The sequence below is a fragment of the Chryseobacterium sp. ISL-6 genome (assembly GCF_018613715.1).
GTDB lineage: Bacteria > Bacteroidota > Bacteroidia > Flavobacteriales > Weeksellaceae > Chryseobacterium > Chryseobacterium paludis.
The window spans coordinates 1-57,671 of record NZ_JAGGPT010000009.1; the positions used below are offsets into that span (position 1 = coordinate 1).

Annotated in this window: 54 protein-coding genes and 1 pseudogene (1 of these 55 running past the window's edge); 37 read left to right on the forward strand and 18 right to left on the reverse strand. The window is 34.5% G+C overall.

Translation table 11 applies throughout. The features are described 5' to 3' along the window. From J7E44_RS17645 to J7E44_RS17680, 8 genes are all read left to right on the forward strand, one after another. Nucleotides 1-466: T9SS type B sorting domain-containing protein (locus J7E44_RS17645; protein WP_214831740.1), on the forward strand; the 466-nt coding region annotated here is incomplete at its 5' end. Between the two features lie 135 nt (nucleotides 467-601). Further along, nucleotides 602-3,436 (forward strand): T9SS type B sorting domain-containing protein, encoded by a 2,835-nt coding sequence (locus J7E44_RS17650; protein WP_214831741.1) that lies wholly within the window; start codon nucleotides 602-604, stop codon nucleotides 3,434-3,436. A 112-nt stretch (nucleotides 3,437-3,548) separates the two neighbouring features. Further along, nucleotides 3,549-6,947 (forward strand): FIDD domain-containing protein, encoded by a 3,399-nt coding sequence (locus tag J7E44_RS17655; RefSeq protein WP_214831742.1) that lies wholly within the window; start codon nucleotides 3,549-3,551, stop codon nucleotides 6,945-6,947. 151 nt (nucleotides 6,948-7,098) lie between these two features. Beyond that, nucleotides 7,099-7,887, forward strand: a complete 789-nt coding sequence (locus tag J7E44_RS17660) for a hypothetical protein (RefSeq protein WP_214831743.1) — start codon at nucleotides 7,099-7,101, stop codon at nucleotides 7,885-7,887. 179 nt (nucleotides 7,888-8,066) lie between these two features. Continuing rightward, the gene (locus J7E44_RS17665) at nucleotides 8,067-8,843 is read left to right on the forward strand and encodes a DUF6759 domain-containing protein (RefSeq protein ID WP_214831744.1); all 777 of its coding nucleotides are present in this window, start codon (nucleotides 8,067-8,069) and stop codon (nucleotides 8,841-8,843) included. A gap of 85 nt (nucleotides 8,844-8,928) precedes the next feature. Next, nucleotides 8,929-9,606: a tRNA (guanosine(46)-N7)-methyltransferase TrmB gene (trmB, locus tag J7E44_RS17670; protein ID WP_214831745.1), complete on the forward strand. Its 678-nt coding sequence runs from the start codon at nucleotides 8,929-8,931 to the stop codon at nucleotides 9,604-9,606. A gap of 20 nt (nucleotides 9,607-9,626) precedes the next feature. After that, nucleotides 9,627-10,223 carry a DUF6759 domain-containing protein gene (locus J7E44_RS17675; protein ID WP_214831746.1) on the forward strand — a complete coding sequence of 199 codons (597 nt, stop codon included), beginning with the start codon at nucleotides 9,627-9,629 and terminating at the stop codon, nucleotides 10,221-10,223. Nucleotides 10,224-10,287: 64 nt separating this feature from the next. Beyond that, nucleotides 10,288-10,731: a DUF6759 domain-containing protein gene (locus J7E44_RS17680; protein WP_214831747.1), complete on the forward strand. Its 444-nt coding sequence runs from the start codon at nucleotides 10,288-10,290 to the stop codon at nucleotides 10,729-10,731. Between the two features lie 74 nt (nucleotides 10,732-10,805). Here the strand turns inward: J7E44_RS17680 and rpsB are convergent, their stop codons facing one another. The 3 genes from rpsB to rplM all read right to left on the reverse strand — a co-directional run bounded on the left by rpsB (nucleotide 10,806) and on the right by rplM (nucleotide 12,598). Next, nucleotides 10,806-11,567, reverse strand: coding sequence for a 30S ribosomal protein S2 (gene rpsB, locus J7E44_RS17685; RefSeq protein WP_214831748.1), 762 nt, complete (start codon nucleotides 11,565-11,567; stop codon nucleotides 10,806-10,808). Between the two features lie 183 nt (nucleotides 11,568-11,750). Then, nucleotides 11,751-12,137: a 30S ribosomal protein S9 gene (rpsI, locus tag J7E44_RS17690; RefSeq protein WP_072883409.1), complete on the reverse strand. Its 387-nt coding sequence runs from the start codon at nucleotides 12,135-12,137 to the stop codon at nucleotides 11,751-11,753. A gap of 5 nt (nucleotides 12,138-12,142) precedes the next feature. Beyond that, the gene (rplM, locus tag J7E44_RS17695) at nucleotides 12,143-12,598 is read right to left on the reverse strand and encodes a 50S ribosomal protein L13 (protein ID WP_214831749.1); all 456 of its coding nucleotides are present in this window, start codon (nucleotides 12,596-12,598) and stop codon (nucleotides 12,143-12,145) included. A 389-nt stretch (nucleotides 12,599-12,987) separates the two neighbouring features. On the opposite strand from rplM, the gene J7E44_RS17700 reads away from it, so the two are divergent. Next, complete coding sequence (locus J7E44_RS17700; RefSeq protein ID WP_214831750.1) at nucleotides 12,988-14,091, forward strand: DUF3667 domain-containing protein; 1,104 nt, start codon at nucleotides 12,988-12,990, stop codon at nucleotides 14,089-14,091. Here J7E44_RS17700 and J7E44_RS17705 read toward each other — a convergent pair. After that, complete coding sequence (locus J7E44_RS17705) at nucleotides 14,088-14,420, reverse strand: hypothetical protein (protein ID WP_214831751.1); 333 nt, start codon at nucleotides 14,418-14,420, stop codon at nucleotides 14,088-14,090. The genes J7E44_RS17700 and J7E44_RS17705 overlap by 4 nt on opposite strands. A 182-nt stretch (nucleotides 14,421-14,602) precedes the next feature. Between J7E44_RS17705 and J7E44_RS17710 the strand changes: the two genes are divergently transcribed. Then, nucleotides 14,603-17,950: a methylmalonyl-CoA mutase family protein gene (locus tag J7E44_RS17710; protein ID WP_214831752.1), complete on the forward strand. Its 3,348-nt coding sequence runs from the start codon at nucleotides 14,603-14,605 to the stop codon at nucleotides 17,948-17,950. An 81-nt stretch (nucleotides 17,951-18,031) separates the two neighbouring features. On the opposite strand, the gene J7E44_RS17715 is transcribed toward J7E44_RS17710, so the two are convergent. Further along, nucleotides 18,032-20,764: a M16 family metallopeptidase gene (locus J7E44_RS17715; protein ID WP_214831753.1), complete on the reverse strand. Its 2,733-nt coding sequence runs from the start codon at nucleotides 20,762-20,764 to the stop codon at nucleotides 18,032-18,034. A gap of 109 nt (nucleotides 20,765-20,873) precedes the next feature. Between J7E44_RS17715 and J7E44_RS17720 the strand changes: the two genes are divergently transcribed. Then, complete coding sequence (locus J7E44_RS17720) at nucleotides 20,874-21,587, forward strand: Dph6-related ATP pyrophosphatase (protein WP_214831754.1); 714 nt, start codon at nucleotides 20,874-20,876, stop codon at nucleotides 21,585-21,587. Between the two features lie 40 nt (nucleotides 21,588-21,627). Here J7E44_RS17720 and J7E44_RS17725 read toward each other — a convergent pair whose 3' ends face one another. After that, nucleotides 21,628-23,037, reverse strand: coding sequence for a pyridoxal phosphate-dependent decarboxylase family protein (locus J7E44_RS17725; protein ID WP_214831755.1), 1,410 nt, complete (start codon nucleotides 23,035-23,037; stop codon nucleotides 21,628-21,630). Nucleotides 23,038-23,244: 207 nt separating this feature from the next. On the opposite strand from J7E44_RS17725, the gene J7E44_RS17730 reads away from it, so the two are divergent. Continuing rightward, nucleotides 23,245-24,393, forward strand: a complete 1,149-nt coding sequence (locus tag J7E44_RS17730; protein WP_214831756.1) for a serine hydrolase domain-containing protein — start codon at nucleotides 23,245-23,247, stop codon at nucleotides 24,391-24,393. Continuing rightward, nucleotides 24,393-24,914, forward strand: a complete 522-nt coding sequence (locus tag J7E44_RS17735; protein ID WP_214831757.1) for a 2'-5' RNA ligase family protein — start codon at nucleotides 24,393-24,395, stop codon at nucleotides 24,912-24,914. The genes J7E44_RS17730 and J7E44_RS17735 overlap by 1 nt, the downstream gene beginning before the upstream one ends. A 48-nt stretch (nucleotides 24,915-24,962) precedes the next feature. Here J7E44_RS17735 and J7E44_RS17740 read toward each other — a convergent pair whose 3' ends face one another. Together J7E44_RS17740 and J7E44_RS17745 are read right to left on the reverse strand one after the other, a co-directional pair. Beyond that, nucleotides 24,963-26,327: a T9SS type A sorting domain-containing protein gene (locus J7E44_RS17740; protein ID WP_214831758.1), complete on the reverse strand. Its 1,365-nt coding sequence runs from the start codon at nucleotides 26,325-26,327 to the stop codon at nucleotides 24,963-24,965. A 2-nt stretch (nucleotides 26,328-26,329) separates the two neighbouring features. After that, nucleotides 26,330-26,821: a hypothetical protein gene (locus J7E44_RS17745; RefSeq protein ID WP_214831759.1), complete on the reverse strand. Its 492-nt coding sequence runs from the start codon at nucleotides 26,819-26,821 to the stop codon at nucleotides 26,330-26,332. 103 nt (nucleotides 26,822-26,924) lie between these two features. Here J7E44_RS17745 and ruvC point away from each other — a divergent pair, with 103 nt between their 5' ends. Beyond that, on the forward strand, nucleotides 26,925-27,479 hold the full coding sequence (gene ruvC, locus J7E44_RS17750) for a crossover junction endodeoxyribonuclease RuvC (RefSeq protein ID WP_214831760.1): 555 nt from the start codon (nucleotides 26,925-26,927) through the stop codon (nucleotides 27,477-27,479). 8 nt (nucleotides 27,480-27,487) lie between these two features. Here the strand turns inward: ruvC and J7E44_RS17755 are convergent, their stop codons facing one another. Then, nucleotides 27,488-27,934 (reverse strand): hypothetical protein, encoded by a 447-nt coding sequence (locus J7E44_RS17755; protein ID WP_214831761.1) that lies wholly within the window; start codon nucleotides 27,932-27,934, stop codon nucleotides 27,488-27,490. Nucleotides 27,935-27,990: 56 nt separating this feature from the next. After that, the gene (locus J7E44_RS17760) at nucleotides 27,991-29,901 is read right to left on the reverse strand and encodes a zinc-dependent metalloprotease (protein WP_214831762.1); all 1,911 of its coding nucleotides are present in this window, start codon (nucleotides 29,899-29,901) and stop codon (nucleotides 27,991-27,993) included. A gap of 227 nt (nucleotides 29,902-30,128) precedes the next feature. On the opposite strand from J7E44_RS17760, the gene J7E44_RS17765 reads away from it, so the two are divergent. The 19 genes and pseudogenes from J7E44_RS17765 to J7E44_RS17850 all read left to right on the forward strand — a co-directional run bounded on the left by J7E44_RS17765 (nucleotide 30,129) and on the right by J7E44_RS17850 (nucleotide 46,924). After that, a complete protein-coding gene (locus J7E44_RS17765; protein ID WP_214831764.1) occupies nucleotides 30,129-31,199 on the forward strand; it encodes a DUF4407 domain-containing protein in 1,071 nt (356 codons plus the stop codon). A gap of 230 nt (nucleotides 31,200-31,429) precedes the next feature. Next, a complete protein-coding gene (locus J7E44_RS17770) occupies nucleotides 31,430-33,193 on the forward strand; it encodes a T9SS type A sorting domain-containing protein (protein WP_214831766.1) in 1,764 nt (587 codons plus the stop codon). Continuing rightward, nucleotides 33,193-36,297 carry a hypothetical protein gene (locus J7E44_RS17775; protein ID WP_214831768.1) on the forward strand — a complete coding sequence of 1,035 codons (3,105 nt, stop codon included), beginning with the start codon at nucleotides 33,193-33,195 and terminating at the stop codon, nucleotides 36,295-36,297. Before J7E44_RS17770 ends, J7E44_RS17775 begins: the two co-directional genes overlap by 1 nt. 6 nt (nucleotides 36,298-36,303) lie before the next feature. Continuing rightward, nucleotides 36,304-39,882 carry a DUF6443 domain-containing protein gene (locus J7E44_RS17780; RefSeq protein WP_214831774.1) on the forward strand — a complete coding sequence of 1,193 codons (3,579 nt, stop codon included), beginning with the start codon at nucleotides 36,304-36,306 and terminating at the stop codon, nucleotides 39,880-39,882. A 3-nt stretch (nucleotides 39,883-39,885) separates the two neighbouring features. Continuing rightward, the gene (locus J7E44_RS17785) at nucleotides 39,886-40,164 is read left to right on the forward strand and encodes a hypothetical protein (RefSeq protein ID WP_214831776.1); all 279 of its coding nucleotides are present in this window, start codon (nucleotides 39,886-39,888) and stop codon (nucleotides 40,162-40,164) included. A gap of 212 nt (nucleotides 40,165-40,376) precedes the next feature. After that, nucleotides 40,377-40,802, forward strand: coding sequence for a hypothetical protein (locus tag J7E44_RS17790; protein ID WP_214831778.1), 426 nt, complete (start codon nucleotides 40,377-40,379; stop codon nucleotides 40,800-40,802). Between the two features lie 136 nt (nucleotides 40,803-40,938). Beyond that, complete coding sequence (locus J7E44_RS17795; RefSeq protein ID WP_214831780.1) at nucleotides 40,939-41,217, forward strand: hypothetical protein; 279 nt, start codon at nucleotides 40,939-40,941, stop codon at nucleotides 41,215-41,217. 3 nt (nucleotides 41,218-41,220) lie between these two features. Next, a complete protein-coding gene (locus J7E44_RS17800) occupies nucleotides 41,221-41,616 on the forward strand; it encodes a hypothetical protein (RefSeq protein WP_214831782.1) in 396 nt (131 codons plus the stop codon). Between the two features lie 39 nt (nucleotides 41,617-41,655). Further along, nucleotides 41,656-41,831: pseudogene (locus J7E44_RS24420) on the forward strand (RHS repeat domain-containing protein); the annotation flags it as partial. 220 nt (nucleotides 41,832-42,051) lie between these two features. After that, nucleotides 42,052-42,237, forward strand: coding sequence for a hypothetical protein (locus J7E44_RS17805; protein WP_214831784.1), 186 nt, complete (start codon nucleotides 42,052-42,054; stop codon nucleotides 42,235-42,237). 12 nt (nucleotides 42,238-42,249) lie between these two features. After that, nucleotides 42,250-42,642, forward strand: a complete 393-nt coding sequence (locus J7E44_RS17810) for a hypothetical protein (RefSeq protein ID WP_214831787.1) — start codon at nucleotides 42,250-42,252, stop codon at nucleotides 42,640-42,642. Nucleotides 42,643-43,068: 426 nt separating this feature from the next. Continuing rightward, nucleotides 43,069-43,593: a hypothetical protein gene (locus tag J7E44_RS17815; protein WP_214831789.1), complete on the forward strand. Its 525-nt coding sequence runs from the start codon at nucleotides 43,069-43,071 to the stop codon at nucleotides 43,591-43,593. A gap of 226 nt (nucleotides 43,594-43,819) precedes the next feature. After that, entirely contained in the window at nucleotides 43,820-44,197 is a 378-nt protein-coding gene (locus J7E44_RS17820) for a helix-turn-helix domain-containing protein (protein ID WP_214831791.1), read from the forward strand. Between the two features lie 104 nt (nucleotides 44,198-44,301). Further along, a complete protein-coding gene (locus J7E44_RS17825; protein WP_214831793.1) occupies nucleotides 44,302-44,613 on the forward strand; it encodes a hypothetical protein in 312 nt (103 codons plus the stop codon). A 57-nt stretch (nucleotides 44,614-44,670) separates the two neighbouring features. Beyond that, nucleotides 44,671-44,982 carry a MafI2 family immunity protein gene (locus tag J7E44_RS17830; RefSeq protein WP_214831795.1) on the forward strand — a complete coding sequence of 104 codons (312 nt, stop codon included), beginning with the start codon at nucleotides 44,671-44,673 and terminating at the stop codon, nucleotides 44,980-44,982. Between the two features lie 163 nt (nucleotides 44,983-45,145). Beyond that, a complete protein-coding gene (locus J7E44_RS17835; protein WP_214831797.1) occupies nucleotides 45,146-45,484 on the forward strand; it encodes a hypothetical protein in 339 nt (112 codons plus the stop codon). A 141-nt stretch (nucleotides 45,485-45,625) separates the two neighbouring features. Further along, a complete protein-coding gene (locus J7E44_RS17840; protein WP_214831799.1) occupies nucleotides 45,626-45,823 on the forward strand; it encodes a KTSC domain-containing protein in 198 nt (65 codons plus the stop codon). Between the two features lie 112 nt (nucleotides 45,824-45,935). Next, the gene (locus J7E44_RS17845) at nucleotides 45,936-46,400 is read left to right on the forward strand and encodes a redoxin domain-containing protein (RefSeq protein ID WP_214831809.1); all 465 of its coding nucleotides are present in this window, start codon (nucleotides 45,936-45,938) and stop codon (nucleotides 46,398-46,400) included. Nucleotides 46,401-46,405: 5 nt separating this feature from the next. Then, nucleotides 46,406-46,924 carry a DsbA family protein gene (locus tag J7E44_RS17850; protein WP_214831818.1) on the forward strand — a complete coding sequence of 173 codons (519 nt, stop codon included), beginning with the start codon at nucleotides 46,406-46,408 and terminating at the stop codon, nucleotides 46,922-46,924. Between the two features lie 233 nt (nucleotides 46,925-47,157). Here the strand turns inward: J7E44_RS17850 and guaB are convergent, their stop codons facing one another. From guaB to J7E44_RS17890, 8 genes are all read right to left on the reverse strand, one after another. After that, nucleotides 47,158-48,618, reverse strand: coding sequence for an IMP dehydrogenase (gene guaB, locus J7E44_RS17855; protein ID WP_214831828.1), 1,461 nt, complete (start codon nucleotides 48,616-48,618; stop codon nucleotides 47,158-47,160). 169 nt (nucleotides 48,619-48,787) lie between these two features. Beyond that, on the reverse strand, nucleotides 48,788-49,495 hold the full coding sequence (locus J7E44_RS17860; RefSeq protein ID WP_214831831.1) for a hypothetical protein: 708 nt from the start codon (nucleotides 49,493-49,495) through the stop codon (nucleotides 48,788-48,790). Nucleotides 49,496-49,525: 30 nt separating this feature from the next. Continuing rightward, nucleotides 49,526-50,026, reverse strand: a complete 501-nt coding sequence (locus J7E44_RS17865; RefSeq protein ID WP_214831833.1) for a DUF4252 domain-containing protein — start codon at nucleotides 50,024-50,026, stop codon at nucleotides 49,526-49,528. Nucleotides 50,027-50,037: 11 nt separating this feature from the next. Continuing rightward, entirely contained in the window at nucleotides 50,038-51,321 is a 1,284-nt protein-coding gene (locus J7E44_RS17870; protein WP_214831835.1) for a DUF4252 domain-containing protein, read from the reverse strand. A gap of 64 nt (nucleotides 51,322-51,385) precedes the next feature. Next, nucleotides 51,386-52,057: a hypothetical protein gene (locus J7E44_RS17875; protein WP_214831837.1), complete on the reverse strand. Its 672-nt coding sequence runs from the start codon at nucleotides 52,055-52,057 to the stop codon at nucleotides 51,386-51,388. Next, nucleotides 52,032-52,541, reverse strand: coding sequence for a GFO_1088 family ECF-type sigma factor (locus tag J7E44_RS17880; RefSeq protein ID WP_214831839.1), 510 nt, complete (start codon nucleotides 52,539-52,541; stop codon nucleotides 52,032-52,034). Before J7E44_RS17880 ends, J7E44_RS17875 begins: the two co-directional genes overlap by 26 nt. 93 nt (nucleotides 52,542-52,634) lie before the next feature. Continuing rightward, a complete protein-coding gene (locus J7E44_RS17885) occupies nucleotides 52,635-53,801 on the reverse strand; it encodes a GlmU family protein (RefSeq protein WP_214831841.1) in 1,167 nt (388 codons plus the stop codon). A gap of 231 nt (nucleotides 53,802-54,032) precedes the next feature. Next, on the reverse strand, nucleotides 54,033-54,284 hold the full coding sequence (locus J7E44_RS17890) for a type B 50S ribosomal protein L31 (protein ID WP_002976190.1): 252 nt from the start codon (nucleotides 54,282-54,284) through the stop codon (nucleotides 54,033-54,035). A 186-nt stretch (nucleotides 54,285-54,470) separates the two neighbouring features. Here J7E44_RS17890 and J7E44_RS17895 point away from each other — a divergent pair, with 186 nt between their 5' ends. The 4 genes from J7E44_RS17895 to J7E44_RS17910 form a co-directional block, all read left to right on the forward strand. Continuing rightward, nucleotides 54,471-55,877: a hypothetical protein gene (locus J7E44_RS17895; protein ID WP_214831843.1), complete on the forward strand. Its 1,407-nt coding sequence runs from the start codon at nucleotides 54,471-54,473 to the stop codon at nucleotides 55,875-55,877. Next, nucleotides 55,877-56,203, forward strand: coding sequence for a nucleotide pyrophosphohydrolase (locus tag J7E44_RS17900; protein WP_214831845.1), 327 nt, complete (start codon nucleotides 55,877-55,879; stop codon nucleotides 56,201-56,203). Before J7E44_RS17895 ends, J7E44_RS17900 begins: the two co-directional genes overlap by 1 nt. 94 nt (nucleotides 56,204-56,297) lie before the next feature. After that, nucleotides 56,298-57,518, forward strand: coding sequence for a 3-phosphoshikimate 1-carboxyvinyltransferase (locus J7E44_RS17905; protein WP_214831853.1), 1,221 nt, complete (start codon nucleotides 56,298-56,300; stop codon nucleotides 57,516-57,518). Between the two features lie 2 nt (nucleotides 57,519-57,520). Then, nucleotides 57,521-57,671, forward strand: partial view of an SDR family oxidoreductase gene (locus J7E44_RS17910; RefSeq protein ID WP_214831860.1) — the 5' portion only. It continues 650 nt past the right edge of the window; 151 of the gene's 801 nt are visible here — the first part of the coding sequence; the start codon lies at nucleotides 57,521-57,523; its stop codon lies off the right edge, out of view.

The window sequence follows — 57,671 nt, forward strand, 5'->3', positions numbered from 1 at the left end:
GATCTCAAATACTACAGCAACAGTCATTGTAAATGGAGGAACTGCTCCTTACAAATATGCAGTAGACGGAACTTCAAATTGGCAGGATTCTAATGTATTTACAAACCTTACAAGAGGACAGCATACTTTCTTTGTTAAAGATGTCAATAACTGCGCACCGATTTCTGCTGAAATTACTGTACTTAACCTGATCAACGCCATAACTCCTAATGATGATAATATCAACGACTATATCGATTACAGCGCACTTGCTTACAAAGGAAATTTAAGCTTCGTTATTTATGACCGGTATGGTAATAAAATATTCACTGGTGATAAATTCAATAATTATAAATGGGATGGTAAACATTCTGATAAAAAAGTTGTGACTGGAACCTATTGGTATCATATTAATTGGAATGAACCCAACAAAGAAAAAACTCCAATAAAATATACAGGTTGGATTTTAGTTAAAAACAGAAATTAATCCCGAATTACAAAGCTTTTAAACAGTGAACCTATACCCTTGTTTTTTTCTATTATTGCGTGCAATTTTATAAAAACATATTATGATTTATCAAATAATCTACTACTTTTGCAAACAATCATAATTCCCATATCAATGAAAAAATATCTACTCAGTTTATTTTTATTTTTAATTACACTTAACACGCTTTTTGCACAAAGAGATACAGACCATTGGTTTGCTCCTTATTTTGATAACTCCTCCACATCAGCAACTAACTATACACATGGCCTGTATTTTTCTACAGATTCCACTACTCCTTTTGATGTGAAAATTTACAGTAACAATGTTGTTATAGGAACTGTTACTATTAGTAAAAATAATCCTCAGTCTTTTGCACTAGGAGCACAGTATATCAGAACAACAAGTTCTTCAAGCGCAGCTGTTCCAACTAATCTCGGTGTTTACACCAAAGGTGATAAACCTTATTTTACTTCACTAAGAATTTACAATAGCTCTCACGGAGAGATTGTCACTTCAAAAGGAAAAGCCGGCATTGGAACTGAATTCTACGCTGCTGCCACTCCAATGACAGTAAATTCAACATCTAATAATTTCACTACTGGAATAATGGCAACAGAAGATAATACAACTGTAACCGTTTCAGGATATGATCCGAACATACAATTTATTAACAATACAACTCCTCCACTTTCTATGACTGTTAATTTAAATAAAGGACAGTCTTATATTCTGGCAGGACTTGGAGATTCAGCAGCAAACCAAAGTGGCTTCATAGGAGCCAAAATAGTTGCTAGCAAACCAGTATCTGTCACTAATGGTAATTCTAATGGATTCTACGCCACTATTGCTGCAGGAGATTTTCCTGACGGCTCAGACCTGATTATGGATCAATCAGTGCCTACTAATCGTCTTGGAAATGAATTTGCCATGGTTAAAAGTATCTCTACCAGTAGTGATAATATGGAAGGTGGAATTATCATCGCAACACAAAACAATACGGAAATTTACCTTAATGCCGGGACAACACCTGTAGCAACAATTAACGAAGGAGACTATTATAGAATTTTAGCAAATGCTTATGTTACTCAAACTGGAGGACACTCAAACATCTACATCCGAACTACTAAAAATGTATACTTATATCAATTAATAGGTTCTGGAAATGCCAACAATACGGGAGGATACAATTACATTCCACCTTTAAATTGTTTCTTACCCCGAAAAATTGATGAGATTGGTAAAATTCAGGAAATGCCAACCTATACTGGTAATGTTACTTTAAAACTCAATATTCTAACCGAGGCCGGTGCAGCTGTAACAGTAAATGGTACAACACCTACTGCAGCGCAGGGCCCATTTCCTCTTACAGGAAATACACAATGGGTAACTTACGGGATACAAGGTATCACAGGCAATGTGACAATTACATCTACTAAGGCAGTAACTGCTGGAATCAACGGTGGGTATAATACAGCAGGTTATGGCGGATATTTCGCAGGATTCTCATCTATTCCGGTAATTGCCAAACAAACAGGGGACTGTATTCCTGGAATTGTACTAGAAGTTGATGATAGTTTTGAAACTTATCAATGGTCATTGAACGGAAATCCGATTCCTGGCGCTACAAGCAATTCATATACTCCAACTCAATCAGGGAATTACTCTGTAAGAATTACTGTAGGAAGTTGTCCACCGGCAACAACTCCTGTTTATAAAGTATTCTCTTGTCTTGAACAATCTACTAAAGCAATAACACTTTGCGAAGGCTATCAGGCAATTGTTCCAGAATTTACAAATTCAACCCAAACATATGTTCCCGGAACAGTAACGATTGTTACCCCGCCTACTAATGGAGCTGCAACTATTGATCCTGTAACTGGAGTCATTACTTACGTTCCTAATTTCGGTTATTTCGGTCCGGATACTCTTGTCTATAAGTTCTGTGGAAATGCTCCTGAATTTATCGATTGTGAGCAGATAACATTGAGTTTAACCGTGTCTGCTACACCAGTTGTTAATAATGCTGCTCTAAGAACTTGTTTTCTTGAACAAAACCCTGCGACGGGTCTGTTTAACCTTACAACAGCAGGAGTAACTTCACAAACTGGAATTACGAAAAAATATTATCCATCTCCAACTGATGCTATTAACGGCACAAATGAAATTACAAACCCGATTACATATATTGCTCCAACCGGTGTAGTATATATTAAGGTAATTAATGCTAATGGATGTTATAAAGTTGCCGAAGTAACGCTTACTGTTATGGCTCCTATAAAATCTGCAGTGTTGGTTGACAAAATTATCTGTATGGAAGATAAGACAACTCTTGATGCTGGTCCTGGATTCAACACTTATGAGTGGAGTACCGGAGCAAATACACAATCCATAACCAACGTTGGAGTGGGAACTTATTGGGTAAAATTAAAAACAGGAGAATGTACAACATTACAAACAGTAAACGTCTATGCATCAGAGCAACCTGTTATTTCAAATATTGATATTACAAGCAATACAGTTACAGTGTATGCTTTAGGTGGAACATCTCCATATAAATATTCTATAGACAATATCAACTGGCAGGACTCTAATATATTCAATAATATTCCGCGGGGTGATGCTACTGTTTATGTTAAGGACGCTTATGACTGCGATCCCATTAATGTAAGTATCACTGTTCCTAATTTAGTGAATGTAATTACTCCGAATGATGATGGAGTGAACGATTTTATTGACTATTCATCATTATCATACAAGCCTAATTTAACATTCAATATTTATGACAGGTATGGTGCTAAAATCCATGAGGGAAATAAACTTAATGGATATAAATGGAATGGTACAACAAATGGAAGCAAAAGAGTATCTACTGGAAACTACTGGTTTGATATAAGCTGGAGTGAACCAAATAAAAGGCAAACACCTATAAAATATTCAGGCTGGATCTTGGTAAAAAACAGGGAATAACAGTTTTAAAATATCTATAAAAAAACCACGATTTGAAATCGTGGTTTTTTTATTGTTTTTTCAACATATTAATGCTTTTTATTATTAAATTTGCGTTAAAAGCTAGCGCTAAATGAAGAAAACTCTATCTTTTCTATTAATATTTTATATTTTCACGTCTGCTTTTGCACAATTAGACAGGGAACACTGGTTTGCTCCAATGGTAGATAGAACAGGTAATCCCAATCCGTATCAAAATTTGTATTTATCTACCAATCGAATAACATCGTTTCCGGTTAGTATTTATAACAATAATGTTTTGATTGGCACAGTAAATATAAGCAAGAATAACCCTCAGAAATTTGATGTACTAAGAGATTACATTATCACTACCCAACAAACGGATCTCTTTACTCCTACGTCAAAAGGACTTTACTTAAAAGCTGAATTTCCGTTTTATGCTAATTTAAGATTCTCTGTATTTAATCATGCCGAGATTATTACTTCGAAAGGTATTCCATCCACTGGAAAAGTCTTCTATGCTGCAAATGCACCACTTAGCGTCAATAATCCCATCCTAAATTTCATGACAAGTATTCTGGCAACAGAAGATAATACTACAGTTACCATATCAGGATATAAACCAGTTGTACAATTCTCAAATGGAACAACAGGGGCAAGTAATCCGGTCATGACTTTCACTCTTAATAAAGGTAAATCATACATTATTGATGGTATAGGAGATATTACAGGAAACTCCGATGGTTTTATAGGAGCTAAAATAGTTGCTAATAAACCAGTCAACATTACCAATGGTAATTTTAATGGCCAATATGCCGGAAACTTTCTTACAAGTTCTGATATTTTAATGGACCAGTCCGTCCCCGTTGAAAGGCTTGGTAATGAATTTGCCCTTGTAAAAGGAAATGGAAATCTCGGTGCAAATATGGAAGAGGTACTTGTAATTGCAACCGAAGATAACACTCAGGTTCTTGTTAATAATGAATTAATTCCTATTACAACCCTAAATACAGGACAATATTTTGTGATCCCGGATAGTAAATATCAATTGCAGGGAAATAATCATTATAACTTATACATCAGAACCTCAAAAAACGCTTATATATATCAGATGTTAGCAGGAACTTCTGTTGCAGGTGATGAAGTTGCAACAGGTGGTTTTAATTTCATTCCAGCCTTAAATTGTTACTTACCAAAACAAATTAATGAGCTCGGTTTTATTGATGAAAATTTTGTTCACTCCAATATTAATCCGAATGGGATTCTCAACATTCCAACAAAGCTAAATCTAATTACAGAAAGAGGAGCAAATGTAACGGTAAATGGTATTACTCCTCCAACTACAACTGGTCCATTTAATATGACAGGTACAAACAATTGGGTCACTTATGGAATTCCTAATGTTACCGGAACGATTACGGTCGTTTCTGATAAGGCTATTACTGCCGGTATTAATGCTGGAAGCGACGCAGTAGGATACGGAGGCTTTTTTGCGGGTTTCCCAACTCAGCCGGTTATTTTAAAATCAGGAGGAGATTGTGTTCCCGGAATTGTCCTTACGGTAGATCCAACAATTTACAATGCCTATCAGTGGTACAGAAATGGAGCCATTATTCCGGGAGCTACAGGAATAACGTATATTCCAACACAATCAGGAAATTACACTTGTGCAGTTACTATGGGAAGTTGTGCCCCTCTAATTACCCTGCCATATAAAGTTTTAAATTGTACCAATCAAACTACTGCTACTTATGATGTTTGTACAAGTCATGTGATAACTCCGGCTTTTACCAATTCACCACAAGCTCCGGTTGTATCCACAATAGCTATTACAACACCCCCTACTTCAGGAACAGCAACTATAAATCCTACCACTGGTGTTATCACTTACAATGTTACCAACCCAGGAACTGCCGGAACTGACACTTTTACATATACATTTTGCGGTAATGATCCAGATTTTCCAGATTGTGAAACCGTAACTGTAACAATAAATATCAAAGTTATTACTGTAACGGATACAAGTTTATCTGTCTGCAATATTAATGGGCTGGGAACATTTAATCTTACATTAGCAAATGTTACCACAAATACCCCGGTAACAATCACATACTATCCTACTCTTATCGATGCACAAACAGAAAATGCGGCAGCACTGATAACAACCCCCAACACCTATTCGGCACCAAATGGTACTATTGTATATGCTGTTGTAAAAAATAATTTGGGATGTAAGAGTATTGCTAAAATAACACTCAATTTATATCCTGTGGCAATTGTCCTACAAAATTATACAGGTACTTTTTGTGATGATAATTTTGATGGCATTGTAACGGTTATCCTACCCAACATTACACCGTTGGTTTTAACTAACAGCACCTACTTCCCAAACGTCCGATATTATGCTAATTTTGCTGATGCCGACGCTGGAAACACAAGTACACTACCCAATACATGGAGTTTTAGTGCCTCAACAACCATATTTATAAGAGTAGATTCCCCTGATGGATGTGCAAAAGTTATTCAGCCTCTGAATTTCGTAATTGGTGCCAGGATCCCGCTGATAAAAGACACCGTAACAGAAAACTATTGCGATGATGATCTAGATGGAATTAAACAGGTTAACCTATCCCAATATATCAGTCAGTTTACTGCTGATCCACTAGTAACAGTAAGTTTTCATGGAAGTCTTTCGGATGCTCAGAATGATATCAGCCCAATTACTAACCCAGCAACCATAACGGGTACCCAAACGATATATGTAAGATTTGAAAAATCCGGAGTTTGTGCCCAAATAGGAAAGATTATCATCACCATTAAAACTCCGAGAAAATCTGATCTCCTGACTGATCAAATTATCTGCCCTAAAACAAGAACTATATTGGATGCAGGTCCAGGTTTTGAAAGTTATCTTTGGAGTACAGGAGCCACTACTCAATCGATTTCCAACATTCCTGCCGGCAGCTATTGGGTTGACCTAAAATATAATGGCTGTACATACAGACAATTTGTAAATGTTGTTGAATCCCAATCTCCAGCCATTATTTCAATAGATATTAATGGTAGTACTGTAACTATTGGAGCAAGCGGGGGAACACCACCGTATGAGTATTCATTAGATGGAACTACATGGCAAACTTCAAATGTTTTTCAAAACTTACCTAGAGGCAGCTATATTGCCTATGTAAGAGATTCTAAAAGGTGTGAAGATGTTCAAAGACCTTTTACCATCATAAACCTTATCAACACGATTACTCCAAACGATGATGGCCATAATGATGGAATAGATTACTCTGCATTAATGACTAAGGAAAATATTGAGTTTAGAATATATGACAGATATGGTGCAGAAATTTTCCGTGGCAATTCATCAAATCGTTACACTTGGGATGGAAAATTAGGTGGCAGGCCAGTGAATACAGCAACCTACTGGTATACGATCAGCTGGACTGAATTCGGAGCCAGTACTACCGTAAAATATTCAAGCTGGCTATTGGTTAAAAATAGATAATCAAGAATCTCATCCTTATAAAAAATGCTAAAACAATAATGTTATAACATTCATTAACAATTATGAACCAAAGTTTAATATAACTTTAACCTGTTTTCACTATCTATATAGGTATAAATTGATGTAATTCTGTGTAATTTTGCCCCAATATATGAAGAAACTTATTACTCTATTGCTGCTGGTTTTTCTGGCAAAAATCAACGCTCAAGTCTATTCCGGGGAAGTATTTCTCAGAGATAATTCAATACTATATCTTAATCAGGTTTATGTAACAAATCTTAATACACAGAGAACCGTTCTTACAGATTACAATGGAGATTTTAATATCCAGGCTAACCCTGGTGATATCATCCGTTTCACTTCTATTGTTACAGAAAGAAAAGATATTCAGCTTACCCCTCAAATGTTTGGTCCTAAAAGCTTAATTGAATTAAAAATTGCTTATCATGATATTCAGGAAGTTGTTATCAGCAGATTTAAACCAACTGGGAATTTAAGATATGATGTAAATGCAATAGCTAAAAAAGACAAAGCCCTCGAACTGAAAAAAGTAATTGGTCTACCAGAGCCCAAAGGAGATGGAAATCCCCCTCAACTTCCTGTGGCAGGGCTACGCGATGGCGGATTGACTTTCAGTCTGGAAAGTATTTATGATATCTTATCTGGTGAAAGAAAAAAGCAACAACGTTATGTAGCTTATGAAAACATGAATAATTCAGTTACTCAGATAAAAAATTATTTAGGTAAGGATTATTTTGTGAAATTTAAAATCCCGGAAAATCTAATTGATAACTTCTTGCAATTCGTTTATTCTTCTGAAAATATACAGCCATATATACAGGCTGGAAATTTTGAAGCTGTAAAAATTCCAATTGAAAAGTATTTACCTATCTATCAGAGAAGACTGAGAAACTCTCATCTTCAGGATATTATAAAATAAAAGGCATATTTTTTAGAGATTGCTTAAAATTATTGTTTGCTTGAATATATATTCTTAAATTTATCTCACGAACTTGTGTTTAAAATAAAAACATTTTTAGTTCGTTATCATATTTAAAACTAACTGGCCCGAACACAAATTAAGGAGAAACACCAAATTTTTAACTTAATATTTGTTGAATGAAAAAGTTGCTTTTATCTTTTTGTACAATTATGTGCTTTAGTCTCTCTGCCCAAAAAAAAGGAAAAGACTATACTAATATCATAAAAAGTAAAAACATTTATGAAATAAATGCTTTTCTAAGAGATGCTCACCCAGACGATCCACGTAGATCAGTACTAAAGCCAAAAGTAATGGATATGATGGCGGAATATATAAAAAACGCCCATCCTGCAGATCAAAAGGTTAAAGAAATGCAGGAAATGCTTGCCTTGCTAAAAAGGAGACCCTCTACCAAGATCACTTTTGATGAAATGAATGCCATCATTAAGCAAAAACAAATAGCAAAATATAAAGCAGAACTAGCAGCCAAACAATCTACAGTAATATATACCCCAAGTAATGCCCAAAACGCTATTGTTGTAAATGCATCATCAAATACAGTTGCTATTCCCGATGCTGAAGCTGAAGAATTCAATATGTTGATGAGTGTCTCTCCTGTTGAGCATAAAAATAAGACAGTGAAAATATTGAACTCTCTTTTTGACAACGATCCCATGAGCAAGGACTGTATTGTTCTTATCGAGAACAAATCTGATTGTAACATTATCGTAAGAATGGAAGGAGTTGGTATTACTAAATACAGACTTGCTGTTCCTGCTCATAACGAAAGTTCAATTGTCATAGACAAAGGCGACTATCTCTTTACCAGTATTGTTTGTGGAGCTCAATACGCTTCTCAAAAAACAATTCAAAAGCCCTTACTTGTTGCCTTAGGCTCTTCTGACCCTAAATAAACAAAATAGCGGTGTCTCTTTTATATCTAAAAGCACTATATTTTACTTTAATTTTGTTATTTTTGCCAGATTTTCATTTATACTCATGGGCAAAAATAAAATAGCAAGATTCGAAGAAAACAAGATATTACCTAATGTTATTCAACCGACAAGGGAAGAAGCTTTAACTAGTTTTGAACTCAAAGGAAAGTGGAGAACAAATTTCTTCAAGAATGACAATCCTATTGTTCTTGAGCTAGGATGTGGAAAAGGAGAATACTCTGTAGGTCTTGCTAAAGCTTTCCCTGAAAAGAATTTCATAGGGATAGATATCAAGGGTGCAAGATTTTGGTTCGGAGCTAAAGAAGCTGTTGAAAACAATATGTCCAATGTCGCATTCCTTAGGTCTCAAATAGAATTAGTTGATAACTTCTTTGCCGAAAACGAAGTAGACGAAATATGGATCACCTTCCCTGATCCACAAATCAAATACAGGCGTACAAAACACAGACTTACTCATCCCGATTTTCTGGATCGTTATAAAAAATTCTTAAAACCTGGTGGGATTATTCATCTAAAAACAGACTCTGAATTTTTGCATGGTTATACTTTAGGGTTTTTACAGGGTGCCGGTTATGAAATTATTACTGCTCACCACGATATTTATGGAGCTCCAGAATATGATCCAGACACAAAACACTTAAGAGATATAAAAACATATTACGAAGAACTTTTTTCAGCAAAAGGAAAGACTATTACTTATATAAAGTTCCGGATAAGCTGACCCCATTTTAAAAACATTTGATGAAAAAAAAAATTTTGACAATCTTACTCTTCTCTTTTCTAACTCCCACTCTCATTAATGCTCAAAAGAACAAAAGAGAGATTCTAAAAAGCACAAATATCATAGAAATTGAAGAGTATCTTAAAAACACACATCCTGAAGATCCTAAAAGAAACGTTTTAAAAACCAAGCTAATTGTCTTGAAAAATCAGCAATGGACACTTGGAAGGAAAGACGCAAAACCTATGGAAGCCAGACCTGTTATTAACGAAATCCCTTCTAGACATCCCCATGATCCAGAAGAATTTAAACGATTAATTTTTGAAAGTTCCAAAAATCACAAAGATAAAACTGTTAAGCTCCTGAATACCATGTTTAATGAGGATACCACCAGGAAAGAATCGATCCTGTTATTCAGAAACAACTCTGACTGTAACCTTGTGCTAAAGATTAAGGGTGAAAACTCTTATCATATGGCAATTCCAGCACATAACGAAGATTTTATTGTAATTGAAAAAGGAAATTATGCACTTGAAAGCAATGTCTGTAATGTAGAATATAATTCCCAAAAAGAGATCAAAAGAAATATTATTCTAACTATAAATAATAGTGACTAGCTAGGGAAATAGAAATTTTATAAATAAAAGTAAACTCTTACATTTACAATTCAAATTTTTTTTTATGAAAAAGAAATTAATTTTTTCAGCTATAACAATATCCCTGGTCTTAGTAAGCTGCAGTGTTAATTATAATAATTATCCTGTTAGAAAGACCTATCCCCCAACCTCAAATACATCTTCTTCATCTGTTAATACAGAAAGGGAGTATAATGAGCTTTTAAAGACTTATAAATCTGAAACTGCTGATGTACTAAATGATCTCTTAAATGGCTCTTCAGACAGTTCAAAAACATCCTTCTCTGTAGAAAATAAATCCCGCTGTAATATGGTTCTTACCATTAGCGGAAATAATTACTATAAGAAAATACCTATTGGTGCAAATAAAATAGGATCCGTAATGCTTCCAAAAAACCAGAGTTACAAATTATCCGGAATGGTATGCAATTCCGTATATCAATCCACAAAATACATCTCGAGCTCATATTCTATAACCTTATCTAATTAACAAATTAGAATAGTAGAATTAAAAAAAAACCGCTAATAAATTAGCGGTTTTTTTATTTTAAAGAAAATCTTTAATTATTCTGCATCGAAATCAGCATCTGTATCAGCAGATACTTTTTCTCCTTCTTCTTTAGATTTTTCTTTGTCAGCTTTTCTTTGAGATTGACCATCTCTGATAGAATCAGAAACAACGTTCAAAATCATATCGATAGACTTAGAAGCATCATCATTTCCTGGAATAACGAAATCTACTTTTCTAGGGTCAGAGTTAGTATCTACGATACCGAAAACTGGAATACCTAATTTCTTAGCTTCAGTTACAGCGATGTGTTCTCTTAAGATATCAACAACGAAGATAGCAGAAGGAAGACGAACCATGTCAGAGATAGAACCTAAGTTCTTCTCAAGGTTAGCTCTTTGTCTGTCTACCTGAAGTCTTTCTTTTTTAGATAAAGTTTCGAACGTTCCATCTTTTTTCATTTTATCGATAGAGTTCATTTTCTTAACAGCCTTTCTGATAGTAACAAAGTTTGTTAACATACCTCCTGGCCATCTTTCTGTAATATAAGGCATATTAAGTTCTGAAGCGTGCTTAGCAACAACTTCTTTTGCTTGCTTCTTAGTCGCAACAAAAAGAACTTTTTTACCTGCAGAAGTAAGTTTTTCTAAAGCGCTACAAGCCTCATCTAACTTTACTGCTGTTTTATGTAAGTCTACAATGTGAATACCATTTTTCTCCATAAAAATGTACGGAGCCATATTTGGATTCCACTTTCTAGTCATGTGACCGAAGTGTACCCCAGCCTCTAGGAGGTCTTTTACATTTGCTTTTGCCATGTTTTCTGTTTTTGTTAGTTTACTTTCCGTCTTTTAAACAATCAACAACTTCTTTAGATGGGAGAAGCGTTTGGATGCTAAACGTAACGGGCAATTTTTTTGTTTAGATAAATAGATTTTAGATAAAAGATAATAGATTGAAAAAATTCTGAAATCCAAAATCTTGAATCTGAAGTCTGAAAATTAACGTTTTGAGAATTGGAATCTCTTTCTTGCTTTTTTCTGACCTGGCTTCTTTCTTTCCACCATTCTTGCATCTCTTGTAAGTAAACCAGCTGGCTTTAATGCTAATCTGAACTCAGCGTTGATCTCGCATAAAGCTCTTGAAATACCTAATCTGATAGCTTCTGCTTGTCCTGTATTTCCACCACCGAAAACATTTACGGTAACATCATACTGACCAACAGTTTCAGAAAGGATAAATGGTTGATTTAATTTATAAACCATTACGTCTGTAGAGAAATATTCTTTAGCATCTTTACCGTTTACTGTAATATTACCAGTACCTGGCTTTACGTAAACTCTTGCTACAGAAGTTTTTCTTCTACCAATTTTATGAACTGTAGACATATTAATTATTTAAATTCGTTAATATTAATTGTTTTAGGCTGTTGAGCTTCGTGCTTGTGTTCAGTTCCTTCATATAAATAAAGGTTTTTGAATAAAGCAGAACCTAATCTGTTTTTAGGTAACATACCTTTTACAGACTTTTCTAATACTTTCAAAGAATCTTTCTTTTGAAGTTCAGCCGCAGTCATAGATTTTTGACCTCCAGGGTAACCAGTATGCCAGATATAAGTTTTATCTGCCCACTTGTTTCCGGAAAGCGTAATTTTCCCAGCATTCAAAACAATAACGTTATCACCACAATCTACGTGAGGTGTAAAGTTTGTTTTGTGCTTACCTCTCAAAATCTTTGCAACCTTAGAAGCTAGTCTTCCTAAAGGTTGTCCTTCAGCGTCTACCACAACCCATTCTTTATTAGCAGTAGCTTTGTTCGCTGAAACAGTTTTGTAACTTAATGTATTCACACGTTTTAGTTAAAGATTAAACATAATTTTCCCCATAAGGGTGTGCAAAGATACAAATTAAATTTGTAATGGAAAAACATATTTAATTTAATATGTTGGTTACGTGTTTAGGTTAAACGATTCGACAGATTCTATCTATAGAAAATATTCTTGGCACAGATATTGCAAAATCATATACGATGAAAAAAAAGTTTTAGAAGATTCTAAAAACACAGGTGATAAAGTAAAGAGTTTAGTTACTAAACTCTTACTTTATTAACTTTTCCGTAAAAATTTCCGTATCCTATTATCATTTAACCATTCATTAAATTACAATTTACATTAATTTCATGTAAAAAATTATTTTTCATTCTCGAAATAATTATATTTGCCGCAAAGCCTTACTTACCATGAGTCACGGAAAAATAAGAGAAGAAAAAAACTGTCTCAATTGCGGACATACCGTAGAAGAAAGATTCTGCCCACATTGCGGACAGGAAAATACGCAGCCACGCCAACCCTTCTATTTTCTTTTCACCCATTTTATTGAGGACTTCACTCATTATGACGGGCAATTCTGGAAAACGATACAATATTTGATAGGACGCCCAGGAAGGCTAACCAAAGAATATCTTGCAGGTAAAAGACAATTGTTTGTGCCGCCTGTAAAACTATACATCTTCATAAGCTTTTTAACATTCTTTGTTCCTACTCTTTTCCCAAAATCAGAAGACACTGAACATGAAAAAACAGAAAAACACTCAGCACAAAAAAATCTAGAAGAGAAAAAAAATCAGGTAGCTAAAATAGCAGACAGCATAAAACGGGAAATGATCGCAGAAGGTGGAGAGGACAGTATTATAATTAATAATAGCATATCCAAACTTGATAAAGTTAACAAAATTGAAGATTTGCTCTCTACCAAAAAAGTTTTTAGCAGTTCTAAAGATAAATTCTCCATTCTAGGTGCAACAACAAAGAAGCAATATGATTCTCTGAGCATACATGGAGGCAAAATATATGTTTCTTTAAGACCTTTTGCTGAAAAAATATTTTCTTTGCAGGACAGAGGCTTTAACAAGAAAGAAATAACTAACCGTTTTGTGGAAACTTTTATACACTCAGTTCCGAAAGCGCTTTTTGTTTACTTACCTATTTTTGCTTTTTTTCTATGGATATTTCACAGTAAGAAAAAATGGTGGTATTTCGACCATGGTATTTTCACACTTCATTACTTCTCATTCCTACTGCTAAGTTCGTTAATATTTATTCTTGGTAGCCATTTGGTATCCGTATTGCCGAGCTACAAGGTGTTAACACTTATCTTCGGATTATGTTATACTGCCTTATTCTTTTATACCTCAGCCTACTTCTTTATAGCGCATCACAGGGTTTATGAGAATAGCAAGAGAATAAGCATCTTAAAAGGATCGATCCTGTTTATCGTCAACTTTATAGGTTTACTTTTAATGCTTATGATATTAACCTATATCAGTTTTATAATGATGCATTAATTACGCAAAGACTTACTTCCTCTAAAACTGGCTATTAAATAATAGGCTACAAAAACAGTTGAAAATTTTAGGATAGAAGGAATTGCTAATTGCAAATTAAAAATAAGAAAACCTATAAGCACTAAAACGCCCATTGCTGCAAAAGATAATCCTAATTTTTGTGGCAATGTAAAATTAGGGGTATCCAGATAATAAGCCAATCCCCATGCAAAACCAAAAGCAGCTGCATAGTAGAAATCAAGCCCCAGGTTTTCGCTGCTTAAAAAAAAATAATTAATTAGAAAACTGATCACAGTTCCCAGTCCAAAATAAATCAAAGCTTTCTGCATATAATAATATATAATGCAAAAGTAAATAAATTACTTATTATTTCTAAGGAGCATATTCGTAAAATAGCGATTGCTTAATTCAATCAAAACACCTAATGACCTGAGTTAAAGAAGCATAAAGTTAAATCTTATGTTCTATATTATTATTATATTTGGGAATTCAGAAATTTTCTAGATTTTTTATGGAAACCCAAAAATATACTCCTAAAAACAAAGTAAGAATTGTAACAGCAGCGTCATTATTTGACGGACATGATGCCGCAATTAATATTATGCGTCGTGTTATTCAGGGAACTGGTTGCGAAGTCATCCACCTTGGTCACGATAAATCAGCAGAGGAAGTTGTAAATACAGCTATCCAGGAAGATGCTAATGCTATCGCTTTAACCTCTTATCAGGGAGGTCATAATGAATATTTTAAATATATCTATGATCTTTTAAGAGAAAAAAACTCTCCACAGATTAAGATCTTCGGTGGTGGTGGCGGTGTAATTCTGCCTGAAGAAATTGAAGACATCATGTCTTATGGAATCGACAGAATCTACTCTCCGGATGATGGAAGAGAGCTTGGACTTCAGGGAATGATTGATGATCTTGTGAACAGATCAGATTTTGCAACCGGAAAAGACATCACGGTTGAAGACTTAGAATCAATTAATTTCGAAAACTCAACAAGCATTGCTAAAATTATCTCTGCTGTTGAAAACTTTTCTGATGAAAAGCCAGAATTAGTAAAAGCTATTGATGAAAAAGCGAAAGATCTTAATATTCCTATTATTGGTATTACAGGTACTGGTGGTGCCGGGAAATCTTCATTGACCGATGAACTAGTAAGACGTTTCCTACGTTCCAATACAGATAAAAAAATAGCGATCATATCTATTGACCCTTCGAAAAAGAAAACCGGAGGGGCATTACTTGGGGATAGAATCCGTATGAATGCCATCAATGATCCTAGAGTTTATATGCGCTCAATGGCGACAAGAGAAAATAACGTTTCAGTTTCTCCATTTATCCATTCAGCACTGAATGTATTAAAACTGGCACATCCTGATGTTATTATTCTGGAAACTTCAGGTATTGGGCAGTCAGGTTCCGAGGTATCTGATTTTGCTGATGTTTCAATGTATGTAATGACTCCTGAATATGGAGCATCAACACAGTTGGAAAAAATTGACATGTTAGATTATGCGGATCTCGTAGCCTTAAACAAATCTGATAAACGAGGGGCACTTGATGCTTTACAGGCTGTAAGAAAACAGTTCCAAAGAAATCACCTGTTATGGGAAAGTCCATTAGATGATATGCCGGTATATGCAACGAAGGCATCTCAGTTTAATGATCACGGAACAACAGAACTATACAACAGATTAATTTCTAAAGTTAATGACAAGTTTTCAGAACTAAAACTGAATGGGTTCGTTGAGCAGGAAATTACAGAAGAAGTAACGATCATTCCTCCAAAGAGGGTTCGCTATCTGTCTGAAATTGTTGAAAACAATAAACATTATGATGCAAATGTTATAAAGCAAGCTGAGCTGGCCAGAAAAATGTATCATATAGAAGGGGTTAAAAATATTCTTACTAATGAAATTTTAGACACCGAATACCAAAAAGCTGAAAAAGACCTTCAACAGGAAAATATCGATTTTCTTAAAAACTGGGAAGACACTAAAAAAGCTTTCCATGAGGAATTCTTTTCTTATTTCGTTCGTGGAAAGGAAATCAAAGTAGAAACCTCAACTGAATCTTTATCTCATCTAAAAATTCCTAAAATCGCTTTACCAAAATATACGGATTGGGGAGATCTTATTTTATGGAAGGGACAGGAAAACCTTCCCGGAAGCTTTCCATATACAGCAGGAATTTATCCGTTTAAAAGAACTGGAGAAGATCCTACAAGGATGTTTGCGGGAGAAGGAGGTCCTGAAAGAACAAATAGAAGATTCCATTACGTTTCTGCAGAAATGGATGCAAAACGTCTATCAACAGCTTTCGACTCTGTAACATTATATGGACAAGATCCGGCATTACCACCAGATATTTATGGTAAAATTGGAAATGCAGGGGTTTCGATTGCCACTTTAGATGATGCAAAGAAATTATATTCCGGTTTTGATTTAGTGAATGTTATGACCTCTGTTTCAATGACCATCAATGGGCCTGCTCCAATGCTGTTGGCATTTTTCATGAATGCTGCTATTGATCAGAATGTTGAAAAATATATTGCCGAGCATAAACTTGAAGCGAAGGTTGAGGCTGTTTTAAAGGCAAAATTTGATGATAAAGGTTTAGAAAGACCAAAATATAATGGAGAACTTCCACCTTCTAATAATGGTTTAGGTTTAAAACTATTAGGAATCACAGGAGATGAAGTTATTCCGGCTGAAGCTTATGCAGAAATCAAAGCTAAAACTATTGCTACAGTTCGTGGCACGGTTCAGGCTGATATTTTAAAAGAAGACCAGGCACAAAATACTTGTATTTTCTCTACTGAATTCGCCTTAAGGTTAATGGGTGATGTTCAGGAATATTTTATCACAGAAAAAGTAAGAAACTTTTATTCAGTTTCTATTTCAGGATATCACATTGCTGAAGCTGGAGCTAATCCTGTTTCTCAATTGGCATTTACATTGGCTAATGGTTTTACGTATGTAGAATATTATTTAAGCCGTGGAATGGACATCAATGATTTTGCTCCTAACTTATCTTTCTTCTTCTCCAATGGTATCGACCCTGAATATTCAGTGATCGGACGAGTAGCAAGAAGAATCTGGGCAAAAGCTATGAAAATAAAATATGGTGCTGATGAAAGAAGTCAGATGCTGAAATACCACATTCAGACTTCAGGACGTTCTCTTCACGCTCAGGAGATTGATTTCAACGATATCAGAACTACGCTACAGGCATTGTATGCGATTTATGACAACTGTAATTCACTTCACACGAATGCTTATGACGAGGCTATTACAACTCCAACGGAGCAGTCTGTAAGAAGAGCGATGGCCATTCAGCTGATCATTAACAAAGAATTAGGTTTAGCTAAAAATGAAAACCCTCTTCAAGGTTCGTTCATTATTGAGGAATTAACGGATCTTGTTGAAGAAGCTGTTTATGCAGAATTTGACAGAATTACAGAAAGAGGTGGTGTTCTTGGTGCAATGGAAACCATGTATCAACGTTCAAAAATCCAGGAAGAATCTATGCATTACGAATGGCTGAAACATACAGGAGAATATCCTATTATTGGAGTTAATACTTTCCTTGGAAAAGATGGTTCGCCAACAGTACGTCCTGGAGAAGTTATCCGCTCTACTGAAGAAGAAAAGCAGGTTCAGATTGAAACCCTTCACAATTTCCAAAAATCTAATGAAGATAAATCTGAAGCAGCCTTAAAAACATTACAGTACGCAGCTATCAACCAACAAAACTTATTCCATGTCATGATGGATGCTGTGAAATACTGTTCTCTTGGGCAAATCACCAATGCTTTATTTGAAGTGGGTGGTAAATACAGAAGAAATATGTAATCTCTGTTGAACAGACAATTATAAATTAAATAAAGCCGCAGATTAATCTACGGCTTTACTTTTTTTAGTCTATTTAAAGAATTATTTCTTATTAAAATCTCCAGCGAAAATAGAGATAATATTATTTTCAGAAAGATACTTTTTCAAAGCAGCATTTACTTCAGATAATTTTAGATTCTGAATTTTTAAATTCTGTTCATCAAATCTTTCCAATGGAACACCAAAAAGAAGTTTTGTATTCTCAAGATTAACAAGAGTGCCATCTGATCCTAAACTTGTTGTTCTTTCATTGGCATAACTTTTCTTGTTAGAATCTAATTCTGCCTGTGTAAATCCAGAAGCAAGTGCCTTACTTACCTCTTCTTTTATAGCCGCTTCTACAGCATTTCTTTTCGTTGGGTTCAAATAGGCATAGTAATTCCACGAAGCTACATCATTCGAAACAGGAACACTGAGATAGGAACCTACACCATAAGAAATCCCTTCTTTTTCCCGTAGCCTCATCGGTAATCTGGCAGAAAGGAATCCTCCACTTCCTAAAATCTCGTTAGCCATTACTAAAGCTGGATAATCTGGATGTTCCTGTGTCATTTTGAAACTTGAAGTTCCCAGGGCAACTGCATTTTCTTTGTCTGGGGTTATGATGTTTTTGTCCTGTTTTTTTGTTTCAAAGAATGTAGGTTTTACCTCAACAAATTTTGATTTGGCGGTAAACTTTCCAAATGTCTTTTCTAGTTCTGATGAAGCTAGCTTTGGATCAATAGCACCTATCAAAGTTCCAACGCCATCTGATGCGCCCATCATATTCTGATAGAAATCTGTCACCTGAGCCTTGGTCACTTTTTTATTTTCATCAATTTGTTCCTGTAAGGAAGCAACATAAAAAATACTTGTCTTCGGATATGGAGATGCCAGTCTTTGTAGCTCATTACTTGCTATAGCCTGTGGATCTTTTAGCTGTCCTTCCAGCTGTGTATTGATTTCAGTGATGGTTTTACCAAGCTCATTTTCAGGGAAAGTTGAATTCGTCAATATATCCTGTACAATGGCCATTACCTTCGGATAATATTGTTTATAAGTATTGATGCCAATAATTAAATTTTGTCCATAAACATACGCATAAACAGAAGATTTCATTTGATCTAAGTCATCCTGTATCTGCTCTTTTGTTCTGGTTTTAGTTCCGGATTTCAATAAAGCAGCAGTAATGCCTGCAATAGCTTCTTTACCTTGAAGGTCTTTTTCATTTCCAATTCTGAAACGGAAATTCCCCTGAACTTTATCTCCCTTGAGCTCTTTGTTGATAAGTCCATATTTCATCCCATTGGAAAGCTTTCCTTCGGTAAGATTCTTTTTAACATTGGCAATTGAAGCTTCAAAAGGTGCAGGCTCTTTTTCTAAAGCTCTTCCTTTATAATCTTTTACCAGATCCGCAATCTGATTATCCCTAAATTCTGTTGGGAAAACTCTTTCTTCATTTGGAGAAGGGCGGAAAACACCCATTGTACGGTTATTATTTATAAAATACTTTTTAGCTACCTTATTGATATCTTCCAGTTTTAGGTTCTCAACATTATCCCGGTAAAGGAAGTTCAATTTGTAATTTCCGGCTCCGATAATTTCCGTAAGATTGATCGCAAAATTGATGGTGTTATTTTTCTGATCTTCTATTTCTTTAACCAATTTTGATTTGGCTCTTTTAAGATCATCTTCCGTAAACTGGATCAATGAAATTCTATCTAATTCCGTTCTTACAAGTTTCGTGGTTTCATCAAGATTTTTATCTTTTGGAACATCAAAATTAAAATAGATCATTCCGGGATCTCTTAAGGAAGGCCTGAATGTCCAGATAGAAGAAACCTTCTTAGCTTCTACCAAATTCTTGTATAAATATCCTGAAGGATCGGAAGTCAGAATTTCACAAAGTGCTGATAAGGCTGCAAAATCTTTATCCGCATACGCTGATGTATGATAACCTGCAGCTATGATTTGCTGATCATTATTTCTTTTTATCTCAAAGTATTTCTCTCCATTTTGAGCAGGCTCTACTGTATACGTTCCGCCCAGTTCACGAGTAGGCTTTTTGATAATAGAAAAATAATCTGAAATGTATTTTAATGCATTTTTCTCATCAAACTTTCCGGCAACAATAAGGGTTGCATTATCCGGCTGATAATATTTTTCATAGAACTTTCGCAAAGTAGGCGCTTTTACACGTTCAATATCTTCCTTACTTCCTATTGTGCTGTTTCCATAGTTATGCCAAACATATCCATTGGAAAATACATTCTGTATCATAACTCTTGTAGGATTATTCTCTCCAATTTCAAATTCATTTCTTACTACTGAAAATTCTTTATCCAAATCAGTTTGTAAGATGGTAGCATTGATCATTCTATCCGCTTCCATTTGTAATGACCATTTCAGGTTTTCCTCACTGGAAGGGAAAATTTCGTAATAATTGGTCCTGTCATACCAAGTGGTCCCGTTAGCCTGGCCTCCTTTATCGGAAAGCTGCTTTTTAATATCTCCAAGGTTCTTGGTACTCTTGAACAACATATGCTCAAGTAAATGTGCCATCCCTTTTTCACCATAGCCCTCATCTTTCGATCCTACATTGTACACAATATTCACAACCATATTGCTTTGCGAAGGATCAGGAATTAAAAGAATCTTCATTCCGTTATTAATGGTATATTCTTTAACTCCTTCCGTATTACCGATAAATTTCGGAGCATCAGCATTTTGAGAAAAAACAGGACTGATACTTCCTGTAAAAAATAGGACTGCCGCCCCAAATACTAAGTTTTTCATCTAGTTTTTATTTAATTTCGTTTAAATTTAAAAAGTTTTCTGGTCACTAATTATAAGACAACTATGCCTTACAAAATGTTACAGAAATCCATAAAAATATCACTATTTAATGAAAAAACCAAAAGCCCTATTTAACTGGAGCAGTGGAAAAGATTCCGCACTTGCATTGTATAAAACTTTAAAAGAAAACAAGTTTGATATAGCTTATTTACTTACCAGCATCAATGAAGAATATCAGCGGATCTCTATGCATGGTGTTCATGTTTCTCTTTTAGAACAGCAAGCATCCAGCATCGGGTTTCCTTTAATTAAAATGGAAATTCCCAAAGAACCTTCTATGGAACAGTATCGGGATATTATGAATAAAACAATGTCTGAACTAAAGTCCCAAGGCATAACGTATTCCATTTTTGGAGATATCTTTCTGGAAGATTTAAGAAAATACCGTGAAGACCAACTTAAAGCTATTGACATGGAAGTAGTCTTTCCACTTTGGAAAAAAGATACTACGAACCTCATCCACGAATTTTTAGATCTGGGTTTTAAAACAATTGTTACCTGTGTGAATGAAACCTATTTAGATAAAAGCTTTGCCGGAAGAATTATTGATGAACAGTTTATTGCCGACTTACCACAGAATGTTGATCCTTGTGGAGAAAATGGCGAATTTCATACGTTTACTTTTGATGGCCCATTATTCAAAAATCCTATTAAATTTGAGGATGGAGAGATTGTGAAGAAAACGTATCCAATGCCAAAAACCAATAATAATGAGAGTAACGGTGATTATGTTTTCTGGTTTTGTGATCTGATCTCAAAATAAACCCCGCTGTTTTTGAAATTTTGCGGGGCTATTATATCTTTTATCTAAATGTTGTCATGATTTCATTCATTAGATCAAATACCAGCTTCACATCTTTTTCACTGGTTTTCCAATTAACAAATGCAGCTCTTATTCCTTTGTGCTGATTATAGAAAGTGGGAGTCATAAATACCTTTCCGGTATTATTAAGTCTTTCAAGAAATTCATTAACCTTATCTTGATCTGCACTATCTTTCAAACTAAAACAAACCGTATTGAGTCTTACCGGAGCTAAAAGCTTAAAGTCAGTGCTGTTCTCAATTAGATTACCGAATTGTTGGGACAAAGACACATTGCTTTCAACAATTTCCTGATATCCATTTTTGCCATAAGCCATTATTGAAAACCATGCTGGTAAAGCTTTTAATCTTCTTGAATTCTCAGGTAAGAAATTTAAATAGCTGAAATTCTCCAGAGGATCACCCAGATAAGGGGCATTAGAATTCTGAAAAGTTTCAACCTGCAGTATTTTGTGTTGTTCTTTTACGAAAAAAACAGCACTTTCATAAGGAACATTCAACCATTTATGACAGTCTATTGTAATACTGTCTGCAGCCTCCCAGCCTTCCACGAGATGTTTAGTTTCATCAGAACAAGCTGCAAATCCTCCAAAAGCAGCATCTATATGCCACCAGAAGTTATACTTATTTTTAAGCTCTTTGATCGCTTTAAAATCATCAAAATCTACTGTATTTACAGTTCCACCGCTTGAAATCAGGATAAAAGGTTCACCATGTAATTCTATAATCTTACTTTCCAGATCATCCATACACATCGCTTCCCGATTCCCTTCCATTGTTTTAATTTTTACAACATTTCCACTTCCGATTCCCAAGAGAGATAACGATTTCAAACTTGAAGAATGTGGTGTGGCGGTAAGTATCTTGAAAGGTACCGAAATACCGTCTTTTGCAATATCCTTTCCATTTTCTTTCCCAATCCATTGTCTTGCTACTGCCAAACAGGTAAAATTGGACATCGTTGCGCCGGTTACGAAACCTCCTAAAAAGCTTTCCGGAAGCCCTAAGAGATCAAGTATCAATTTGATCGTCTCCATTTCTATGACCGCAGAAACATCCCCCTGCCCTTTCGTCGATTGGGTATTCTGATCATATACAGAAGCTAGCCAGTCTCCGGCAATAGAGGCAGGAGTAGCTCCTCCTGTAACAAATCCCCAATATCTGGGACCTGATGATCCAACAATAACAGGTTCAAATCTTTCATTAAAAATTTCCAATACTTTTTCTGTTCCATATCCGGATTCAGGTACTGATTCTTCTTGAGATGAAATTTTATGATCAACAGATGTCTTTCTGTCGGATAAAGTTTTTAAATAAGATACTCCTTGTGTTTTTATTGTTTCTAATAAGTGATCAATTTCTGACCAATCATCTTCCAGGAATGTTTTCATATTTGAATTAATAATCTATTCAAAAGTATTAATTTCCGTAACAATTTTGCTTACATAATTTGTGGGTTATCAAAATTTTCAGAAGAAACTATTAGTCAATATTTTACCTGTTAAAAAGTAAACTTAGAATTCCCGGCTCATTATTTTTAGTCCTAAAAATGCCCTGTTTGCATCCTTTTTGATGATATAGCATTAAATTAAAAACAAATGCTGAAAATTTCCCATTTATTGTTCCCCTTATTAGTCACCCTCTCTTTAACTGCCTGCAAAAATGCACCTGAGTATACTACAAAAACAGTTGATAGAAATGCAATTATAGATTCCACGATAACATCCTTCAAGAAAAAACTATTAGAGAAGCAGATCGATTCTGTTTTCACAAAATATGATTTTAATGGAAGTATCGCCATTTTTAAAGATTCAACAGAGCTATATCGAAAAGAAAATGGGTTTTCAAATTTCGAAAATAAAGCAAAAATAAATGACAGTACAATTTTCGCTATTGGTTCTGTAAGTAAGCAATTTACATCTGTTCTTGTTTTACTTCAAATGGAACATGGAAAGCTCAATATTGAGGATAAAGTTTCAAAATATCTAAAAGAATTTCAGACTAAAGAATATGAAAACATAAGTATCCATCAACTTTTAAATCATACTTCCGGCTTAAATACTTTAGGTGGAAAACTATTGTTTAAAAGTGGTTCAGATTTTTTCTACTCGAATGATGGCTTTAATACTTTAGGGAAGGTCATTGAAAAGGTTTCAGGAAAATCTTATGATGAAAATGTTCAGGAGCTACTTTCAAAAGTGGGAATGAAAAATTCTTCAACAGGAAACACATTCAAAGGCAAAAATTTCGCAAGTGCTTACCTTGGAAATAAGAAGAATGCCGAAAAGATACCCAATATGCCGAAAAGACTAAGTGGAAAAGAAATTGGGATTCCTGCGGGAGGTATTTTATCTACTACTGACGATTTACATCGCTGGAATAATGCATTATACGGTGGAAAGATCTTAAACCCGGAAACTCTTAAAAAGTTCGTCTTAAAAAGTTCAGAAAGGCACCACGCTATTTTAGGAAAGATGGGTTATGGATATGGAATCATGCTGAATATAGGAAAACCAACCACTTATTTTCATAGTGGATATATTAAAGGTTCTCCTTCTTTAAACATCTATTATCCTGACTCTAAAACTTCGGTCATTATCCTATCTAATATTGCCGATGAAGCAAAAGGTAAAGGCTATATTTTCAGACCTCATCTTGAGGTAAAGAAAATTACAGATGCCATTGAAAATACAGTTACTGATCTGAGAAAGCAAATGATCAAACCCGATAAGCAAAATGAACTCTGATGAAAAAGTTGTACTTTATAGCTATTTATCCACCACAGCAGATTATTGATGAGGTGAAAGTCTTTAAACAAGATTTAGCCAACAATTACAATAATTTAAAAGCGATTAAAAATGACGCTCACATTACTCTTTTTCCACCTTTTTCAAGAGAACTTAAACTGGAAAATGATATCATTGCTGCATTTGAAAGAATTGATACAAATTTAGCTCCGTTTGAAATTAAGCTGAATGGATTTGGAAGTTTCCCCAACCCTAAAAACCCGGTGCTCTTTGTTCAACCTGAGCAAAACGCAAATTTGACCGATTTGTATCACAGAGTAAAACGGCAATTTAATTTTGGCAAATACTCTTTTACTCCCCATATGACCATTGGTTACAGAGATTTAAGCTATGAAAATTACTTAAAAGCGTGGGAAGTCTATAAAGACAAACCTTACAAAACTAGATTCATAGTTGATAAAATTCTAGTACTTCGTTATGATGGAAAATGGGTTCCAATAGCAGAAAAAAAACTCACATAAAAAAATCGGCCTTACAGCCGATTTTTTAAATAGGTACAAATATGTAGATTATTCTTTTATGATTTTCTGAGAAATAACCAAGCCGCCATCATCTGTTACACTTAAGGTATAAGTTCCGGTTGGAATCGCAGTGATATTAACACGAATCGTTGATGCATTGTTCATCTCAAATTTTACAGGGATCAGCCTACCCGATCCATCATACAATACCACTTTAGCATTTTTTGAAAAATCCTGTTTGCCTTTAATATAAAATTCATTCTCAGCCGGATTAGGATATATTCCGAATCTTCTTTCTTCTGCATTAACGTCGGAAATTTTCAATGTTGATGTTTTATTCAATTTCCAGGTCACTGTAGCAAAATGAACAGCGCTATGACCTGTAACTTTTATTAAAGACGTATTATCAGTTACTGAAAAAATCAGAGTGTTAAGACCCGTAACTAGCTGTGATGGAGAAACTGTTAATGAGTTACTCGTTGAAGAAAGAGCAGTTCCATTCAGTTTCCATGAATTTACTAATGTATTTGGTATTGGTAAAACTTCATTCACAGTAAAGGTTACTGCTGCATTACCATTTAAATTGCTGCTATTTGCCGGCGTATAAGAATCTATCGGAGAAACCAGCGAGTGTATTCTTTCAATAATAGCTTCTTTACATACCGAACAGAATTGTCTGTCAAGATATCTCATCTCGCAATTCTGATGTGGACGATACCATGAAGGGCTTTCCGTATAAGGATACACTCCTACACTATTCAACCCTAACCAGTTTTTCCATTTGATGGTAGCGGTATTGGAGTTTTGAGTTTTATTAGGAGATTCTCCAGATCCTGAAAACCAATACTCATCAGCCAGTTTTCCAAAAGAATGCCCAAGCTCATGGACCACAATTTCATTGGCAGCACTGTTTAATGAAGCGAATGCATATGTTCCGCCACAACCCCCATATTCTGTAGAATTTCCAAGAACGTACGTAATATCATAATCCGGTACGTTAGCCGCTAAAACCTGCGCTACCGTGTTCGTCGAATTACTGTAAATACATCGGTGAACACCGAAATCAAAGGAAGATCCCAAATAGTTGGTAGGGTTAGATACAGGAATTACAGGCTCTGTAACATCTGTTGCTGTTCCAGGATGTTTTACTCCACTTTGTGTAGAAACAACTTTCACTGCATAAGCATTAAAATAATTCTTGTATTCTGTGTAAGGACTCTTTGTAAAAAGATAATTGACCGTAGATTGTGCGGACGACACAAAATTAGTTTGCTGTGCAGAGGTAAAACCATCACCTAAAACCGCAATATTAATACGATTGGCATTAGATCCGTTATTAAGAAGCGATACAGTCTGAAATGTCTGTGAAAAACAGAACGTACTGACAAGTAATAGAAATAAAGTTTTTTTCATGGCTATAGTTTTTGGTTAAATAATAATTGGTTACCGGCATTGGTGATCTTCTCTACTTTTACCACCTGGATTTCCGCAGAGTGAGAATAGCGAATACTAAATTCAGCAGTTTCTGTAGAAACTTTATGTCTGCTGATCCCTTCCTTTTCAAAACTTTCCATGTTTTGGTTCAATGGATCTTCTACAATTTGTTTCACAAATTCTTTTCCATTGGCATCAGTCAGAGAAATAATAAAATCACCTATCCCTGCTGAATTTCTATCAAAAGAAGGGGTTGATTTAAGTTTTCCCTCTGCTAATTTCTTTGATTCCAAAGTAATTTTTTCAGGTCCGGATTTCGTTTTTTCAACTTTAAAAAACAGATAGCCAATCTGGTTTTTGTCCCGCGAAAAATTTTCGTCTTTAAGCGATCCTCCAATATTTAAATCATTCATTTGCAGAAAACTACAAAAAATAAAAGTTGGAAGGATAAAAAAGTTTAGTAAGTTTTTCATAATCAATTTTTGATGAAGTTAAGAATATTTCACCAATTTAAGATTTGATTTTATTATTTTTTTTAATGACTATAAAAATTCAGAAAGTCCTATCTTTGACCCAATGATTGCAGAAAAGATAATTTTAGGAATTGACCCGGGCACTGCCATAATGGGTTTTGGGATTATTTCCGTTAAAAAAGGTCAGATGGAAATGATTTCCATCCATGAGCTTATTCTCAAAAAATATCCTAACCACGAAACGAAACTGAAATATATCTTTGATAAGACTTTGGCATTAATCGATGAGTATCATCCGGATGAAGTAGCGCTTGAAGCACCATTCTTTGGTAAGAACGTTCAGAGTATGCTAAAGCTGGGGCGTGCACAGGGCGTAGCTATGGCAGCAAGCCTGCATAGAAATATTCCTATTACGGAGTATTCTCCGAAAAAAATAAAAATGGCGATCACAGGAAATGGAAATGCCAGTAAAGAACAGGTTGCGGGAATGCTTCAAAATCTTTTAAAGCTAAAAGAATTCCCCACGAAATATCTTGATGCATCTGATGGTCTAGCCGTAGCTGTTTGTCATCATTTTAATTCCGGAACAATTGCAAACACAAAATCATTTTCCGGTTGGGAAAGTTTTTTAAAGCAAAATCCGGATCGGTTAAAATAGCCTACAAATTATTGCCTTTCATAAGTATCTTCTATATCGGTAACTTTTCCATATATAATATCACTATAGAGAATTGAAAATTTGTTTTTTGAAATAATCTTAAACTGTTTGTTCTCTTTTAAATCGGCATCCATATAGGAAAAAGAGCTTCCTTTAATCGTAATCAGGTTGCGGGCTGATGAGCTTTTTACTTCACAATTTTTGCCACTTGCAAAGTTTTTAGTGAAAAATATATCCTCCCTTTCTTTTTCAAATAACAGAGTATTTTGCTTCGTGCATTCATGGAGTGGATATACTTTATCGACTTCTCCATCTTTATAAGTTTCTCCAATAAACTTCCACTTCTCAACAAAATAATCTTTTCCATTCTCTGCATCTATAGCTTTTACCGTTTGAGACTGCGATTGGCAGTTTAATATAAAACTACAGCATAGTAAAAAAAATAATCTCTTCATTGTTTCAACATTTTTTAGCATAAAAAAAGCCCTTTAAAAAAGGGCTTTCTACTCTATTAGTTATTTGTAAATTTCTTTGATTCTTTTTTATCAGAATAATTGATAATATAAACTCCTTTTAGTAAGGGCTGATCAATTTGAACCTCATTTGTTCTAGAAGTACCTTTCTGTAATACTTTACCACTCATATCATAGATCTGGTAATCCCCAAATGTAGCATTCTTTCCACCTACAAGTTGAAGTTTATTATCAGATTTTGTGTAAACGATCTTAGTCTCTGAACTTTCTTTAACTTCAGATGTTCCTAATGTACTTACAATTCTTACTGCATAGTCTTCCATTTGTCCATATTGTAGCTGAGAACATGGTGTAAGATCAGGAAGGTTTACTGAATTGAAAGTGGCTGCATCTACTGCAATTCTCATTCTTAAATAAGTATTTTTTATTGCACTGGCAGGAGGTGTAATAGGAGTAATGATCTCCATTCCCGTCCCTGACAAGTTACCCGACAAATGATTAACAACAAGTTCAGAATCTTCAAAAGATCCGTTGTTATTATAATCTATCCAAACCTTTGTTCTAAACTTATCAGGTTGATTGTTAAAAGTATATGAATAGGATACGTTTAATTCTGTACTTGTAGTAGCAGAAATATCTGTATAGTATGCAGGTCTAATACAGTTTGCAGAAGCGAAATCATCGTAAAATGAAGGAGATGCTTCATCAGAATCATATCCATTAGTCACACTGCTTATGGTACCGAACTTCACACGTGTAGCTCCGATCGCAAAATTATTATTCGTTGGATGTGCAGTACTTGGCGGATTACACTGTGCTGCAACTATAGAAACAGGCGACGGAATTACAACTGATAAGTCCTTACCTGCTGTTGAATTAAGTAAATCTTTTCTATACTCCATCATTAGTAAAACAGCTCGGTCTCTTTGTCCCTGAGTAAACTTTCGATTGGTATTACTATAATTCATAATATTATACTGTACTCCCTGATAATTTTGGGTAGTACAAGGGTTGATCTGAGAGTTCGAAGGTGCCGGAAATTGATAATAAGCAGCTCCCGCTCTTTCCGTATCACACACCCTATCATCATCTACTGTACAATCACCAGTAGTTACAGGACAATAGTCTGGATCACCACTGTGAATTGTATAATTGGCATCTCCGAAAGTATGGTATAAACCGAATGCATGTCCTAATTCATGAGTTAATGTTACATTGTTCTGGCTTTTTATGGTAGCAACTTTCATAAAGCTTTCGTACTCATATGCATAAGAGTTTGGGAAATTGGCATATCCCATTAATCCTCCACTTTGCTGTTGTTGACCATCAAAACCGATTACAACATAAATATTAAAATAAGAATTTTCTGGCCAGTGGTGTGCTAATTCATTTTTAATTTGATAATCATTCACCCCACTTGTACCCATTACCTTTACTCCCCTAGTGTCATAAGAGGGAAGAGTACTTCCATTATATCTTACAATACCTGTAGTTGGAGTACAGCTTGGAGACCTTTTAGCCAATACTAGTTTAAAGGGAATTACATTTCCTCCATCTGCTCCAGGACCTTCTGCATAAAAACCATTCCCAAAAGTTGTAGCATACATTTTATTTGCTCTGTCGATCCAATCAATGATCTCCTGATCAGTGACATGTAAATTTGCATTAGCCGTTGCTTGAGATTCGATAACATGCACAACAACAGGGATTTCATATACCTGACCAGTATAAAGGTTATTCCAGGAAGTTGTAGCTCCTACTTTATTAAGATAAGCCTGTTTGTTCATAGCAACTAATTTTGCTTCCACAGCCTCTCTATCCTTTTTTAATTCCGGATGTCTTGCATCCATTTTTTTCATGATTTGATCAAAACCACAAATATTTTGTATGTTTTGAGAAAATGCATTAACAGAAAACATTAACGCAAAACATAAGATAATTTTCCTCATATTAAACTCATTTTTTAATTTATTCGATGCAAAACTATTATTTATTTTAAAAAATCAGCAATTTACAATCCATTAACTTTGAGAATTATATTATGTTAATCTAAATAAACAATAACTCACTGATAAACAGAATCATAACGAAAACAAGCGACCATACTTGGTAAAACATATTACTGTCTTTAACATTGGTATGATTTTTAGTATTACTTTTGTATAAATTTTCAATAATGAAAAATCAACAACAAACTATAAATCAGACGAATCATAAAATAAATTGGTTTCAGAAGTTTCTCATGGTATGCTCCGGAGGAAACATTCATATCTTAAGGAAGACCCCTAGCGAATGGAACAAGTTTGCGGGTATCGGGGGAATTGTTCTATTTACGGCTGTTTTTGCTACCCTTTCAGCAGGCTATGCTATGTATACTGTATTCGATAATATATGGACTTCCGTAGGATTCGGAATTTTATGGGGATTAATGATATTTAATCTGGATCGTTATATTGTTTCTTCTATTAAAAAAACGGGAACATGGTGGAACCAAATTTTGATGGCTATTCCCCGTTTGATATTGGCTACTTTTTTAGGAATCATTATTTCAAAACCTTTGGAACTTAAAATTTTTGAGAAAGAAGTTAATAAGCAATTGAATACCATTATTCAGCGAAATAAAAAACAACTTCAGGGTGAGATGAGTGGCAGGATCCTTCAGCAAAGCGGACCTTTTGAAACGGAGAAAAAACAAATTTCAGAAAAGACTGCTCAGTATCAAAAATCATATGACTCCGCTTCAGTAGAACTGGAAAAAGAAATCTTAGGAAAACAGTCTGGTTTAACCAGTGGAAAAGTAGGTTTCGGATCCAATGCTAAACGGAAGCAAGAACTTAAAGAACAGAGAAGACAAGATTTAGAAAACTACCAAAAACAAGTAGGGCCTAGACTCGAGTATCTAGATAAAGAAATTTCAAAAGTATACACCAACCTTGAAACAGAGAGAAAATCATCAGAAACATTTGAAGATAAATTCAATGGATTCGCCGCACGATTACAGGCATTAGATGAATTAGGAAAAAATTCAGCGATCATTGGTTTAGCTGCGGCCTTCATCATGGGACTTTTTATTTGTCTGGAAATCTCTCCTGTATTGGTTAAGTTAATTTCGCATATTGGACCCTATGACCATCTACTGGAAAAAACAGAAAATGACTTCCGTCTGTATTCAAAAGAGAAAATTGAAAAAGGAAATGCATTGACGGATTATAGGATTGATGATTTTAAAGAGAATTTGAATAAGTAATACTCAAATAAATAGATAACAAATACCTTTCACAATTGTGAAAGGTATTCTTTTTTACAGATAATACGTCATCTTTTGTCGCTTTGTTGGAATAGCTTTGCATTGAACATAAAACATGATGCAATTCATATTAATTCTTTTTAACGTGAAATTAATCAATCTTAAAAAACGTTAAATTTGCAGGATTTTAAAAATCAATTACAAACTAAAATAAAAATATAATAATAAACATGCATAAACTCTACATGAGTGCATTAACCTTATGCACTACCACCATGTTCTATTCACAGGAAGTGGTTTGGCAGAAAGATCTCAAATCCAACACACAGGATTTTCTTAGTCAGGTTACGACGACAATAGATCAACAGTATTTGATTACTGGGAGTGTGATTCAGGGAGGTAGTCTTCGAGAGCCTCAGGCTACATCACTTCGAAACGTTCAGGGTTCATCGGTTGGAAGTGCTCAGGCTACGAATAAACAAAATAACGGTTACGATTTTCATTTGGTGAAATTGAATCAACAAGGTGATCAGGTTTGGGAAAAATATTTCGCAGGAAATAATCATGATTATTTATCTGCAACCGTTGCAACGCAGGAAGGAGGATTTTTGATCTCAGGGACGACTTTTTCTGGAAAATCTTTGGATAAAAAAGAAGATTCTAAAGGTGGATCGGATATCTGGCTCATCAGAATCAATGAATTTGGGGATGAGTTATGGCAGAAAACTTTAGGGACTTCTTCTGATGAAGAAGCGAGAGCTGTTATTCAGACTACAGATTTAGGGTTTTTTGTTGCGGGTAATGTGCAGGGTTCCCTTCGAGAGCCTCAGGGAACACCCACATCAAATCCTCAGGGAACACCGATAGCAGGATCTCAGGGAACACAAAAACCTCAAGGGGCATCTACTCAAAATAGTCAGGGAATGCAAGGTTATGGTTCAAAAGATGTATTGATCATAAAGCTTGATAAAAATGGAAAAGAAATCTCGCAACTGGTTTTAGGAGGAGCTGGTTTAGATGAAGTAGAGAAAATGATTCCAACGAAAGATGGTGGGGCTTTATTAGGTATTTATTCGAGGAGTTCCGAGTTTCGGGTTACGGGTTCTGAAAGTAAAAGCTCAACATCAGGAAACTCGAATCTTGTATCTCGCTATCCTAAAAACACCAACAATGAAGGCGAAGGTGATTACTGGATTGTAAAACTTTCGAAAGATGGAAAAGTGGAATGGGAAAAAAACTATGGAGGTAAGGGTGATGATCATTTAAGAACATTAGCACTAACATCTTCAGGCTATATCATTGGAGGAGAATCAAGATCTGAAAGATCAGGAAACAAAACAGTTGGAATTGAAGAAGGAACTGATGTTTGGTTAATTTCTTTAAATGAAAGAGGCGATGAAGAGTGGCAAAAATCTTACAACTTCAAAAACAGAGATATCCTTATGGGGATAAGCACAATTCATTCCGCAGATGATAAAACAAAAGGAATTCTATTAGGTGGTTATACGCAGGCCGAAGGAAGAATAGAAACGGATGATGAAACATTTTGGATGTTATATCTGAATGATAAGGGTGATGAACAGTGGAGAAAACATGTAAAAGGGGAATCCAAAAAGAGAGAAGAAAGATTATCTGATATTAAACTCAATAGAGATGGCTCAATTATACTTGCAGGAACCAGTGCTGAGGAACTAGGAAAAGAAAACTGGAAGATTATAAAACTGGGAGATAAGCAGATTGATCAGTTAATTGTAAAACAGGATATTAAGATCTACCCTAATCCTGTTTCTGATTATGCTTATGTGGAAATAGGCTTTGATTTCAAAGAAGCTGATATTAGTCTGTATGACATGGGAGGAAGACAACTCCAAAATTTGAAAACAAAAAATAAAGTGACGAAGATTAATACCCAAGCACTCATTCAAGGAGCTTATCTTGTAGTAATCAAAACGGATAATAATAAGACAGCTAACGCTAAATTAATCAAGAAATAATGAAGAAGATCACATTATTGGCAATTACATTGTCTGGTATCTTGGGCAATGCTCAATCTGCTAAAGACTTAACCGGCTCATTTAGTAAAAATACAAAAAGCCCACAAGCTACAGACTTTATAAGATATGGTAATATCCCTATCAAAAAGAACATAGGAGAACTTGATTTAAACATCCCTTTATTATCAATTCCTACACAAAATGGGGGTAAAGTAAGTTTGGATCTTAATTATAATGCATCTGGTTTTATACCTGACAAGAAGTCTGGTATTGTAGGATTTAACTGGAATCTGATGTCAGGAGGGGTTATTACACGAACTGTTGTTGGTGAAGCTGATGACCAAGCAGGATCCCCACAAACGGGTAATGGTATTAATGGTCATTATGAGCATGGATATCTGGTAGGAATAAAGCAGTTCGGTACTAATACCTCTGAGCTTCCAACAGATAATGACTTATCAACGATCAATCCTAATAAATTATTTGGCGCAGTAGACAATTTGAATGACGAATTTTTTGAGGTACGATTAAATGGCTATCCTAATACTAATTCTACACGATATGAAACAACGTCTGATAAATATTCATTTAATTTTAATGGTATTTCTGGAAGTTTCTTCATAGCCCCTGATGGTAAAGTAGAGGTGGTTACCAGTGAACCTCATAAACTTAAAGTAGACCTTTCGGGAATGAATTCCCAGCCTTATACCAGTGTTTGCAGTCCGTTAAGTGAATCAGAAATCATCATAACAGATGAAGTAGGGAATAAATATTACTTTGGGAAAGAGAGTAAAAATTTAGAGTATAATGTTTTTTTAGGAGCAGTTGCAACAGGTATTAATGCTCAAACTCCTGTAATCAGCGGCTGGTATCAATATAAAACAGAATATCAGAATGGGGATGTTTTAAAATATAATTACCAGGCAGATAATATTGCTCCCAATAATGTTTATAGCAGTTTTTGTATTATAAATCAAAATAACTTCTGGAAGCCACTTCCACAGTACAGTGATCTGAAAAAGTTTTTGGATCTTCATTCTATGGGAGATAGCAATTCGAGACAAGTTTTTAATCTGGTAAAAAAAGCTTATCTGTCAAATATTGAGTATAAGGATTACAAAATCGTTTTCTCCTACTCTGATCAGGATAATCTTTATAAAAATGTAGCCATTAGTGGAAGCCAGTTTGGAAAAGTGCCTCAAAAAAAACTGGACAAAATACAATTATATAATCAAACCAACTTGACTAATACGATTGATTTTGGATATGAAGTATACAATGCCCAATACCCAAGAATATTCCTTAAAACGGTAAAAGAAATGGGAAAAGAGCCCTACGAATTTTCGTATGACACCAGCAGTGCGGCTAATACACCAAGTCCTATCACTTTTGCTGTAGATTACTGGGGGTATTATAATGGAAAGACCTCTAACGATGCTCCTTTTGCTACACCTATTATTTTCCCTTCGGTAAATTACTTAAGCAATGGGGATTATCAGTATACTTCAGATGTAAGGGAGTCTGATTTTACTTATTCAAAGATGTATGCCCTGCAAAGTGTTAAATACCCCACAAAAGGAAGCTCTTTCTTTAATTATGAACCACATAGTTATAGTTTTAGATTAGAACGAAGATCTGATAATAGTTTTCTCCCTAAGCTTTACTCAGTAAATGGGATTGTAGGAGGAACAAGGTTACAGAAAATTTATGATTATGATCTTAATGCAAATCAAAATACTAGGGAATTTATATATACAAATGACCTTGACCAGTCCTCTGGTATCCTTACCGAATGGCCAAGATATTTTTTCTCCTATAATGCACAGATAAGTGGCAAATTCTGTTCAGGAGGTAGTGGATGGTTATTCTGCATTCCATGGTCATATGATGGCCAAAAACTTATTCAGACTGCCTCAGGTTATTCAAGAAGTTTAACGGAAGGAGCTGTTATAAGTTATTCAAAGGTAACTGAAAAGTTCTCTGGTAATGGAAGCACTACTGATTATTTTACAACTTATATAGATAAACCAGACGTGCATTTTGATAATTCATTACAACTTACAGCAGGGGATTACAGCCCAATGCCAGCCGTCAAGAATCTTTTATTTATGCCAGCAAGTAGAAGTATTGAAAGGGATAAGCTTTCTAAAAGACTTATTAAAGATGAATCAGGAAACCTTTTGGAGGAACAAGTCTATTTGTATAATGAAGACCCGTCAAGACTGGATAAGTATCATATTTCAATGAACATATCAAATGCATGGATGAATCCTTTAAGGAATTATTATTACAATAACTTCATGAGTTCTAATGTCACTAAACAGTATTTAAACAATAATTTATTATCATCTAAATCAGAATATTTCTATCAATCGGCCAACGGAGTGAGTTTGTCTAAGGTTAAGAACACAAGTACTGATGGAAAAGTCACAGAGACCAGTTACCAATATGCTCACGAGAAAAACAATCAAAAGCTGATTGCTGCCAATATGATTGGCATCCCATTAGAAACAACTGTGGTTGAAAAATCAAATGAAACTGCTGCTGGAAAAATGAATTCAAGATCAGAAACGAAGTATGATGATCCTGCTAACCTGTTTCCATCTTCTGTATTATCTTACAATGTTCTAGATAATACTCCATCCACTGAAATTACCTATAATAAATATGATGCTAATGGTAATCTACAACAATATACTTCAAAAGATGGGGTCCCAACAGCGATTGTTTGGGGATATAACAGTACTCAGCCTATTGCCAAAGTACAAGGTGCTACTTATGATCAGTTGGTGAGTTTAGGTCTTATTACAGCGATAGTTACTGCTTCAGATCAGGATGCAGCTAATCCGGCTAATGAACCTGCACTGATTACAGCACTAGATACTTTTAGAAAGAACTCTGGGTTATCTGCTTATCAGGTTTCTACTTATACTTATGACCCTTTAATTGGAGTGACTAGTATTACTCCTCCTTCAGGAATCAACGAAGTGTATATCTATGATACTGCCAATAGATTAAAAGAAATCCGTCAGCAGGAGAAGGACAGTTCTGGAAATATGGTATATAAAGTGGTTAAAGAGTTCAAATACAACTATAAAAACTAAGACACGATGAAGAAAATAAATCAAATAATATATGTTGGTGCTTTGCTTATAGCTAGTTTAGCTCATGCCCAGCTTTCTCCTACAGAAAATTACGTTTATTCAAAAACCTATTTGTCAGACCCTACACTTCCTAATGTTAGGACCTCAGAAACGGTTCAGTATTTCGATGGATTAGGAAGACCTAAACAAGTAGTCAATATAAAAGCATCCCCTTTAGGAAGAGATGTTGTTACACCTATTGTGTATGATGGATTTGGAAAGCAAACAAGGGATTATCTCCCTGTTCCTCAACAGTCAACGACCAATGGAGCGATATACGGACAGAATTCAGGATTAGTTCCATTACCAATATCAGATCCAACAGGTGTTTACCCTGCTGGAGAAAAAGTTTACACTGAGAAAGAGTTAGAAAAGTCTCCTTTGGATAGAATATTGGAACAGAGGCAGGTAGGAACAGCGTGGACTACAAAACCTATTTTGTTTGGATACTTAGCAAATACAGCTACAGATGTTCGAAAATATATTACTACCACTGATCCTGTAGAAGGGAGAACCAATTCTAAACTGAAGGTCTCTCCTAACGATGCTAATTCTGCCAGCGGGTATTATAAAGCCAATCAACTCTATAAAAACTCTGTAAAAGATGAGGATGGTAATGAAACGATAGAGTTTAAAAATGGACAGGGACAAACTGTCCTAGTGAGAAAAGTCATCAGTGCGACTGATAATGCAGATACCTATTATATCTATAATGAATATAATCAATTGGCTTTTGTAATTCCCCCAAAGGCTTCTTTTGCCATTAAAGGCCTGGCTGCAGGAACACAGATTGTCGAAACTGATCCTATTTTAACTGATCTTTGTTATCAATACCGATATGATGGTAAAAATAGATTGGTAGAGAAGAAAGTTCCTGGAAAAGGAGCGGAATATATGGTTTATGACAAAGCGGATCAGCTTATTATGACCCAAGATGCCGAACTGCGTAAGAAATTTAAATGGCTCGTTACAAAATATGATCAATTTGGACGTGTACTTTATACGGGAATTTTCGCTTCCTTAGAAGGCAGGCCAAGTCTGCAAAATTTACTTAACAATTATGTAATTACCGAATATAGAAATGCTCAGGGGTTTACCAAGAATGGGATGCAGATTTATTATAGCAACAATTTTTTGGATATAGAAACTGCATTATCAGTTAATTATTATGATTCCTATCTCATAGGTGACCCTTTTCCTACTTTGGTACTCGACCAAAGCGTACTCCCTTCGGATGTACAACAATATGGACGTAGTACAAAAGGCCTGCCTGTCTCCAATTACGTAAAAAATATTGAAGATGATAACTGGACAAAAACCTATCTGTATTACGATCTTAAAGGAAGAGGTATAAGGGAATTCGCTCTTAACCATTTGGGAGGATATACCAATGTAGAAAGGCAATTGGATTTTGCAGGAATACCTCAAAAAACCATTACGAAGCATCAAAGATTAAGTAGTGATACTCCAAGAACTATTACTGAACTATTCACCTATGATCCTCAGAATAGACTTCTTACACATACTCACCAAGTTGATAGCAATCCTGTTGAAATCCTAACACAGAATAAATACAATGAACTTTCTCAATTAGAAAGCAAGAAAGTGGGTGGAATAAGTGCTACTTCTCCACTTCAACAGATAGATTATAAATACAACATTAGAGGCTGGATGACTCAGATCAATGATCCTACCACTTTAGGAAGTGACTTGTTTGGATATAAAATCAATTATAATCAAGTTGAAGGACTGGAAACTCCTGATGCTTTCGACACTGGATTGAAGGTAAAACCAAAGTATAATGGAAATATTGCTGAAGTATCTTGGAAGACTTTATTTGAGGAAAACGAACCATTAAAAAGATATGGATATGTGTATGATCCCTTGAACCGACTTACAGCCGGTTTCTATCAGAAAGCAGGAACTGAATCTGGAAGAGAATATTTTGAAAAATTAGAATATGATCTGAATGGAAATATCACAAGATTGAAAAGATCCGAAGGGATTTTGGCAGGAAATACAACTGCTGAAATGATTGATAATCTTAAATATGATTACTCAGGCAATAGACTAACAACGGTTACTGAAGAACAAATTCTGAACAGTAAAGGATATCCATATTTGGCAGCTCCTAATGCTATTGGATATGACTTAAACGGGAATATGATTAATCATAAGGATAAAGGCCTTTCTTCAATCCAATATAATTATTTAAATTTACCAAAGCAGATTACTCAGAATGCAGATGTAACCAATTATATTTATAGAGCAGATGGAGTAAAAGTGAAGAAGCTCTTTAAAAATTTAGAGACTAACTATTTAGATGGATTTCAGTATAAATCAACCTTTTCCATCGAGTCATGGGACGGTGAAGGAACCTACCATCCTGATCCGAATGAAATTCCGATTTTGAAGCTAAGAATCATTCCGACAGCTGAAGGATACTATGATGCTCTAAAAGAAGGATATGTCTACAACTTTACAGATCATTTAGGAAATGTAAGATTAAGTTATACTGACACCAATAAAGATGGTATTATACAGCCCCGTGCTTATGAATGCAACAGTTTCTCCAAAGGCGGGGGCGGAGGCGGATGTATAAACCCTTGGAAGCCAGGAGAGATTATAGACATAAACAACTATTATCCTTTTGGAATGTTACATAGTTACACTACAACAAGTCAAAATGCCTATCAGTATAAATATAATGGAAAGGAGTTACAGGAAACCGGGATGTATGATTATGGAGCGAGATTCTATATGCCTGATATTGGAAGATGGGGTGTTATAGATCCAAAAAGTCAGTATACTCATGAGGCATATAATTATGTTTGGAATAATCCGATAATTTTTGCAGATCCTACAGGGATGACTGGAGAAATTTCTGATTGGATTCATAATCCCAAAACAGGTAAATATAGATGGGATCCAAATGTTACAGGCCCAGGAAATACACCAGCTGGTTGGGATTATGTAGGAAAAACAGGTTCATATAAGATAGAAGGAGCAACTGTACAGCTTCTAGAAGGAGGAAAAACCTTTACAGATATAAATGAAGTTGCTGTAAGTGGAGTTTCTCCAGCCGCTGCAGGTATTGTTCTTTCACAAAATGCTCGTTTTGGGTTGTTTGCTTTTTTAGCAGTGGCTTCATGGTATGTTATCAGCGATTTTGTAGATACTAATCCAACTTATCAGCCAACTCGAATTGATCCTATGATGTACAAACATACTGATAATGCAGAATCTAATGCAGGATCAGAATCAAGTGTAGAAACAGATAGTACCGATGTAAATGGTGTAGATGTTCCTGATGCAAGAAAAGGAGGAGGAAAGAATGGACAGCATGCAAATCTTAAAGCCAAGCAAAGTGCAGGAGAAAAATATGAAGAAGCTAAAAGCAAGCTGGATTCCATATCAAGAAAACCTAATAAAACAAAAGAAGATAATAAATTAAAAGTCCAATTAGAAAAGCAAGTAAAACATTGGAAAGCAAAAGCTCAGGAAACAGGCGAAAACCATAGTAGAAATGCAAAAGGAAATAGATAAATTATGAATTTATACACAGTTATTTTTGAATTTATGGGTGGTACATATTGCTCGCAGAATTCCTCAACAGATGAAAAAAAAGCATTATTATATGCTATGAAAGAAAATATCGAAAATAAAGAACTTATAGATTTTAAAGAAGATCTTTTAGATGAATTTAATTTTTGGGTAGAAGAGATTGGTGTATTACCTTTGGATGAGTTAAAAAATATTTGGTATTTTTCTTTTTCATATGAAGATGAATCATATCATTGCCATGTAATTAAAACTACTAATCTATAAAATACCGCTCTTCGCTGCCCAAATTGGCGTGATCGTCTCGATCATGTCTAAATACGGTAGGATAACAATTTGTAAATTGATCCGAGAACCTATACATTCTCGGATCTTTCATTATATTTTCGTTTAAATTTGTATCGCAATGATAGGCTACGAGAGTGACACTCGTACCAGCAAGTGGATTGAACATTCAGGAGCAAATAAAAGATAAAATTATGATACCATATTTAACACCATTTACTGGTGTAGGAGAATTTGTAATAGGGCGTCCTATAGACCATTATAAAAAAGATTTTGAATTTTTAATAAAAGATTTTAACTCTTCAAGTACTCCATCTATTAACTATACTATTTATAATCCAGAGACAACAGTATTTACAGAGAATAATATCATTGATAGTATTGCCTGTTATGAAGAAGTATTGTATAAAGGTAAAAATCTTATAGGAATAACTGTAAATGAGTTTTTATTGTTTACAGATGAAACTTATACATGCGTTGAAGAACTTGACTTTGAAGAAGATAATATTTCTCAATTTGTTTACGAATTTGAAAAAATGGGTTTACAGGTATGGGAAAAAGGAAAGAACGGTAAAATTATCACCATAATAGTTAATGGAAAAGAGCATTATAGCGAATAATTTACTGTATTATTCTAATTCTATGACAAAAAAGTAAAAGCGCTAACAGGTTATAAACTGATCCGAGAAACTTTAGTTTCTCGGATCTTTCATTATATTTTCGTTTAAATCCGTATTGTAACAATGGGCAACGAGCGTGACGCTCGCGCCAGCGAGGGGAGCTAGGATAACGCAATCTGATGGTAATACAGGTGTTCGTCCTGCAAATGGAGATGATGCAAAAGATAAAAAAGGTGTTTATTATAGAGCTCATAGAAGTGTAGTAGATCAAGGAGGCATTATTAATGAACGTTTTTACGATGCACAAGGGGGAGAAATAGAAAGACTACCCAATGGCAGTGTCTCAGGTGCAGTAAAGTTAATATATACAACAGGTAATAATCAACCATTCCATACAGTACCAAAACAGAGATAATTTATGAGATATATAATTTTAATACTATCGGTTATTTTATTTACTTCTTGCAAATCGTTAAATAATCAAAAACAAGAGGGATATAAGATTTATAAAATTGAAAACCTTCATTCTTACTATATTGTTTATTGTGAAAAAGACGGCGAGAAATATAAAATCGTTTCAAAAGAACAAAATGATAAGACAATCAATAAATATAAAAAAATTAAGATAGGAAATTCCTATAATTTTGCGTTAACATTATATCATCCTAATAATAAGGATAATAATCCTTTGACAAATACAAGTACCTTTTTAAATGTGCTCCATTGTTATATGTTTGATGGAACTAAAGTTTGTGAAGAAGAAAATGGTTTATACACTACAGAAAATCTCAAAGGTCTGTATTATATAAAGTAATAAAGAAGAGACTGCAAAAGTGCAGTCTCTTTAATAAACTACAAGTACAACGGAAAGGAACTTCAGGAGTCAGAAATGTATGATTATGGCGCGAGGATGTATATGCCGGATTTTGGAAGATGGGGAGTGTAGATCCTTTAGCAGAAAAGATGACAAGACATAGTCCTTATAATTATGCCTTCAGTAATCCAATTAACTTTATAGACCCTGCTGGCGCGAGCGTCACTCTCGTGTCCGAATAAGATAAAATACAAAAATTCAGGAAATATTTTCCTGGATTTTTTGCTTCCAATATTTATAAACTTTGTATGCTGGAAAAGTATGATAAATACAATAGCTATTAGTTACTTTAGGAAATAGATTTAAATTTGTAATATGTGAAGAGGCAACGAGCGTCACGCTCGCGCCAGCGAGGGGGATGGAAGCAGGGCAATGATGAGCAATAATTTTACTGTTACTATGGATAAGAATGGAGTATTTACAGGCGTGCAACAAGGTGATAAAACATACTCTGTAAGCGATTGGAATAAAACAATGCAATCTACTCCGGCAGTAAAGCAAACAGATCCAAATGAACAGAAAAAGCTAAATGATATGATGGACAGAGGTCATAGAGAATAATAATTAAATACAATGAAAATATTAAATACAAATTGGATAAATATATTGGGTGTTTTTATAAGCGTCTTGTTTTATTCCATTATTTATAATCTCACTGTTGAAGATGATGTTACGACAAATTTTTTTCAGTCAATATTTGCTGCAATACTTTTGGTGCTCTCATATGGCTTAATGTTTTGGATAGGTTCTATTTTAGCACTTATAGTTTTAGATTTGATCTTGATAATTCCCAATCAAAGTAATTTGAAGTTGAAATTGTTAATAGAATGGATTGTAATAAGTGCGCCGTTTGTTTATTGGGCTACTATATATGAAGAGCAAAGAGTTTTATATATTATTGCCATCATAACTTTTCTAATCACCCAACTAGTAAGAGAAAGATTAATAACAAAAGCCACTTATTGAGTGGCTTTTGTTTTACATAATTGATTGCAATTTAGTTTGTTTAAGAAAAGCATCAAGGGGAGCGAAGACGTGTTGTCTGTTGCTCTCTTTTAGTTTCTAAAATCCCCCTGCTGGCGCGAGCGTCACGCTCGTGTCCAAACTAAGATAAAATACAAAAATCCAGGAAATCTTTTTCTGGATTTTTGTTTCCACTATTTATAAACTTTGTATTTTGGAAAAGTATGATAAATACAATAGCTATTAGTTACTTTAGGAAATAGATTTTAAATTTGCAATGCAAGAATGGGCAACGAGCGTGACGCTCGAGCCAGCGAGGGGGAATTGTAGGAGGTATCATTGGTGCCTTTGGTGGAAGTGCTTTTGGAGGAGCTGTTGCAGAAGGAAGTGTAGATGCTTATTACATGCCATAAATATTATAATATAATTATGAAAAAATTAGAAATTTTTTGGAATACAATTCATTATTTCGATTACAGATTCGAATTAAAAATTCAAAATATTCTCAGAGGAGATGGTACCTACAGTCAGCCTACATCCAACCCTGAAATACAGAAGCAAAGGGACATAGAAAAAGAAATCTTTGAAAAAGTATTTAAAAACCCAGGTTATGGATTCAGCAGTATGATGGCTGGTAATTTTATATATTTAATGGCTGGACTTATTGGCTCTGGAATATTTTTTATATTAATGGGTATCTTAAATTATTATAAAATACAGATAGATAAATTTGCATTCTTAATAATAGTAAGTGCTTTACCGTTCGTTGGACTCACTTATTATTATGTATTTCATAAAGATAAATATTTAACCTATTTTAAGGAATTTGATAAAAAGCCAAAAGATTGGAGAAAAAGATGGAAATGGATTAGCTTCTTTACAATAATGGCAATTATCTTGTTTTTGATACTAAGCTTTATGTTTATGGATTATTTATCAAATATTAATCATTAGTAAACAATAATTCTTAATAAGCACATTGTTATGAGTATTTTGCTGTGTAGTAGCAAAGTGGCTGGCAGTTAATAATATAACCAGCTCCGAGAAACCATTCTTTCTCGGAGCTCTATTTTAAAACATCTTTCGAATATTTCTACAATCCCCTCACAAGAAATCCTCCTTAATAAAACTAAAAACAACAATTTTCTTTATATTTGTGGAAAGCACATACACAACCATTATGGAAAAGCTAAAAAGTCTAAGAAAGCAAAGAGGATATACTCAGGAATATATGTCGAATATCCTTTCAACGGATGTTTCCAATTATTGCAGAAAGGAGAATGGAGATGTCAGAATATATGATGATGAATGGGAGAAACTGGCTAAAGCTTTAGAGGTTCCGGTTGAAGATATTAAAGAAGAAAGAGTGTCAGTTGTGCTGCATAATGATACAGCAACTTTTAATGATAATTCTGGCAACTATCAATCTAATAACTACCATTATTATAATATCCCAGATTACATCTTAGAGAATCAACAGGAATACATTAAAATATTGAGAGAACAAGTTGACTCATTGAAACAGGAATTAGAGAAATTCAAGTCCGGAAAACACTAACTCTTCAAAAAAACGATCTACTTTGAGTTCAAAATAGCAAAAGAAATTGGCTTTTATTATAGAGTTTGCACGTGAGGGGGAATTTAGAATACTACAAAACTACAATGAAAAATAAATCTTTTTTTAAACTATTTGAATACATTACAGAAATAGTAGGTTGGATTCAGATTTTTATATCCCCACTAATTGTAGGATGTGTTATAGGCTACATTGCTTACTACTTTATTCAAAATACTTTAGGTATCATTATAGGAGTTTCAATTGGTTTAGTAGGTTTTATATCGGGGATTATTTTAGCCAATCGTTCATGGAAAAAAGGCGGGACCGTTAAATTTCTTTCAAGGGTTATTTCTACACCCGACATTGATAAGGACCTCGATGATTCAAAGAAGCAAGCAAAAATTAATAACAAATAATAAAAATGTCGTAGAGAGGATTATATATTGTCTTAGCTAATCCAAGAAACATTAATTATGGAAAATGAAAGATATATAGAACTGAGAAGAGACGTGTTAATTTCAATTCAAAGAGCATTATGGGGAATGATATATCCCTCAATTAGGGCAATTGCTGTAGGATTTGAAAACACAGAAAAGCTTACAGTTATTTATTATTTAGATAAAGAACCTGAAGAAGAAGATTATGAAAATATAGCAGAAGTAACTAGTGAGGTCTGTTCAGATATTAACTTTTCTACAGTAGAAGAATTTTGTATATATACAAATGAGCCATTTTCAAAACTAGACAATTTGGTTTCCTGGGTTTATATGAGAAAAGAAGAATAGAATCACTTTTAACAACATTTCTAATATCAAAAATTGTGAGTCATATTGTATTAAAAAAATGGGAGGATTTACAATCTACAATAACAGAAAGAGCCTACTCCTGATATCTACAATTTCGTAGATCTTTTATTAGTATGGTCAACAGAAATCAAAAAAATAATTTATGACAGATTTTAAAATAGTCTTTCCAGAGGGATACAATGTTAATGATTATAACGATGATAATATTGATTTAAATATTATCATACCTAGTGGCCAAGTTTTCTTTTCGACTTTTCTTACAATTTTGAATATTAACAATCTGATGATTAGAGATAATGATTTATATTTCTGGGCTACAGACATGATTATTGTTAAAAATCTTATGAAAGAAACAATAAAAAGTAGTGTATCTAAAATGATTAGTGACAGATACCTTGAATCTGCATGTTCGGAGATTGGTAAAATTCACGAAATTTTCCCTGATTATAATGCATACTCTGATTTAATTAGTCATATATAGTCGCTCGTATAACAATTGACTATACTATATTAACACCGAACTCAGAACAGTTTATCTCCTAATTTTTTACAAACTAACCTCCTCAATTCTATATTCTTTCCATGGTATATCAATAGGAATATTTTTTGCAGCAGTTAAAATATGCCCTCCTCAGTTGTACATAGTTATGAATATTTTCCAGAAACTGAAATATTACGAATCGTATATCAGTCGGGAGCAGTTTATGATTATCTGAAGGTTTCCAAACGCATCGTTGATCAATTCAAAGCCTTTCAATCTAAAGGAACATTTCTCAATAAGGTTATTAAGAAGAAATTTAAATATGTAAGAATAAAATAATATCAATAGGATTATTTTAACATTAATTTAAGTCATCATGCAGTATCAATTGATTTCTTATTCCTAATTTTAATTTTTAATTCGAATTCTTTATTTAACCAAATCCAAAAATATGATATTAGAACAAGGAACCTCAGCCCCGGATTTTGAACTTCACGCTACTCCAGATCAGAAATTAAAACGTTCTGATTTCTTAGGAAAGAACCTAATACTCGTTTTTTATCCTGCAGACTGGAGCCCGGTTTGTGGAGATCAGGTGAGTTTATATAATGAAATGCTTTCTATTTTTCATAAATACAATGCCGATATTCTAGGTATTTCTGTTGACAGTGCCTGGTGTCATGATGCTTTTATGGAAAACAGAAAACTGCATTTCCCTTTACTCGCAGATTTCAATCCAAAAGGTGAAATTTCAAAAGCTTATGGTGTGTATAATGAAGAAAACGGGACTTCAAAAAGAGCGTTGTTTGTTATTGATTCGGAAGGAACAATCCAGTGGAGCTATCTGTCACCAGATGGAATTAATCCCGGTGCTGACGGAATCATTGATGCATTAGAAAATTTAAAACAAAAATAATATTTATGTCTACTTTAAGAATTCCTATTGGTCCTCATGATCATGTTCAGGGAAATCCGGATACTGCAAAAATAGTTTTAGTCGAATATGGCGATTATCAATGTCCTTATTGCGGACACGCTTTTCCTTTGGTAAGAAAATTTGTGGAAGAAAATATAGATGATGTCGCATTTGTATTTAGAAATTTTCCTTTAACCGATGCTCATGAATATGCTATGGCAGCGGCAACAGTAGCCGAGGCCGCAGGAAAGCAGGGGAAATTCTGGGAAATGCACGACCTCATCTACGATAATCAGAATTTATTGAATGAAGCTTTGCTCAAGGAGTGTGTAAAAGTTTTGAAACTGGATGTCAATAAAATCGAAAATGAGATCAATACCGCAGAACTTCAGGGTAAAATTGAAGCCGATTTTGAAGGTGGTGTGCGCAGTGGGGTAAATGGCACTCCATCGTTTTTTGTTAATGGAGAAAAATGGGAAGACTATGATGGAACGTATGATTCTTTCATTGACCTACTTTCTTAGTTGAAGCTATATTCTAAAAAATTAGTGATGTCATTTCGGGTATGTTTTGGATAAAAACCGTATTGAGAAATCTTTGTATGATCAGATCTCGATACATTTTTCTTCTGAACTACGTTCGCAGGATTACATCCTGTATTTCGAAAAACACTCGATCTGACGATGGTCATTCTTACTTATAATAAATAAGGCTACCTCAACAATGAGGTAGCCTTATTTTTATATTTAATTTATTATTACAAAGAATAATTCGGAGCTTCCTGTGTGATGATCACATCATGTGGGTGGGACTCTTTTAATCCGCTTCCTGTGATCATTACCATTTTGGTGTCTTTCTGTAAAGCTTCAATATCTTTCGCTCCACAGTAACCCATTCCAGCTCTCAATCCACCTGTCAACTGGAAAATCACATCTTCCAATTTTCCTTTGTGTGGAACTCTACCTTCAATTCCTTCCGGAACGAATTTTTTAGCTTCACTTTGGAAATATCTTTCTTTACCTCCTCTCTTCATTGCTGAAAGGCTTCCCATTCCCTGGTAAGATTTGAATTTTCTTCCCTGGAAGATAATTTCTTCACCTGGTGCCTCGTCAGTTCCTGCTAAAAGAGAACCAAGCATTACTGCTCCTGCTCCACTTGCAATTGCTTTTACAATATCTCCGGAAAGTTTGATTCCACCATCTGCAATTACGGCCACATTTTTAGATTTAGCGTATTCGTAAACGTTATAGATCGCTGATAACTGAGGAACTCCAACTCCTGCCACTACTCTTGTCGTACAGATAGAACCAGGTCCAACACCTACTTTAAGAACATTTGCTCCTGCTTTGATCAAATCTTTCGCAGCGTCAGCTGTTACAATATTTCCACCAACGATATCCAGATCCGGATATGCTTTTCTGATTTCTGAAATTTTATCTAAAACTCCTTTAGAATGTCCGTGAGCAGAATCAATAGCAACAATATCAACACCAGCTTGTACCAATGCTGCAATTCTGTCCATAGTATCTTCACCCACTCCAACTCCTGCACCTACAATAAGACGGCCTTTCTGATCTTTATTTGAATTTGGATACTCTAATTGATTATCGATATCTTTAATCGTAATTAATCCAACCAGTTTATTGTCCTGATCTACGATAGGAAGCTTTTCAACACGGCTTTTAAGAAGAATTTCTTTTGCCTTTTCAAGATTGGTATTTTTATCAGAAGTGATCAGATTTTCTTTAGTCATGATCTCTTCCACTCTTGCATCAAGATTCTCCTGATATTTTACATCTCTGTTGGTAATGATTCCTATCAATACATTATTTGGATCTACAACCGGTAAACCTGAAATTTTATATTTAGCCATCATTTCTTTAGCCTGAGCTAAAGTGTGATCTTTTGAAAGAGTAACAGGATCAGAGATCATACCATTTTCAGAACGCTTTACACGGTTTACCTGTGCAGCCTGTTCTACGATCGTCATGTTTTTATGAATGAAACCTAAACCACCTACTCTTGCTAATGCAATCGCAAGATCGCCTTCAGTAACTGTGTCCATTGCAGCAGATACTATCGGAACATTCAGTGTGATTTTATCGGTAAGTCTTGATTTTAATGATACCTGGTTAGGTAAAACTTCTGAATAAGAAGGGACTAGAAGAACGTCATCGAAAGTGATGGCTGTCTCTACAATTTTGTTATGAATAGACATCTTTACTTTCTTTGCAAAATTAGGCTATTTTAGTGAGATATGAAAATCCTTTTCAATAGTTTAAATAAAAATTAATAATCAATAAGTTAAATCGAAAAACCGCTCTTAATTAAAAGCGGTTTTCGACAAAATAAAATGAGTTATATGAATATGAATATGAAATTATCTTTTAATGAGCTGCTGGTTGTCCCTTTTCATCAATATTTTCAATGTGGGTCTGATTGTTTTTATCCACATAGATCTTTAAACGTAATCGTCCTTTGTCATCGCGGATAAAAAGTCCAACATCTCCGTTTGAGGTTTTTCCTGCAAAAAAGCGTTCACTGGTTAATTTTCCTTCCTGTCTTAGTTTAGCATATGCTTTTTTAGAGGCTACCGGATCATTAAGACGTTTTAAAGAGTCTTCAAATTTCATAATCTCTTCCATTGGAAAATTATCCGGTCTGTCCCAAAGTTTCAATCCATACGTTCTGGATTTTTTATCGCCTGCATCTTCCAGATATTGAAGCTGCATGATCTGATCCGTATTTCTCTGATCAAAGGAATAGACCATTCCGGATTCTCTTTCATCGGCACCATATACCAGGCCTCCGCATTCATCACCCAGTTCATTAAAGAAAATCAATCCAGCCTCTCTTTCTCTAGGCTTTAAATCTTTATTATTGAACATTCCGGGATGCTGACGTTTTTTATTACTGATCGTCATTTTCAATGTTCCGTCCTTCTCAACGATATTAATTCGTTCCACATCAATTTCCTCAAACCTTTGATGTTCATTACTGGATTTAAAAGCCAGTAAAAAAAGTAAAACGAATGCGATAGTAAGTGAAGCTGCATATATCTTAAGCATACGCACTTCTCTGATTAGTTTTTCCATGAATAAATAATTTTATTTTATAAAAATAAATTATTTATCTGAAGCTGAATTAATGAATTTTGAAATATCATCCGGAGTAAAGTTCCCTCTCACATCTACAAACACCAATTCTTTATCTGAGTTTACCGTGATCAGCATATTTTTGATGTTTTCACCGGATTGTTTTACCCGGACATTTACATTATCTCCATCATGCTTTATCGTTGCCCAATCTTCATAATTGTTATTGTTAAGATATTTCGCATAATCTGCCAGCATCTCTGGGTCTCCATTCTCTACAGTCAACACTTTGACTTTCGATATCTTCTTGATAAGATCAACAACTTCTTCATTATCTCCATCTTCTCTCAGCGCTTTTTTTATAAAAGGCTTGGCTAAGAACATGGGTACATTGATACTTTCAAACTTTGCGCCTTTAAAATCATATCCGGAGTCTGAAAAGAAATCCATATTAGGCCGATGTGAAACTACACAAGACTGAAGCAGAAGTAGCGTACAACTAATAAGTAAAATGGTTTTTAAGTTTTTCATGGCGATTGGTTTTAGTCGATGGGCTTTAAAGTTCCACCTGACATTTTACTGATTTTAGAATCAATTTCCGGGTTTCCTTTATATTTCACCAATCCACCTGATGAAGCCCTTACTTTAAGTTTACGATCCACATTGATGCTAAGACTTGCTCCTGATGTAGATTCCGCCTCAACTTCGTTTATTCTTAAGTTTTCAGCTTTACATACCGCCCCACTGCTTATATCCATTACTCCAGAATTAGCTTGCCCTTCAAGCTTAGTATCTGATCCGCTTGATGCTTTAACAACGATAGAGGAAGTACTGATTGTTGCTTTGATATTAGCACCTGAAGTTGAACTGACATTAGTAACATTAGAAATATTAAACTTTCCATTGATAACGGCTCCCGATGAAGCTTCGATATCCATATTATCTTCTTTCACTGTATTTACTGTTACAAAGTTTGCTCCTGAAGATGTTTTTATATTATTCATTCTTGGAGAAGAAACGTTAACATTTAAGTTTTTAAATCTTAAATTTTTTACCCCTTTATTATCAACATACACCTTCAGAATACCATTTTCCACTTTGGTAATAACATACTGAAGTTTATCAGCATCAGCAATTACTTTTACACTGATCGGGCTTTCCTGTTTGTAAACCACATTTACACCTGTGCTTACCTGAATTCCTGAGAACTCACCCACATTTCTGGTCTCGCCATTCAGGTATGAAGTGCTGTTACTCGAAGTAACGCTGCTTGTCCTGGTATTGGTGATCGAGCTTGTTTTCGTTTCACTGGACTTAATAATTTTATTAAGATCATCCATGGAGAGCTTTCCATCCAGCATTACCAAGACATTACCTCCATCTCCACTGTCTATACTTAAGAGTACATCATCCAGTATACCGTCTTTAGCTTCTGACGAAAGAAACTTTATTTTGTTTCCACTACTGTTTACGGTCATAATCTCATTGTAATTCAGGTGGCTAAGGTAAGAGGAGATATCTTTATTGATCTGGGACAAACTATTTTGCACCTTCCTCCCTACGCTGCTGTCCGCATTTTCGGGATTTTCTGTGATCAGAATTCTCAATCCATTGATCTTGGAGAGTAATGGCTTGATCTGATCCAACTGAGAGTCATCGATATTCAGACTGCTAAGCATTCCAAACATTGGTTTTGCAATCTTAATAGAAGTTACACCTTCTACTTGTTGATATTTTTCAAAAAGTCTATCGAACTTGTCTTCCTGCCCATATGCAGTAAAAAAATGGGAAAAAGCAAGCGCGAATATTATCAATATTTTTTTCATGAGTCAATTTTTAATTTTAATCTGATAATTAATGCCTGATCAGGGAGTAATCTCTTTTTTTTAGTTAATAGTCATCGTCCATCACTTTAGGTTGTGCTAACTTTTCACTAACGTTATTTGCAAATATTTGAAATGAATATTTAGTCACATTAATAGCCTCTTCTACATTGTCGATTCTTTTTCCGTTTACAATCACATAATTGTTATTGTATCCCGTAGAATCTTTTTTAGCGGCATTATATTTTTTATAAGAAGAATTGTATGTAAATTTTGGTCTTACTTCTTTTTTCAATCTTCCTCTTTTTGGAAGAATTTCATCCATCACGTCTTTCTCCGCAATTGTATTCTCCTGAATCAGGGAATCTTTTTTCGCACCCTCAATGGTATCTGTATTATTTACGGCTACCTGTTGTTCAGGCTCGTGATTTTCTTCAATAAAATCCTTTTTTTGTTGTAGCACCTGATTTTCTACCAATTTAGATTGATCATCTACATCAGAATTTCCCAGATTGTAATTAACAATAAATCCAGCACTTAAAAGAACCACTACACTGGCGGCCATCCAAAACCATTTTGGAAAAGAAGGCTTTTTACTTTCAAGGGGGATGATCTTAGTATCATCATTATTTACGCCTTCTGCTTTTTGAAGAAAATCTTCAAAATCCCAATCCATTTTCTCTTCCTTTATTTCCTGGAAGATTTTTTCGTACTTATCTTGAAATTGATCGTTGTTCATAATTCATCAGTTGTGAGATTTGTTCTTTTACTTTTTGTCTTGCCCGCATAAGATTTACTCTTACCGCATTTTCTTCCATTTCCAGCATTTCAGAAATTTCAGACACTTCATACTCTTCTACATCTTTTAAATGGATAACCATTTTTTGTTTCTCAGGAAGCTGATTAATAAATCCAATAATATGATCCTTGAGGTTATTAACTTCCATACTATAGAGCTCTGACCGATGAAGCTGCATATCTGCAAAACCAATCTTTACATCATGGTGCTTCAGTCTGTTCAGACATTCATTCTTTACTGATTTCAGTGCATAGGATTTTAAATTTCCAAACTGCTCCAGCTCATCTCTTTTCTGCCAAAACTTGACCATTAGATCCTGCACGACATCTTCTGCTTCATCACTGCTCATGACAAACCTTTTCGCAAAACGATACATCTCATTTTTGAGAATAAACACCGAATTTTTAAAGGTTTCCTGGGTCATAAGTTTTGCTTCTATTAGTAAGACAATTAAAAAATTGATTTTATTACATCATTAAACAAAAAAACTTCAAAATAATTGAAGTCCTTTTTATAATCAGGTCTGATAAGTATCAAAAATATGTTTTAAAATCCCCTTGTCATCTTCTGTTAAAGGGACTTTTCTTCTTGCCATTGCTCTCTCTGCAACTTCGTAAGCTTTATCTAATTTAAATCTTTCATCTCCTTTAAATCCACCCCACGAAAAATTTTCTATAAGGTTCGGAGGAAATCCTTCTTTAAAAATATTAGATGCTACACCGATTACCGTTCCGGTATTAAGTTGTGTATTAATAGCCGTTTTAGAATGGTCTCCCATAATTAATCCGGCAAACTGTAATCCTGTATCTTCAAAAGCCTTGGTTCTGTAGCTCCAGAATTTTACATGTCCATAATTATTCTTCATATTTGAAGAATTCGTATCTGCTCCGAAATTACACCATTCTCCAATAACAGAATTTCCTACAAAACCCTCATGGCCTTTACTGGAATATCCAAATACAATAATATTATTAACCTCACCACCAATTTTACAATGAGGACCAATTGTGGTTGCTCCGTAGATCTTTGCTCCAAGATTAAATTTAGAATGATCACAAAGTGCAATAGGTCCACGAAGGTGGCAGCCTTCCATTACTTCTGTATTTTTTCCGATGTAAATTTTACCGGTTTTTGTATTTAATGTAGAAAACTCAATTTCTGCTCCTTCTTCTATGAATAAATCCTTTTTATCACCTAAAAAACCATTGGTTGAAGAAAGTTCCTGTGATACTTTTCCTTCCGTTAATAAGTTAAAATCGAAATCAATAGCTTTATGATTATAAGTAAACAGATCTTTTGGTTTCTTAAAGAAAACAAGCTCTTCTTTAATATCCGTCATTTTTTCAATCTGACTTAATGAAAAACCTTTCATATTGATCTTAGCAGCAATCAGTTCATCTTCATATACTAAAGCTTCTCCTTGTTTCAGATCTTTTATTTGCTGTAATACACTTTCAGTTGGAAGAAAATTAGTCACAAGAAACAGACTCTCTTTTTCATCGGGATTTTTAAATTTCTTTTGTAAGTAATTTTCTGTGAAATAAGAAACTTCAGAATTTTCTAATAATTTCTGCCATCTTTCAGAGAAGGTAAGAATCCCACAACGCATTTCTGCAATAGGACGTGTAAAAGTAAGCGGAAGAAAATCTTCCCAATATTGTGCATCTGAGAATACTAATTGCATTTTTTAAGAAGTTAGAGGTTAAAGATCCGAAGCTAGAAGTTCGAAGCTGAAAGTCATGATATACCATTGATATAATAAATTTTCAGATTTTAAGTTCTAATTTCTATCTAAAACAAAAATACAAATAGTAAGACTAACTTTTTACTTCTGATCTCGAATTTCTATTTAAAAAACAATAAAAAAGTCTTCCAAAATATTTGGAAGACTTTAATATCTTTTATTTTCAAAAAATTACTTAGCGAATTTTTTGTATTTGTTCATGAATTTATCTACTCTACCTGCAGTATCTACCAACTTCACTTTACCAGTGTAGAAAGGATGAGAAGTAGAAGAGATTTCCATTTTGATTAAAGGATACTCCTGTCCTTCATACTCGATAGTATCTTTTGTCTCTGCAGTTGATTTGCAAAGAAACACCTCGTCGTTACTCATATCTTTGAAAACAACAAGTCTATAATTTTCTGGGTGAATTCCGTTTTTCATAATACAATTTTTTAAAAAATTAAAGTTCTGCTTTCGAAATAGTAATGGATATTTCTCTGCTAATTTTAGGCTGCAAAAATACAATATTTTTTTAAATATCCAAATAGCTAATCCAATATTTTTTAATTGATAAGAAATTTAAAGTATTTTCGTTAAATTTGAAATCTATATTAAACTTTAATTTCGATGAAATTCAAATTATTACTGGCTTTTTCTTTTTGGATGCTTCTCATGATGGTATCATGTAATAAAGATGATATTAGTTTTGACGCTCCTTCCCAACAATTAAGATTCTCCAGAGACACGGTATTTTGTGATACAGTATATCACCAGGTCCGTTCTGAAACTTATGTTGTGAAAGTATATAATAATGAAGACAAAGATATTTCTATTCCGAGAATTAATCTGGAAAAGGGATCTGCTTCTTTATATAAGATCAATGTAGATGGAAAATCAGGTTTTGATTTTAAGGATGTTCCTTTAAGAAAAAAAGACAGTTTATATATTTTCGTTGAAATTGCACCTCAAGCAACAGGGCCAGAAGCAATCGCTGAAGACCGTGTCGTCTTTACAAGCCCGGCAGGACAGCAACATGTAACTTTATTTTCTGTAGTTCAGGATGCTGAATTCTTTATTCAGACTCCAACCAATCCAAATGTGATCAGCAACCATACCACCTGGAATAATACTAAAGCCAAAATCATTTATGGTGACCTTACTATAAATCCTAATATTACACTGGATATTGAACAGGGTACTAAAGTTTATTTCCATAAAAACAGCGGAATGAAAGTAGCTACAGGTGCTACTTTAAATATCAATGGAACATTGAATAATGAGGTTGTTCTCCGTGGAGACCGTAACGATCCTTATTACGACACCATTCCTAAGAACTGGAATTCTATAAGAATGGATGTAGGATCTACTCTTCATATGAATTACGGAAGGCTTTTCGGAGGGACAAGAGGCTTAGAAATGAAACAGACCAATGCAACCATCACCAATTCATTTATCCACACTTTCCAGGAATATGGGATCTATGCTATAAATGCTACGGTAAATGCAAAGAACCTTGTCATGAACAATTGTGGTGAATCCGCAGTAGGTATTTTTAAAGGAGGTAATCATAGTTATGTTCACTCTACAATAGCGAATTACTCAAGAACCATGAATTCATCCAATAGAAATGGCATTTTTGCCACTAACGAATGGAAAAATGATGCAGGACAAGCAGAGCAAGGCGCCTTACAATTGAATGTAAAAAACAGTATTGTATACTCTGACAGGGATAATTCAGTTAATTTTGAACAAACTCCAGGTCAGCAATTTAATTTTCAATTTCAAAATTGTCTGTTGAAATATTCCGGAACCTCAGAGGCCGGATTTAATTTTGACAGCAATCCAAATGTGATTCAGAGTTTAAAGAACGAAGATCCTCAATTTGTTAACTACTTTACGGCTCATCAGAATCTAAGGGTAAAAACCACCTCACCTGCAAAAAATAAAGGAGATGTTACGGTGGCAGCAACGGTTCCAACAGATATTGCTAATGTATCAAGAACGGCTAACCCAACTCTTGGAGCTTATCAATAATGGAGATTACCAATTTACAGCAGCAGGTCGACGAATGGATCAAAACAATTGGGATCCGCTACTTTAATGAGCTGACCAATATGGCTATGCTAACGGAGGAAGTAGGAGAAGTTGCCAGAATTATCGCCAGAAGATATGGTGAACAAAGTGAAAAAGAAAGCGATAAAAGCAAAGATCTAGGCGAGGAATTGGCCGATGTTTTATTTGTAACATTATGTTTAGCCAACCAAACCGGAGTCAATTTACAGGAAGCTTTTGATAAAAAAATGAAGATAAAAACTGACCGTGATAAAGAACGGCATCAGAATAATGAAAAACTGAAATAAAGATTTCAGATACTAGATCCCAGATATCAGACTCTTGAAAGTTTGAAGTACCTGTCTGGCCTCTGATGTCTGAAATCTGAAATCTTAAGAAACAATGAAGTTAGAAAAATCCAACCTAATAGGAAACCAAACAATACAGATCAGCGGTTCGAAAAGTATTTCGAATCGTTTGTTGATTTTGGAAAGTTTGTTTAATAATATAAAAATCGGAAATCTCTCAAATTCTCAGGATACGGATATGCTTAGTAAGGCACTATCCGGGAATTCTGAATTAGTAGATATTCACCATGCAGGAACTGCAATGCGTTTCCTTACTTCTTACTTTTCAATTTTTGAAGGTAAGAACACCATTCTTACCGGTTCCGGAAGAATGAAGGAAAGACCGATCAAAAATTTAGTAAGCGCCTTAAAAGATCTGGGAGCTGAGATTGAATATATGGAAAATGAGGGCTTTCCACCATTAAAAATCACTGGAAAGAAAATTACTCAATCCAAAGTCAATGTTCCTGCTAATATTTCAAGCCAGTTCATTACTTCCTTATTGCTTATTGCAGGAAAATTGGAGAATGGATTAGAGATCAACCTTGTCGGTGAAATTACTTCAAGGTCTTATATTGAAATGACTCTGGATATTCTGACAAAATTCGGAATTAAAGCAAGCTTTACCGGAAATATCATAAAAGTAGAACCTTTCACCAATCCATCTTCTGTGATCTGTTATGAGGTGGAAAGTGACTGGAGTTCAGCGTCATACTTTTACTCCATTTGTGCACTGGGAAGAGAAACAATACATCTGAAGAGTTTCTACAAACAATCTACTCAAGGAGATTCAGCCATTGCAAAAATTTATGACGAGTTTTTTGGTATTAAAACGATTTTCTCAGAAGATGACCATAAGATCACCTTACAGCCTGATCCTAATTTTATATTTCCAGAAAAAATTGAATTGGATATGAACAACTGCCCCGATATTGCACAAACTCTTTGTGTAACAGCAGCGGCACTAAAAATTCCTTTTGATATTTCAGGACTTGGAACGTTAAGAGTAAAAGAAACGGATAGACTTCAGGCTTTATATAATGAACTTAAAAAATTAGGAACTGACACAGAGATCACCGATTTAACGATTAAGTCTATCAGTTTTGGAGAACCGGAAGAAAATATTTCCATTAAAACCTATCAGGATCATAGAATGGCGATGAGTTTTGCTCCATTCTGCCTGATTAAAGAATTGAATATCGAAGAGGAAGATGTTGTCGAAAAATCATATCCTAAGTTTTGGGAAGATCTAAATACTATTTTAATTAAAAACTAATAATGTCACAACATAAAACTATAATCATCACAGGAACCTCATCGGGAATAGGTTTCGTTCTTGCTGAATATTTCGGAAAGAAAGGTCACAAGGTATATGGTTTAAGCAGAAAACATACGGAAAGTCAACATTTCAAATCTATTCCTACAGATA

Excerpts from the sequence above, each read along its gene's own strand:
- J7E44_RS17650 (WP_214831741.1), top strand. The coding sequence starts at position 602 with ATGAAAAAATATCTACTCAGTTTATTTTTATTTTTAATTACACTTAAC.
- J7E44_RS17655 (WP_214831742.1), top strand. The coding sequence starts at position 3,549 with ATGAAGAAAACTCTATCTTTTCTATTAATATTTTATATTTTCACGTCT.
- J7E44_RS17660 (WP_214831743.1), top strand. The coding sequence starts at position 7,099 with ATGAAGAAACTTATTACTCTATTGCTGCTGGTTTTTCTGGCAAAAATC.
- J7E44_RS17665 (WP_214831744.1), top strand. The coding sequence starts at position 8,067 with ATGAAAAAGTTGCTTTTATCTTTTTGTACAATTATGTGCTTTAGTCTC.
- trmB (WP_214831745.1), top strand. The coding sequence starts at position 8,929 with ATGGGCAAAAATAAAATAGCAAGATTCGAAGAAAACAAGATATTACCT.
- J7E44_RS17675 (WP_214831746.1), top strand. The coding sequence starts at position 9,627 with ATGAAAAAAAAAATTTTGACAATCTTACTCTTCTCTTTTCTAACTCCC.
- J7E44_RS17680 (WP_214831747.1), top strand. The coding sequence starts at position 10,288 with ATGAAAAAGAAATTAATTTTTTCAGCTATAACAATATCCCTGGTCTTA.
- rpsB (WP_214831748.1), bottom strand. The coding sequence starts at position 11,567 with ATGGCAAAAGCAAATGTAAAAGACCTCCTAGAGGCTGGGGTACACTTC.
- rpsI (WP_072883409.1), bottom strand. The coding sequence starts at position 12,137 with ATGTCTACAGTTCATAAAATTGGTAGAAGAAAAACTTCTGTAGCAAGA.
- J7E44_RS17700 (WP_214831750.1), top strand. The coding sequence starts at position 12,988 with ATGAGTCACGGAAAAATAAGAGAAGAAAAAAACTGTCTCAATTGCGGA.
- J7E44_RS17705 (WP_214831751.1), bottom strand. The coding sequence starts at position 14,420 with ATGCAGAAAGCTTTGATTTATTTTGGACTGGGAACTGTGATCAGTTTT.
- J7E44_RS17710 (WP_214831752.1), top strand. The coding sequence starts at position 14,603 with ATGGAAACCCAAAAATATACTCCTAAAAACAAAGTAAGAATTGTAACA.
- J7E44_RS17715 (WP_214831753.1), bottom strand. The coding sequence starts at position 20,764 with ATGAAAAACTTAGTATTTGGGGCGGCAGTCCTATTTTTTACAGGAAGT.
- J7E44_RS17720 (WP_214831754.1), top strand. The coding sequence starts at position 20,874 with ATGAAAAAACCAAAAGCCCTATTTAACTGGAGCAGTGGAAAAGATTCC.
- J7E44_RS17725 (WP_214831755.1), bottom strand. The coding sequence starts at position 23,037 with ATGAAAACATTCCTGGAAGATGATTGGTCAGAAATTGATCACTTATTA.
- J7E44_RS17730 (WP_214831756.1), top strand. The coding sequence starts at position 23,245 with ATGCTGAAAATTTCCCATTTATTGTTCCCCTTATTAGTCACCCTCTCT.
- J7E44_RS17735 (WP_214831757.1), top strand. The coding sequence starts at position 24,393 with ATGAAAAAGTTGTACTTTATAGCTATTTATCCACCACAGCAGATTATT.
- J7E44_RS17740 (WP_214831758.1), bottom strand. The coding sequence starts at position 26,327 with ATGAAAAAAACTTTATTTCTATTACTTGTCAGTACGTTCTGTTTTTCA.
- J7E44_RS17745 (WP_214831759.1), bottom strand. The coding sequence starts at position 26,821 with ATGAAAAACTTACTAAACTTTTTTATCCTTCCAACTTTTATTTTTTGT.
- ruvC (WP_214831760.1), top strand. The coding sequence starts at position 26,925 with ATGATTGCAGAAAAGATAATTTTAGGAATTGACCCGGGCACTGCCATA.
- J7E44_RS17755 (WP_214831761.1), bottom strand. The coding sequence starts at position 27,934 with ATGAAGAGATTATTTTTTTTACTATGCTGTAGTTTTATATTAAACTGC.
- J7E44_RS17760 (WP_214831762.1), bottom strand. The coding sequence starts at position 29,901 with ATGAGGAAAATTATCTTATGTTTTGCGTTAATGTTTTCTGTTAATGCA.
- J7E44_RS17765 (WP_214831764.1), top strand. The coding sequence starts at position 30,129 with ATGAAAAATCAACAACAAACTATAAATCAGACGAATCATAAAATAAAT.
- J7E44_RS17770 (WP_214831766.1), top strand. The coding sequence starts at position 31,430 with ATGCATAAACTCTACATGAGTGCATTAACCTTATGCACTACCACCATG.
- J7E44_RS17775 (WP_214831768.1), top strand. The coding sequence starts at position 33,193 with ATGAAGAAGATCACATTATTGGCAATTACATTGTCTGGTATCTTGGGC.
- J7E44_RS17780 (WP_214831774.1), top strand. The coding sequence starts at position 36,304 with ATGAAGAAAATAAATCAAATAATATATGTTGGTGCTTTGCTTATAGCT.
- J7E44_RS17785 (WP_214831776.1), top strand. The coding sequence starts at position 39,886 with ATGAATTTATACACAGTTATTTTTGAATTTATGGGTGGTACATATTGC.
- J7E44_RS17790 (WP_214831778.1), top strand. The coding sequence starts at position 40,377 with ATGATACCATATTTAACACCATTTACTGGTGTAGGAGAATTTGTAATA.
- J7E44_RS17800 (WP_214831782.1), top strand. The coding sequence starts at position 41,221 with ATGAGATATATAATTTTAATACTATCGGTTATTTTATTTACTTCTTGC.
- J7E44_RS17805 (WP_214831784.1), top strand. The coding sequence starts at position 42,052 with ATGAGCAATAATTTTACTGTTACTATGGATAAGAATGGAGTATTTACA.
- J7E44_RS17810 (WP_214831787.1), top strand. The coding sequence starts at position 42,250 with ATGAAAATATTAAATACAAATTGGATAAATATATTGGGTGTTTTTATA.
- J7E44_RS17815 (WP_214831789.1), top strand. The coding sequence starts at position 43,069 with ATGAAAAAATTAGAAATTTTTTGGAATACAATTCATTATTTCGATTAC.
- J7E44_RS17820 (WP_214831791.1), top strand. The coding sequence starts at position 43,820 with ATGGAAAAGCTAAAAAGTCTAAGAAAGCAAAGAGGATATACTCAGGAA.
- J7E44_RS17825 (WP_214831793.1), top strand. The coding sequence starts at position 44,302 with ATGAAAAATAAATCTTTTTTTAAACTATTTGAATACATTACAGAAATA.
- J7E44_RS17830 (WP_214831795.1), top strand. The coding sequence starts at position 44,671 with ATGGAAAATGAAAGATATATAGAACTGAGAAGAGACGTGTTAATTTCA.
- J7E44_RS17835 (WP_214831797.1), top strand. The coding sequence starts at position 45,146 with ATGACAGATTTTAAAATAGTCTTTCCAGAGGGATACAATGTTAATGAT.
- J7E44_RS17840 (WP_214831799.1), top strand. The coding sequence starts at position 45,626 with ATGCCCTCCTCAGTTGTACATAGTTATGAATATTTTCCAGAAACTGAA.
- J7E44_RS17845 (WP_214831809.1), top strand. The coding sequence starts at position 45,936 with ATGATATTAGAACAAGGAACCTCAGCCCCGGATTTTGAACTTCACGCT.
- J7E44_RS17850 (WP_214831818.1), top strand. The coding sequence starts at position 46,406 with ATGTCTACTTTAAGAATTCCTATTGGTCCTCATGATCATGTTCAGGGA.
- guaB (WP_214831828.1), bottom strand. The coding sequence starts at position 48,618 with ATGTCTATTCATAACAAAATTGTAGAGACAGCCATCACTTTCGATGAC.
- J7E44_RS17860 (WP_214831831.1), bottom strand. The coding sequence starts at position 49,495 with ATGGAAAAACTAATCAGAGAAGTGCGTATGCTTAAGATATATGCAGCT.
- J7E44_RS17865 (WP_214831833.1), bottom strand. The coding sequence starts at position 50,026 with ATGAAAAACTTAAAAACCATTTTACTTATTAGTTGTACGCTACTTCTG.
- J7E44_RS17870 (WP_214831835.1), bottom strand. The coding sequence starts at position 51,321 with ATGAAAAAAATATTGATAATATTCGCGCTTGCTTTTTCCCATTTTTTT.
- J7E44_RS17875 (WP_214831837.1), bottom strand. The coding sequence starts at position 52,057 with ATGAACAACGATCAATTTCAAGATAAGTACGAAAAAATCTTCCAGGAA.
- J7E44_RS17880 (WP_214831839.1), bottom strand. The coding sequence starts at position 52,541 with ATGACCCAGGAAACCTTTAAAAATTCGGTGTTTATTCTCAAAAATGAG.
- J7E44_RS17885 (WP_214831841.1), bottom strand. The coding sequence starts at position 53,801 with ATGCAATTAGTATTCTCAGATGCACAATATTGGGAAGATTTTCTTCCG.
- J7E44_RS17890 (WP_002976190.1), bottom strand. The coding sequence starts at position 54,284 with ATGAAAAACGGAATTCACCCAGAAAATTATAGACTTGTTGTTTTCAAA.
- J7E44_RS17895 (WP_214831843.1), top strand. The coding sequence starts at position 54,471 with ATGAAATTCAAATTATTACTGGCTTTTTCTTTTTGGATGCTTCTCATG.
- J7E44_RS17900 (WP_214831845.1), top strand. The coding sequence starts at position 55,877 with ATGGAGATTACCAATTTACAGCAGCAGGTCGACGAATGGATCAAAACA.
- J7E44_RS17905 (WP_214831853.1), top strand. The coding sequence starts at position 56,298 with ATGAAGTTAGAAAAATCCAACCTAATAGGAAACCAAACAATACAGATC.